Annotated in this window: 57 protein-coding genes (2 of these 57 running past the window's edge); 19 read left to right on the forward strand and 38 right to left on the reverse strand. The window is 72.0% G+C overall.

The genetic code is table 11. The features are described from left to right. On the forward strand, positions 1-537 hold the 3' portion of the coding sequence (locus IF20_RS16725; RefSeq protein WP_052866005.1) for a threonine aldolase family protein. It extends 618 nt beyond the left edge of the window; the window shows 537 of its 1,155 coding nt (coding positions 619-1,155); its start codon lies off the left edge, out of view; its stop codon occupies positions 535-537. On the opposite strand, the gene IF20_RS39970 is transcribed toward IF20_RS16725, so the two are convergent. Then, positions 448-762, reverse strand: coding sequence for a hypothetical protein (locus IF20_RS39970; RefSeq protein ID WP_234426688.1), 315 nt, complete (start codon positions 760-762; stop codon positions 448-450). The two genes, IF20_RS16725 and IF20_RS39970, sit on opposite strands and share 90 nt — an antisense overlap. Before the next feature lie 145 nt (positions 763-907). Here IF20_RS39970 and IF20_RS16730 point away from each other — a divergent pair, with 145 nt between their 5' ends. Continuing rightward, on the forward strand, positions 908-2,020 hold the full coding sequence (locus IF20_RS16730) for a DUF5937 family protein (protein WP_052866406.1): 1,113 nt from the start codon (positions 908-910) through the stop codon (positions 2,018-2,020). Positions 2,021-2,056: 36 nt separating this feature from the next. Here the strand turns inward: IF20_RS16730 and IF20_RS16735 are convergent, their stop codons facing one another. The 3 genes from IF20_RS16735 to IF20_RS16745 form a co-directional block, all read right to left on the reverse strand. Further along, positions 2,057-2,482, reverse strand: coding sequence for a DnaJ family domain-containing protein (locus IF20_RS16735; protein ID WP_052866006.1), 426 nt, complete (start codon positions 2,480-2,482; stop codon positions 2,057-2,059). A gap of 36 nt (positions 2,483-2,518) precedes the next feature. Then, positions 2,519-3,202: a response regulator gene (locus tag IF20_RS16740; RefSeq protein ID WP_052866007.1), complete on the reverse strand. Its 684-nt coding sequence runs from the start codon at positions 3,200-3,202 to the stop codon at positions 2,519-2,521. A 76-nt stretch (positions 3,203-3,278) separates the two neighbouring features. Then, complete coding sequence (locus tag IF20_RS16745) at positions 3,279-4,484, reverse strand: sensor histidine kinase (protein WP_052866008.1); 1,206 nt, start codon at positions 4,482-4,484, stop codon at positions 3,279-3,281. Positions 4,485-4,605: 121 nt separating this feature from the next. On the opposite strand from IF20_RS16745, the gene IF20_RS16750 reads away from it, so the two are divergent. Further along, complete coding sequence (locus tag IF20_RS16750) at positions 4,606-5,778, forward strand: SAM-dependent methyltransferase (protein ID WP_052866407.1); 1,173 nt, start codon at positions 4,606-4,608, stop codon at positions 5,776-5,778. After that, on the forward strand, positions 5,775-6,917 hold the full coding sequence (locus IF20_RS16755; protein WP_052866009.1) for an NADH-quinone oxidoreductase subunit D: 1,143 nt from the start codon (positions 5,775-5,777) through the stop codon (positions 6,915-6,917). The genes IF20_RS16750 and IF20_RS16755 overlap by 4 nt, the downstream gene beginning before the upstream one ends. Before the next feature lie 234 nt (positions 6,918-7,151). On the opposite strand, the gene IF20_RS16760 is transcribed toward IF20_RS16755, so the two are convergent. The 4 genes from IF20_RS16760 to IF20_RS16775 form a co-directional block, all read right to left on the reverse strand. Then, the gene (locus IF20_RS16760) at positions 7,152-8,534 is read right to left on the reverse strand and encodes a cell division protein ZapB (RefSeq protein ID WP_110944245.1); all 1,383 of its coding nucleotides are present in this window, start codon (positions 8,532-8,534) and stop codon (positions 7,152-7,154) included. Positions 8,535-8,598: 64 nt separating this feature from the next. Beyond that, positions 8,599-9,561, reverse strand: a complete 963-nt coding sequence (locus tag IF20_RS16765) for an ABC transporter substrate-binding protein (protein WP_052866408.1) — start codon at positions 9,559-9,561, stop codon at positions 8,599-8,601. 137 nt (positions 9,562-9,698) lie between these two features. After that, a complete protein-coding gene (locus IF20_RS16770; protein WP_052866011.1) occupies positions 9,699-10,424 on the reverse strand; it encodes an ABC transporter permease in 726 nt (241 codons plus the stop codon). Between the two features lie 3 nt (positions 10,425-10,427). Further along, positions 10,428-11,249 (reverse strand): ABC transporter permease, encoded by an 822-nt coding sequence (locus IF20_RS16775; protein WP_052866012.1) that lies wholly within the window; start codon positions 11,247-11,249, stop codon positions 10,428-10,430. Between the two features lie 183 nt (positions 11,250-11,432). Between IF20_RS16775 and IF20_RS16780 the strand changes: the two genes are divergently transcribed. Beyond that, complete coding sequence (locus tag IF20_RS16780; RefSeq protein WP_052866013.1) at positions 11,433-12,596, forward strand: betaine/proline/choline family ABC transporter ATP-binding protein; 1,164 nt, start codon at positions 11,433-11,435, stop codon at positions 12,594-12,596. 294 nt (positions 12,597-12,890) lie between these two features. Here the strand turns inward: IF20_RS16780 and IF20_RS16785 are convergent, their stop codons facing one another. The 6 genes from IF20_RS16785 to IF20_RS16810 form a co-directional block, all read right to left on the reverse strand. Continuing rightward, on the reverse strand, positions 12,891-13,373 hold the full coding sequence (locus IF20_RS16785) for a DUF3180 domain-containing protein (RefSeq protein WP_052866014.1): 483 nt from the start codon (positions 13,371-13,373) through the stop codon (positions 12,891-12,893). Between the two features lie 115 nt (positions 13,374-13,488). Next, the gene (folK, locus tag IF20_RS16790; RefSeq protein WP_052866015.1) at positions 13,489-14,082 is read right to left on the reverse strand and encodes a 2-amino-4-hydroxy-6-hydroxymethyldihydropteridine diphosphokinase; all 594 of its coding nucleotides are present in this window, start codon (positions 14,080-14,082) and stop codon (positions 13,489-13,491) included. Beyond that, positions 14,079-14,438 carry a dihydroneopterin aldolase gene (gene folB, locus IF20_RS16795; RefSeq protein WP_030260356.1) on the reverse strand — a complete coding sequence of 120 codons (360 nt, stop codon included), beginning with the start codon at positions 14,436-14,438 and terminating at the stop codon, positions 14,079-14,081. The genes folK and folB overlap by 4 nt, the downstream gene beginning before the upstream one ends. A 285-nt stretch (positions 14,439-14,723) precedes the next feature. Continuing rightward, complete coding sequence (locus IF20_RS16800; protein WP_052866016.1) at positions 14,724-15,212, reverse strand: nuclear transport factor 2 family protein; 489 nt, start codon at positions 15,210-15,212, stop codon at positions 14,724-14,726. Between the two features lie 137 nt (positions 15,213-15,349). Beyond that, complete coding sequence (folP, locus tag IF20_RS16805) at positions 15,350-16,231, reverse strand: dihydropteroate synthase (RefSeq protein ID WP_052866017.1); 882 nt, start codon at positions 16,229-16,231, stop codon at positions 15,350-15,352. 154 nt (positions 16,232-16,385) lie between these two features. Then, the gene (locus IF20_RS16810) at positions 16,386-18,233 is read right to left on the reverse strand and encodes a phosphatidylglycerol lysyltransferase domain-containing protein (RefSeq protein ID WP_052866018.1); all 1,848 of its coding nucleotides are present in this window, start codon (positions 18,231-18,233) and stop codon (positions 16,386-16,388) included. A 156-nt stretch (positions 18,234-18,389) separates the two neighbouring features. Here IF20_RS16810 and IF20_RS16815 point away from each other — a divergent pair, with 156 nt between their 5' ends. Further along, positions 18,390-19,487, forward strand: coding sequence for an alpha/beta hydrolase (locus tag IF20_RS16815; RefSeq protein ID WP_052866019.1), 1,098 nt, complete (start codon positions 18,390-18,392; stop codon positions 19,485-19,487). A 151-nt stretch (positions 19,488-19,638) separates the two neighbouring features. Here the strand turns inward: IF20_RS16815 and IF20_RS39975 are convergent, their stop codons facing one another. From IF20_RS39975 to dacB, 7 genes are all read right to left on the reverse strand, one after another. Continuing rightward, positions 19,639-19,872 (reverse strand): hypothetical protein, encoded by a 234-nt coding sequence (locus IF20_RS39975; protein WP_052866020.1) that lies wholly within the window; start codon positions 19,870-19,872, stop codon positions 19,639-19,641. A gap of 464 nt (positions 19,873-20,336) precedes the next feature. Next, positions 20,337-20,942 (reverse strand): GTP cyclohydrolase I FolE, encoded by a 606-nt coding sequence (gene folE / locus IF20_RS16825; protein ID WP_052866021.1) that lies wholly within the window; start codon positions 20,940-20,942, stop codon positions 20,337-20,339. 122 nt (positions 20,943-21,064) lie between these two features. Further along, entirely contained in the window at positions 21,065-23,086 is a 2,022-nt protein-coding gene (gene ftsH / locus IF20_RS16830; protein WP_052866022.1) for an ATP-dependent zinc metalloprotease FtsH, read from the reverse strand. 270 nt (positions 23,087-23,356) lie between these two features. Beyond that, positions 23,357-23,896, reverse strand: a complete 540-nt coding sequence (hpt, locus tag IF20_RS16835; protein WP_052866409.1) for a hypoxanthine phosphoribosyltransferase — start codon at positions 23,894-23,896, stop codon at positions 23,357-23,359. A 77-nt stretch (positions 23,897-23,973) separates the two neighbouring features. Continuing rightward, entirely contained in the window at positions 23,974-24,987 is a 1,014-nt protein-coding gene (gene tilS / locus IF20_RS16840; RefSeq protein WP_052866023.1) for a tRNA lysidine(34) synthetase TilS, read from the reverse strand. Between the two features lie 260 nt (positions 24,988-25,247). After that, complete coding sequence (locus IF20_RS16845) at positions 25,248-26,390, reverse strand: zinc-dependent metalloprotease (RefSeq protein ID WP_052866024.1); 1,143 nt, start codon at positions 26,388-26,390, stop codon at positions 25,248-25,250. Between the two features lie 87 nt (positions 26,391-26,477). Next, complete coding sequence (gene dacB, locus IF20_RS16850) at positions 26,478-28,076, reverse strand: D-alanyl-D-alanine carboxypeptidase/D-alanyl-D-alanine endopeptidase (RefSeq protein ID WP_052866025.1); 1,599 nt, start codon at positions 28,074-28,076, stop codon at positions 26,478-26,480. An 86-nt stretch (positions 28,077-28,162) separates the two neighbouring features. Here dacB and IF20_RS16855 point away from each other — a divergent pair, with 86 nt between their 5' ends. Next, positions 28,163-28,657 (forward strand): inorganic diphosphatase, encoded by a 495-nt coding sequence (locus tag IF20_RS16855; RefSeq protein WP_030260327.1) that lies wholly within the window; start codon positions 28,163-28,165, stop codon positions 28,655-28,657. 154 nt (positions 28,658-28,811) lie between these two features. On the opposite strand, the gene IF20_RS16860 is transcribed toward IF20_RS16855, so the two are convergent. From IF20_RS16860 to IF20_RS16870, 3 genes are all read right to left on the reverse strand, one after another. After that, a complete protein-coding gene (locus IF20_RS16860) occupies positions 28,812-30,506 on the reverse strand; it encodes a threonine/serine exporter family protein (protein WP_052866026.1) in 1,695 nt (564 codons plus the stop codon). Positions 30,507-30,726: 220 nt separating this feature from the next. Then, complete coding sequence (locus tag IF20_RS39980) at positions 30,727-32,061, reverse strand: DedA family protein (protein ID WP_052866027.1); 1,335 nt, start codon at positions 32,059-32,061, stop codon at positions 30,727-30,729. 189 nt (positions 32,062-32,250) lie between these two features. Next, positions 32,251-33,009, reverse strand: a complete 759-nt coding sequence (locus IF20_RS16870; RefSeq protein WP_052866028.1) for a MerR family transcriptional regulator — start codon at positions 33,007-33,009, stop codon at positions 32,251-32,253. 113 nt (positions 33,010-33,122) lie between these two features. On the opposite strand from IF20_RS16870, the gene leuE reads away from it, so the two are divergent. Beyond that, positions 33,123-33,782, forward strand: a complete 660-nt coding sequence (leuE, locus tag IF20_RS16875) for a leucine efflux protein LeuE (RefSeq protein WP_052866029.1) — start codon at positions 33,123-33,125, stop codon at positions 33,780-33,782. Positions 33,783-33,798: 16 nt separating this feature from the next. Here the strand turns inward: leuE and IF20_RS16880 are convergent, their stop codons facing one another. The 4 genes from IF20_RS16880 to IF20_RS16895 all read right to left on the reverse strand — a co-directional run bounded on the left by IF20_RS16880 (position 33,799) and on the right by IF20_RS16895 (position 37,660). Continuing rightward, positions 33,799-34,449: a PadR family transcriptional regulator gene (locus tag IF20_RS16880; protein WP_052866030.1), complete on the reverse strand. Its 651-nt coding sequence runs from the start codon at positions 34,447-34,449 to the stop codon at positions 33,799-33,801. 81 nt (positions 34,450-34,530) lie between these two features. Further along, positions 34,531-35,124 carry a DinB family protein gene (locus IF20_RS16885; protein ID WP_052866031.1) on the reverse strand — a complete coding sequence of 198 codons (594 nt, stop codon included), beginning with the start codon at positions 35,122-35,124 and terminating at the stop codon, positions 34,531-34,533. 151 nt (positions 35,125-35,275) lie between these two features. Continuing rightward, positions 35,276-36,733: an aldehyde dehydrogenase family protein gene (locus IF20_RS16890; RefSeq protein WP_052866032.1), complete on the reverse strand. Its 1,458-nt coding sequence runs from the start codon at positions 36,731-36,733 to the stop codon at positions 35,276-35,278. A 63-nt stretch (positions 36,734-36,796) separates the two neighbouring features. Beyond that, positions 36,797-37,660 (reverse strand): helix-turn-helix domain-containing protein, encoded by an 864-nt coding sequence (locus tag IF20_RS16895; protein ID WP_110944247.1) that lies wholly within the window; start codon positions 37,658-37,660, stop codon positions 36,797-36,799. Positions 37,661-37,984: 324 nt separating this feature from the next. Here IF20_RS16895 and IF20_RS16900 point away from each other — a divergent pair, with 324 nt between their 5' ends. After that, positions 37,985-38,536, forward strand: a complete 552-nt coding sequence (locus tag IF20_RS16900) for an ATP-binding protein (protein WP_199896634.1) — start codon at positions 37,985-37,987, stop codon at positions 38,534-38,536. Positions 38,537-38,684: 148 nt separating this feature from the next. On the opposite strand, the gene IF20_RS16905 is transcribed toward IF20_RS16900, so the two are convergent. From IF20_RS16905 to rpmG, 5 genes are all read right to left on the reverse strand, one after another. Then, positions 38,685-38,924 carry a DUF397 domain-containing protein gene (locus IF20_RS16905; RefSeq protein ID WP_052866033.1) on the reverse strand — a complete coding sequence of 80 codons (240 nt, stop codon included), beginning with the start codon at positions 38,922-38,924 and terminating at the stop codon, positions 38,685-38,687. Positions 38,925-39,106: 182 nt separating this feature from the next. Further along, positions 39,107-39,343, reverse strand: coding sequence for a 30S ribosomal protein S18 (gene rpsR, locus IF20_RS16910; RefSeq protein ID WP_052866034.1), 237 nt, complete (start codon positions 39,341-39,343; stop codon positions 39,107-39,109). 94 nt (positions 39,344-39,437) lie between these two features. Next, on the reverse strand, positions 39,438-40,592 hold the full coding sequence (locus IF20_RS16915) for a CobW family GTP-binding protein (protein ID WP_052866035.1): 1,155 nt from the start codon (positions 40,590-40,592) through the stop codon (positions 39,438-39,440). Then, positions 40,592-40,882 carry a type B 50S ribosomal protein L31 gene (locus tag IF20_RS16920; protein ID WP_052866036.1) on the reverse strand — a complete coding sequence of 97 codons (291 nt, stop codon included), beginning with the start codon at positions 40,880-40,882 and terminating at the stop codon, positions 40,592-40,594. The genes IF20_RS16915 and IF20_RS16920 overlap by 1 nt, the downstream gene beginning before the upstream one ends. Before the next feature lie 8 nt (positions 40,883-40,890). Continuing rightward, complete coding sequence (rpmG, locus tag IF20_RS16925) at positions 40,891-41,055, reverse strand: 50S ribosomal protein L33 (protein ID WP_052866037.1); 165 nt, start codon at positions 41,053-41,055, stop codon at positions 40,891-40,893. Positions 41,056-41,117: 62 nt separating this feature from the next. On the opposite strand from rpmG, the gene rpmB reads away from it, so the two are divergent. From rpmB to tatA, 3 genes are all read left to right on the forward strand, one after another. Further along, positions 41,118-41,354 (forward strand): 50S ribosomal protein L28, encoded by a 237-nt coding sequence (gene rpmB, locus IF20_RS16930; protein WP_052866038.1) that lies wholly within the window; start codon positions 41,118-41,120, stop codon positions 41,352-41,354. A 1-nt stretch (position 41,355) separates the two neighbouring features. Continuing rightward, positions 41,356-41,661, forward strand: a complete 306-nt coding sequence (gene rpsN / locus IF20_RS16935; protein WP_052866039.1) for a 30S ribosomal protein S14 — start codon at positions 41,356-41,358, stop codon at positions 41,659-41,661. Between the two features lie 169 nt (positions 41,662-41,830). After that, on the forward strand, positions 41,831-42,052 hold the full coding sequence (gene tatA, locus IF20_RS16940) for a Sec-independent protein translocase subunit TatA (protein ID WP_052866040.1): 222 nt from the start codon (positions 41,831-41,833) through the stop codon (positions 42,050-42,052). A 35-nt stretch (positions 42,053-42,087) separates the two neighbouring features. Here tatA and IF20_RS16945 read toward each other — a convergent pair whose 3' ends face one another. Beyond that, a complete protein-coding gene (locus IF20_RS16945; protein WP_052866041.1) occupies positions 42,088-42,861 on the reverse strand; it encodes an alpha/beta fold hydrolase in 774 nt (257 codons plus the stop codon). Positions 42,862-43,031: 170 nt separating this feature from the next. Between IF20_RS16945 and IF20_RS16950 the strand changes: the two genes are divergently transcribed. The 4 genes from IF20_RS16950 (at position 43,032) to IF20_RS16965 (ending at position 46,466) form a co-directional block, all read left to right on the forward strand. Beyond that, positions 43,032-43,211, forward strand: a complete 180-nt coding sequence (locus tag IF20_RS16950) for a hypothetical protein (RefSeq protein WP_052866042.1) — start codon at positions 43,032-43,034, stop codon at positions 43,209-43,211. Between the two features lie 67 nt (positions 43,212-43,278). Then, positions 43,279-44,955, forward strand: a complete 1,677-nt coding sequence (locus tag IF20_RS16955; protein ID WP_052866043.1) for a bifunctional 3'-5' exonuclease/DNA polymerase — start codon at positions 43,279-43,281, stop codon at positions 44,953-44,955. 182 nt (positions 44,956-45,137) lie between these two features. Further along, on the forward strand, positions 45,138-45,998 hold the full coding sequence (locus IF20_RS16960) for a DeoR/GlpR family DNA-binding transcription regulator (RefSeq protein ID WP_407702516.1): 861 nt from the start codon (positions 45,138-45,140) through the stop codon (positions 45,996-45,998). A gap of 66 nt (positions 45,999-46,064) precedes the next feature. Then, the gene (locus IF20_RS16965; RefSeq protein ID WP_052866044.1) at positions 46,065-46,466 is read left to right on the forward strand and encodes a RidA family protein; all 402 of its coding nucleotides are present in this window, start codon (positions 46,065-46,067) and stop codon (positions 46,464-46,466) included. 43 nt (positions 46,467-46,509) lie between these two features. Here IF20_RS16965 and IF20_RS16970 read toward each other — a convergent pair whose 3' ends face one another. The 4 genes from IF20_RS16970 to IF20_RS16985 all read right to left on the reverse strand — a co-directional run bounded on the left by IF20_RS16970 (position 46,510) and on the right by IF20_RS16985 (position 53,029). Continuing rightward, positions 46,510-47,346 carry an arylamine N-acetyltransferase family protein gene (locus IF20_RS16970; RefSeq protein ID WP_052866045.1) on the reverse strand — a complete coding sequence of 279 codons (837 nt, stop codon included), beginning with the start codon at positions 47,344-47,346 and terminating at the stop codon, positions 46,510-46,512. Positions 47,347-47,432: 86 nt separating this feature from the next. Then, on the reverse strand, positions 47,433-48,614 hold the full coding sequence (locus IF20_RS16975; RefSeq protein ID WP_052866046.1) for an acyltransferase family protein: 1,182 nt from the start codon (positions 48,612-48,614) through the stop codon (positions 47,433-47,435). A 181-nt stretch (positions 48,615-48,795) separates the two neighbouring features. Continuing rightward, positions 48,796-49,686 (reverse strand): glycerophosphodiester phosphodiesterase, encoded by an 891-nt coding sequence (locus IF20_RS16980; RefSeq protein ID WP_052866047.1) that lies wholly within the window; start codon positions 49,684-49,686, stop codon positions 48,796-48,798. Positions 49,687-49,924: 238 nt separating this feature from the next. Continuing rightward, positions 49,925-53,029 carry an AfsR/SARP family transcriptional regulator gene (locus tag IF20_RS16985; protein WP_234426690.1) on the reverse strand — a complete coding sequence of 1,035 codons (3,105 nt, stop codon included), beginning with the start codon at positions 53,027-53,029 and terminating at the stop codon, positions 49,925-49,927. Between the two features lie 260 nt (positions 53,030-53,289). On the opposite strand from IF20_RS16985, the gene IF20_RS16990 reads away from it, so the two are divergent. From IF20_RS16990 to IF20_RS17005, 3 genes are all read left to right on the forward strand, one after another. Further along, on the forward strand, positions 53,290-53,595 hold the full coding sequence (locus IF20_RS16990) for a hypothetical protein (RefSeq protein WP_234426691.1): 306 nt from the start codon (positions 53,290-53,292) through the stop codon (positions 53,593-53,595). Positions 53,596-54,671: 1,076 nt separating this feature from the next. After that, positions 54,672-55,379, forward strand: a complete 708-nt coding sequence (locus tag IF20_RS17000; RefSeq protein WP_199896635.1) for a hypothetical protein — start codon at positions 54,672-54,674, stop codon at positions 55,377-55,379. A gap of 104 nt (positions 55,380-55,483) precedes the next feature. Beyond that, positions 55,484-55,609 carry the 5' portion of a hypothetical protein gene (locus tag IF20_RS17005; RefSeq protein WP_199896636.1) on the forward strand. Its footprint extends 120 nt past the window's final position, so the window shows 126 of its 246 coding nt (coding positions 1-126); the start codon lies at positions 55,484-55,486; its stop codon lies off the right edge, out of view.

Genomic DNA, 55,609 nt, shown 5'->3' on the forward strand with positions numbered 1-55,609 from the left:
GCCGACCTGGCCGACAGCGTGTACGTGTCGTTCTACAAGTCACTGGGCGGCATATCCGGGGCCGCGCTGGCCTGCAGCGAGGACCTGGCCGCCGAGGCGCGGGCCTGGCGGCACCGATACGGCGGGCTGCCGCTCCAGCAGTGGCCGGTCGCGCTGGCCGCGCTGACGGGGCTGGACCGGGAGCTGCCGCGGCTCCCGGAGTACGTCGCGCACGCGAAGGTCATCGCCGGGGCGTTGCGCGAAGGCCTGGCCGAGCACGGCGTGCCGTGGTTCCGGGTGCACCCCGACCCGCCGCACACCCACGACTTCCGGGTGTGGCTGCCGTACGCCCCCGAGGTGGTGGAGGAGGCGAGCCTGCGGCTGGCCGAGGACACCCGCACCGCCCTCTTCCGCCGCTGGTGGGGCGGGGGCGTACCGGGCACGGCGACGACCGAGGTCCAGGTCGCGTCAGCCGCACTGGGCTGGACTGCCGCCGATGTGCGGGGCGTTCTCGCGGAGTTCCTCGCCCGGGTGCGGACGGTGGCCGACGGGGGCTGAGACGGCCGTACGGGGGCTCGGGACGGTGCTCAGGAGAGACCGCACGGCGCGCCGGAGCCGGGCCGGCAGGCGGTCGGCGGGCGCGGTGACGACGGCCTGGAAGCGCCGCAGGTCCCGTACGGCGCGCAGGGCCCGTAGGTCGCCGGTACCCGGCAACGGCGGTGCGGCCTCTCCCCGTTGCGCGGCGCGGTAGGCATCGAGCATGTGCTGCTGCATCGCGTTCATGTCCTCCACGGTGGGCGGCGGACGCCGGCGGGAGCACGTGGATTGACGGGAGCCGTCAAACGTCGTCGGCGATGCTCCGCAGGTCACGCATGATGGGCGTAACGGGCCGGGGACGGCGCGCAGGCACAGGGGAGGACGCATGGGCATCCAGATCGACATCACCGGCCTTCCGGAGGAGCGCATCGTCTTCGCCCCTTCGCCGCTCGCGGAGCTGGGCACCACCCTGCACGCGCTGACCGAGCCGGGCCACCACCCGGGGCTGCACGGCTGGACGACGGCGACCTGCGCGGCGCTCAAGCCGGACCTGGCGGACCGGCTGCACGAGGCGGACTTCCTGTGGGGGCCGACGTTCTCCGACATCTCCCTGCCGTTCGCGGCACTCGCCGAGACCCGAGGGATGCCCGGCGCGACGCTGGCCGAGGATCTGGACCTGCTCGACCGGCTGGACGACGAGCTGTACGTCGCCGCGGCGCTGGAGATCTCCTGCGCCAGTCTCTACAGCCGCGGCGGCCCGTCCCCCCTGGTCGACGCCGAGGCGCGGGACCAGGCGCTGGACCGCGCGGTGGCGCGCGGCCCGCGCCAGGCGGAGTTCGCCCGGCGGCTGCTGGCCGACCCGCCTGCCGTACGGGCCTGGCTGCGCCGCTTCTTCGAGGACTGCGACGCGGCGTTCTTCGGGGACGTGTGGCAGCGGGTCCGCGTGGAACTGGCGGCCGACGCGCGGCACAAGGCGGAGGTGTTGCGTCACAAGGGGCTGACCGACGCGCTGTCCGAGGTGTCCGCGGCCCTCTCCCTGGACGAGGCGCGGCGCCGCATCATGGTGGACAAGCTCAGCAACGGGCGCGCCAGCGCGGTGGATCCGACGGTCGGCGCCGGCCTGACGTTCGTCCCGACGTCCTTCGGATGGCCGCATCTGATGGTGCTGCACGCGCCGGGCTGGCGGCCCGTGATCCACTACCCGGTGGCCACGCCCGAGCTGTCCCGCCCGGCCTCCGTGGACCTGCTCCAGCAGCGCCTGGAGGCACTGGCCCACCCGATGCGCGTCCGGATCTGCCGCAACCTCGCCAGGACCGCGTTCACCACCGGGGAACTGGCCGCCGAGCACGGGATCACCGCGCCCGAGGTCTCCCGGCACCTGGCCGTCCTGAAGAAGGCGGGCCTGATCCGGACCCGGCGCCGCGGCCGGTACGTGCTGCACCAGCTGGACCTCCAGGTCGTCGCCCGGCTCGGCAGCGACTTCCTGGAGGGCGTACTGCGGTGACCGCCCGCGGCCTCGGGGCACGCCGCGCGCACCGCCTCAAGAGGCGTCGCGCCTGCGCATCCGCTCCCGGAGAGCGGCGCGCCACTCCCCGACGACCTCTTCGGGGTCGAGCGGGCCGATGCCCAGCGGCGGCCCCGGGGGCGGGTTCTTCAGCGCCTCCCGGATCCTGGCGTTGATGTCCGCGACGATCCGTCGCACCTCGCGCTCGGACCTGGCGGCACGCGCCGCGGTCCGCGCGTCCTCCGCCTCCTTGCGCAGCGCGAGCGTGGGCGGGAGGTAGGACACGCCCTCCCGCGCCATCTTGTCCCGCACCCACCACAGTTCGTCGTACGGCTTGTTCAGGCCCGTGAGGGGCTTCCCGGCGCCGGGGAGATCGTCGAACTCGCCCCGTTCGGCGGCTTCCCTGATCTGCCGGTCGACCCAGGTCTCGAAGCTGACGCCCGGCGGCTTGCGGTCGGTCACGGTGCTCTCCCTGGAAAGTAGGAGACAGCGGTCCTTCTATGATGCGCCGCCGCCCGCCCGCACCAGGCCCGTTTCGTAGGCCAGCACGACGGCCTGCACGCGGTCGCGCAGTTCGAGCTTGGTGAGGATGCGGCCCACGTGCGTCTTGACCGTGGCCTCGGAGAGGACGAGGCGGGCGGCGATCTCCCCGTTCGACAGGCCCTGCGCCACGAGGAGCAGCACCTCGCGCTCCCGTTCGGTGAGCCGGCCCAGCTCCGGGCGGCCCTCCTGCGGCGCGGCCGACGGGAGCATCGGCGTGAACCGGTCCAGCAGCCGGCGGGTGGTGGACGGCGCGACCACCGCGTCGCCGCTGTGCACGGCGCGGATCGCCGCCAGCAGCTCGTCCGGCGGCACGTCCTTGAGCATGAAACCACTGGCCCCGGCCTTGAGCGCGGAGAAGGCGTACTCGTCCAGGTCGAAGGTGGTCAGGATGAGCACCTTGGGCGCGTCCTCCACCGTGCCCTCCCCGCAGATCCGCCGGGTGGCCTCCACGCCGTCCAGATGCGGCATCCGCACGTCCATCAGGATCACGTCGACCCGGGTCGCCCGCAGCGCCTCAAGGGCGGCCACCCCGTCGCCCGCCTCCGCGACGACCTCCATGTCCGGCTGGGCGGCCAGCACCATCCGGAAGCCGGTGCGCAGCAGCACCTGGTCGTCGACGAGCATCACGCGGATGGTCATGGCAGGGGTCCGTCCCTTCGGGGGCATCGGTCAGCAGGAGGACGCGCCGGCCGGCGCGTCCGAGGTGGCGCGCCCGTCAGCGCACCGGAGTGAGCGGCAGCACGGCGCTGATACGGAAGCCGCCGCCCGGCCGCGGCCCCGCGTCCAGGCTGCCGCCGACCATACCGACGCGCTCCCGCATGCCGATCAGGCCGTGGCCCAGCCCGTCGGCGCCGCCGTCTTCGTACAGCTCGTGCTGCGCGCCGCGTCCGTCGTCCTCGACGAGCAGTTCGAGATTCTCCTCCCCGTAACCGATGCTGACCGTCGCGCCGACGCCCGGCCCGCCGTGCTTACGGGTGTTGGTCAGCGCCTCCTGGACGATGCGGTACGCGGTCAGCTCCACGCCGCTGGGCAGCGGCCGCTCCTGCCCGTGGACCGTGAACTCCACGGGCAGGCCCGCGCCGCGCACCTGCTCCACGAGGTCGGCGAGCTGCTCGACGCCGGGCTGCGGCACGTACTCGCCGCCCTCGGCGCCCTCACCGGTCCGCAGCACGCCCAGCAGGCGGCGCATCTCGGCGAGCGCCTGCCGGCCGGTGCCGGAGATGGTCTCCAGCGCCTGCCGGGCCTGGTCGGGCGCCGATTTGAGCACATAGGCGGCACCGTCGGCCTGCACCACCATCACCGACACGTTGTGCGCGACGACGTCGTGCAGCTCCCGCGCGATGCGGGCGCGCTCCGCCGCCACCGCGATCCGCGACTGCGTCTCGCGCTCCTTCTCCAGGCGGGCGGCGCGCTCCTCCAGCTGCGCCCAGTAGGCGCGGCGGGTGCGCAGCGAGTCGCCCATCACCCAGGCCAGCACGAAGGGCACGGCCAGGAAGACGGTGACGATCACGTCCTGCCAGAGCGTGCGGTACGGGCTGGGCTCGCTCCAGCGGATCCGGGACAGGGCCGGCGCGAGGGCGCCGCCGATCAGGGCGTACCGGGACGCCCAGCGGACGTTGCCGCACGCGACGGTGTAGATGATCACCAGCATCGCGAAGTCGGCCGGGTTGGGCTCCACATCGAAGGCCAGCTGTACGAGGCCGGCTCCGGTCGCCAGCAACAGCATCTTCACCGGGGCCCGGCGACGGAGCGCCACCACCGTGCACAGCGACAGGACGACGGCCACTCCGACCAGGTACTGGAGGGAGCCACGGAGGAAGTCCGACATCAGCCACAGCCCCGCGAAGCCGAGGAGCAGCAGCGCCCAGAAGGTGTCCACACCTGTCGGGTGCCTGCGGAAGAAGTCGTAGAGACGCTGCACGTAACCCAGCGTAGGCAGCGGGGAAAGGTGTACGAGTCAACCGGAGGAGCGATCCTGTGCGCGCCTCCTACTCCCCAAGGTGGATGCCGGGGAGCACCCGGCGCGCCCGTACCGTGAAGCGGTGACGAACGAGTGGTACGGCTGGCGGGACGCGACGGAACGGGCGCTGTACGGGCCCGGCGGCTTCTACACGCGCACGGACGGTCCGGGGCCCGCCGGGCACTTCCGCACCTCGGTGCACGCCTCGCGGCAGTACGCGGGCGCCGTGGCGCGGCTGCTGGAGCGCGTGGACGAGGCGCTGGGGCGTCCGGAGCGGCTGGACTTCCTGGACATCGGCGCGGGCCGTGGCGAGCTGCTGAGCGGCGTGCTGGAGGCGCTGGACGCGGCTGCCGGAGCGGCGGCCGGTGGCCTGCCGGCGCGACTGCAGGCGCACGCCGTCGAGAAGGCACCCCGCCCCGAAGGGCTGGACCCGCGCATCACGTGGCGTGACGAGCTGCCCGCCCCGGGGACGCTCACCGGCCTGGTCTTCGCGAACGAGTGGCTGGACAACGTTCCGGTCGACGTCGCCGAGACGGACTCCGCGGGCGTGCCGCGCCACGTGCTCGTCCGGCCGGCGGACGGTGCCGAGCGACTCGGCCCACCGGTGACGGACGAGGACGCCGCCTGGCTGTCGAAGTGGTGGCCCTTGGGCGGCGCGGCGGGCGCCCTCTCGGAGACGGCGGATGCCGGCCCCGGAGCGGGCGCGGCGGACACTCTTTCGGAGCCCGGTGTCGCTGCCCCCGAAGCAGGCGCGGCGGGCGCCCCTTCGGATCGCGAGGTCGCCGGCCTTCAGGGGGCGGGGGCGCGTGCCGAGATCGGGCGGCCGCGGGATGTCGCGTGGGCGCGTGCGGTGGGGACGCTGGCTCGCGGCTTCGCCGTGGCCGCGGACTACGCACACGTACGGGAGGCCCGCCCGCCCTACGGCACGCTCACCGGCTTCCGGGACGGCCATGAGGTGGCCCCCGTACCGGACGGCGGCTGCGACATCACCGCACACGTCGCCCTGGACGCCTGCGCGGCGGCCGGCGGCACCGGGGCGCTGCTGCTCACCCAACGGGCCGCGCTGCGCGCCCTCGGCGTCGACGGCAGCCGGCCGCCGCTGGCCCTCGCGACCACCGATCCGGCCGCCTACCTGCGGGCCCTCAACGGGGCCGGCGAGGCCGCCGAGCTGACCGACCCGGGCGGCCTGGGCGCCTTCCACTGGCTGGTCCAGCCGGTCGGCGCGGAAGCGGAAGCTGTCAGACTGTCCCCATGACGGAGACGATGGTCGGCATTGGCGGTGCGGCGGAGAGCACGGACATGGTGCTCAACATCGGGCCCCAGCACCCCTCCACGCACGGAGTGCTGCGGCTGCGCCTGGTACTGGACGGCGAGCGCATCAGCCATGCCGAACCGGTGATCGGTTACATGCACCGGGGCGCGGAGAAGCTCTTCGAGGCGCGCGACTACCGCCAGATCATCGTGCTCGCCAACCGCCACGACTGGCTGTCGGCGTTCTCCAACGAGCTCGGCGTCGTGATGGCCGTCGAACGGATGCTCGGCATGGAGGTTCCCGAGCGGGCCGTCTGGACGCGCACGCTGCTCGCCGAGCTGAACCGCGTGCTCAACCACCTGATGTTCCTCGGCTCCTACCCCCTGGAGCTGGGCGGGATCACCCCGGTCTTCCACGCCTTCCGCGAGCGCGAAGAGCTGCAGAACGTCATGGAGGAGATCTCCGGCGGCCGGATGCACTACATGTTCAACCGCGTCGGCGGCCTCAAGGAGGACCTGCCCGCCGGCTGGCTCGGCCGCGCCCGGGACGCGGTGGCCGCGGTCCGCTCCCGTATGGACGTCTTCGACCGCCTCGTCCTGGGCAACGAGATCTTCCGCGGCCGGACCCGCGGCGTCGGCGTGCTGACCCCGGAGGCGGTGCACTCGTACGGCGTCTCCGGGCCCATCGGCCGCGCCTCGGGCGTCGACTTCGACCTGCGCCGCGACGAGCCCTACCTGGCCTACGGGGACCTGCAGGACACGCTCAAGGTCGTCACCCGCTCCGAGGGCGACTGCCTGGCCCGCTTCGAGGTGCTGCTGGAGCAGACGCACAACGCGCTGGACCTGGCCGACGCGTGCCTGGACCGGGTGGCCGAGCTGCCCCCGGGGCCGATCAACCAGCGGCTCCCGAAGGTGCTCAAGGCCCCCGAGGGCGCGACCTACGCCTGGACGGAGAACCCGCTCGGCATCAACGGCTACTACCTCGTCTCCAAGGGCGAGAAGACGCCGTACCGCCTCAAGCTGCGCTCGGCCTCGTTCAACAACATCCAGGCGCTGACGGAGCTGCTGCCCGGCACCCTGGTCGCCGACATGGTCGCGATCCTGGGGTCGCTGTTCTTCGTGGTCGGCGACATCGACAAGTGAGGCGCGGCCTCGGCCACAGGTCACGCCCGGGCCTCTTGTGACGCCCGGGGCACGGCCCGCTGTACGCGGAGTGTCGCCCGGACCAACACCAACAGGAACATCCACAGGGTGTGGATAACTTTTCGCCCACCCACCTGCCAGTGGCCCGACGCGGTCTCGGAACGCACAAGAACGCCCGCGCCGGTCGGTGACCGGCGCGGGCGCTTCGTTCGTACGGCCTGTGGCTGCTGCCGCTTACTGAGCAGCAGCGCTGCGCAGCTCCGCGACGTCGAACTGCTCCGTCTCGTCGTGCGCGGTCAGATCGATGACCTCACCGGCGGCACGCTCGCCGGCCCCGGAGCCGACGTCGGCATCGGCATCGGCATCGGTCTTGGATTCGGCCGTGGGTTCGGTCTTGGGTTCGGCCGTGGGTTCCGTCTTGGGGTCGGCCTTCGCCCCCGCTTCGGTCGCGGGTCCGGCGTCGGTCCCGGCGGCCTCCTGAGCGGCCGTCGCGGCACCCTCGTGCGGCTGAGCGGCCCGCGGAGCGGCCGCGGCGCGGGCCGACTGCTCGGCCACCGCCTCGTCGCCCACCACGTCCGCCAGGTCCTCCTCCAGCGGCGCCGCCGGGGCCTCCTTCGGCACGGCGACCGCGCCCGAGGCGGAGACCGTGTCCGTACCGCCGGTCGCCCGGGAGGCGGTGCCCGTACCGAAGAAGTCGAAGCCGCCGGTCGCCCGCGACGCGGGCCGGTGCTGCGGGGTGAACGGCGCGACCGCCGCGGCCGGCACCGGACGCAGCGTGGGCGCGCCCGCGGCGACCGCACGGACCTGCTCGGCGGCCCTGGCCTGCTCGGCAGCGCGCTGCCGCTCCGCACGCTCCCGCTCCGCACGGCGGGCGGCGTCCAGACGGGCGGCCTCCTGCCGTACGGCGCTCTCCCGCAGCCGCAGCAGCGCCTCGTCCGCCCGGCGGAAGTCGGTGGCGGTGGGAGCCGGGGCGGGAGCCGCATGGGCGGGGCCACGGCCCGCAGCGGCCGTGCGGGTGGTGCGGGCCGCGGCCCGCGGCGCACCGGGGGCGATGCCGGCCGCGACCGTACCGTCGGCGACGGGGGCGACCGCCGCGGGCGCGACGGCCGTCAGGCCCGGCACCGGCACGGCGCCGCCCGCGGTCAGCTCACGGGCCGGCACCGCGGCATCGATCGCGAGCCGGCGGCGGCCCTCCAGGGCGCTGGCCCGCTCGGTCTCGGCCGTGGCGTACCGGCGCAGCAGTGCGGCGTGCTCGTTGCGCAGCCGGGCCAGCTCCGCGCGCTTGGCGCGCAGCTTCGTCTCCAGAGCGGTCCGGATCTCCCGGCCCTCCTCGACGTCCGTCTCCAGTTCGGCTATGCGCTCCTCGGTCCTCCACTCGTCGCGCACCCGGGCGCGCGTGAGGTCGGCGACCCGCTTGCCCGCCGTACGGTCCCAACGGCGGGCCAGCACGGCGCCGCCGACCGCGGCCAGAGCCGAGGCGGCGACCAGGATCCGGAGCACGAGCGCATCGCCGACCAGCCAGGCACCGGCGGCGCAGGCAATTGACGCACCGGCGACCGTCGCAGGGGGAAGAAGCCTGTGCAGGGGTGGGGAATGGCGGTGGCGTCCTCGTGGCATGGCCTGAAATTTACCGTGCGTGCGAGGCCGATGGGGCCCCACCCGCCAATCCGTTTCCCGCTGGTTACTTCTTGAGCAGGTCCTTCTCCTTCAGATAGGCCTCGGCGACATCCGCCGGCTTGCGCCGGTCGGCATCGACCTGACGGTTCAGCTCGATCAAGTCCTTGGTGGTGAGCACCTTCGTGAGCTTGCCGAGCGCACTCGCGATCGCGCTGTCGCCGGCGCTCTCGGCATTCACCACCGGCAGCACATTCTCGGCGTTCTGCAGGTGCTTGTCGTCCTTGAGCAGCACCAATCCGAAGTCGCCGAGCGTGGCGTCCGTGGTGGTCGTCAGCACGAGCTGGTCCGTGCCGTCCTTGACGGCCTGCTTGGCCGGCACCGAGCCCACGCCCTTGGGGTCGATGCCCGTGACGTCTATGCCGTACGTCTTCTTCAGGCCCGGCAGGCAGTACGGCCGGGTCTCGCACTCCTCGCCCGCCGCGAGCTTCACCTTCTCCCCCGACCTGCCGAGGTCGGAGAGGGTCTTCAGCTTGTGCTGCGCGGCGAATTTTTTGCTGACCGCGAAGGCGTTCTGGTCCGTCGCGGAGCCGTGCGGGAGAACCTTCAGTCCGCGCGGCTCGGCGAGCTTCTTCAGCGCCGTGACCGTCTCGTCCGGGTCGTTGGACGCGACGGACTTCGCCTTGGCGCCGTTCGCCTTGGCGTTGAGGAAATCGGCGAGCGTGGAGGCGTATTCCGGAACGACATCGATCTGGCCCTTCTCCAGGGCCGGTTCGTACAGCTCGCGATTCTTCAGCGTCTGTACGGACGCCTTGTAACCCGCATTGGAAATGATCTTGGAATAGAGCTCGGCGAGCACCTGCGACTCGGTGAATCCGGCGGAACCGACGACGATCGTGCCCTTCCCGCCCTCGTCCTTGCCGCCCTTTTCCTCCAGGCTCTGGCCGCCGCACGCGGAGAGCCCCGCGGCCAGCGCCAGCACCGTCCCCGCGACGAGGGCCGTCCGCGCGGTACGCGACGTGCTGTTCATCGGTTTCACCATCCAGTCGTTGAGGCGGTCCGCCGGCCGTCCGCCGGTCCGTTCGTTGGGATCGAGCAGTGGAGTACACCAGAGGGACGGCCGGAACGGCAGTGCCCGGCACCCACGCGGCCGTGCCCGGCGCCCGCTCAGGCGGCCGCCGTCTCCTTGCGAGGCGCCCGTATGCCGCGGCGGCCCGTCCGCGCCGGCCGCTTGCCGCGCATCGGGTCGCACAGCCGCTCCACCGCCACCAGCACCGCCTCGACGAGCAGCGCCAGCCCGGCGACCAGCACCGCGCCGGCCACCACCTGCGGCGTGTCGTAATTGCCGAAGCCCGCCGTGATGATCCGGCCAAGGCCTCCGCCACCTGCCAGCGCGGCCAGCGTCACCGTCGCCACGACCTGCACCGACGCCGACCGCAGCCCCGTCATGATCAACGGGTACGCGAGCGGCAGCTCCACCCGGATCAGCAACTGCCGGCCGGACATGCCCATACCGCGGGCCGCCTCCACCACATCGCGGTCCGCCTCGCGCATGCCCACGTAGGCATTGGTCAGCAGCGGGGGTACCGCGAAGAGCACCAGCGCCACGATCGTCGGCCAGTCCCCCGCCTTGCCCAGCGGACTGAGCGTCAGCAGCACCAGCACCGCGTACGTCGGCACCGCGCGGCCGACATTGGCGAGGTTGAGGGCCAGCGCCCCGCCCTTGCCGAGATGGCCCAAGTACAGCGCCACCGGCAGTGCGAGCAAGCAGGAGATGGCCAGGCACACCACGCTCAGCTGCACGTGCTGTCCGAGGCGGTGCCAGACGCCGCTCTCACCGGCCCAGTTGGCCGCGGAGCCGAGCCAGTCCCACGCACCCGTGATCGCATCCATGGCTCAGGCCACCGCCTTCCGCTCGCGCCCGAGTCCCCGCGTCCGTCCGGCCCCCGGACGTCCGCCGCCCGTGCCGCCCTTACCGTCCCTGCCGCCCGTGCCTTCCTCGTCTTTGCCCCCGGCTCCCGCGCCGCCGGTCCCCGCCCGGCCGGCCCGGGTCCAGGGCGTCAACGCCCGCTGGACCCCCACCAGCAGCAGGTCGGCGATCAGCGCGAGCAACACGCACAGCACCGAGGCGGTCAGCACCTCCGCCTTGAAGAAGCCCTGCATCCCGCTGTCGATGAGATTGCCCAGGCCGCCGAAGCCGACGACCGCGCCGATCGTCGTCATCGCCACCGTCGAGACCGTGGCGATCCGCAGTCCGGCCATCAGGGCGGGCAGCGCCAACGGCAGTTCGACCTGGAAGAGCAGCCGCAGCGGGCCGTACCCCATCCCGCGGGCCGCCTCGCGCACCTCCTCCGGAACCGCCTGCAGCCCCGCGAGGATGTTGCGCACCAGGATCGTCAGCGAATAGAGCACCAGGCCCGTCACGACCACCGCGGCCGAGACCCCGAACAGCGGAGTCAGCAGCGCGAACATGGCCAGCGACGGGACCGTGTACAGAATCGTCGTCAGGCCGAGCACCGGGCCGGCCGCCCCGCGCCGCTGCCGGGCGAGCAGGGCCAGCGGGAAGGCGATCAGCAGTCCGATGGCCACCGAGGCGACGGTGATCCAGACGTGCTGGACGGTGGCGTCCAGCAACTCCTGGCCACGGCTGCGCACATACTCGCCGCAGATCCAGTCGTTGGCCTGCAGGCAGTTCCGCGGGCCCGCTGCCTGGATCATGGCCGTATTCGGGTACGTACTCAAGAGCGTGCTCACGCCACGTCACCTCCCCCGTCCGCTCACTCACAAATCCGGTGACTGTCTGCGACCCTATCCCCCGCCACTGACAATCGGCCCGGACCGCCATCCACTCGCAACATCCCGTTCATCCCGCCCCGGGCGGGCCGACGACAATGGGGAAGCATGATCCGTTTCGAGCACGTCACCAAGCGCTATGCGGACGGCACCACCGCCGTCGACGACCTCTCCTTCGAGGTCGCGGAGGGCGAGCTCGTCACGCTCGTCGGCCCGTCCGGCTGCGGCAAGACCACGACCATGAAGATGGTCAACCGGCTCATCGAGCCCACCGAAGGCCGCATCTTCCTGAACGGCGACGACATCGCCACCGTCGACCCGGTCGAGCTGCGCCGCCGCATCGGTTACGTGATCCAGCAGATCGGTCTGTTCCCGCACAAGACCGTGCTCGACAACACCGCCACGGTGCCGCACCTGCTCGGCCGGCCCCGCAAGGAGGCCCGCGCCCGAGCCGCGGAACTGCTGGACCTGGTGGGCCTGGACCCGTCGGTGTACGGCTCGCGCTACCCCGAACAGCTCTCCGGTGGCCAGCGCCAGCGCGTCGGCGTGGCCCGCGCGCTCGCCGCCGACCCGCCCGTCCTCCTCATGGACGAGCCCTTCGGCGCCGTGGACCCGGTCGTCCGCGAGCACCTGCAGACGGAGTTCCTGCGCCTGCAGTCCTCGCTCCACAAGACGGTCCTCTTCGTGACGCACGACATCGAGGAGGCCGTGCGGCTCGGGGACCGCATCGCCGTCTACGGCTCCGGACGCATCGAACAGTTCGACACTCCGGCGACGGTGCTGGGCGCGCCGGCGACGCCGTACGTAGCGGAGTTCGTGGGCGCCGACCGCGGCTTGAAGCGGCTGTCGGTCACGCCGATCGAGACCGGGGACCTGGAACAGCCGCCGGTGCTCCACCTCGACGACCCCGTAGGGCGCGCGCTGGCCGGGATGGCGGCGGACGGCGCGCGCTGGGCGGTCGTCCTGGACAGCGAGGACCGGCTGCACGGCTGGGTCGCCGCCGACGCCCTCGGACAGGCGGCGGAGGACGGGACGGTCCGCGAGCACGCCCGGCGCATGGAGGCCTGGCTGCCGGTCGGCGCGCCGCTGAAGCAGGCGTTCAGCACGATGCTGCAGCACGACGCGGGCTGGATCGCGGTCCTGGACGGCGACCGCTTCCTCGGCGTCCTCACCCCGGGCCGGCTGCACGAGGCGCTGCGCCGCTCGACCACGGCGGACGCGGCGAACATCTCCCGCGCCGACGTGGAGCTCCAGACGGTCCTGGACGCCTGACGCACCACGGACGGGGCGGACGGGGCGCGAGGGGCGAACGGGGCACACGGAGCAGGCGGGGCGCTCGCGGCACGCGGGGCACGCGGGGGGCTGCGCTTACAGGTGCAGCTCCAGGCTCCCCCACCTCGGGGGTTACCCAGGGGTGACCACCGGCGAACTCGCGCCGAGCCGACTGCGCTCGAAAGGGTGGCGCGGCCGGCACCGCCCGCGCCGGCCGAGACCGCCCGCAGGGCCTACGCCGCCGCCCCGCAGGGCCCTACGCCGCCGCACGCAGGGCCTACGCCACCGTGAGGTCTACGCCGCCGCCGCGCCCGCCTCGTCGTCATCGTCCGGGAGCTTGCAGACGCGCTCCAGGAAGACCGCGGCCGCGACCACCGCGATGCCCGCCAGTACCGACAGGCCGGCGTACACCGTCTCGTCGGTCCGGCCCAGGCCCGCCGAGCCCGAGGTCAGCAGGAAGACCGCGACGCCGCCGTACAGCCCGCTCACGAGCGCGGCGACCAGCGCGCTCGCCTGGCCGAACAGCACGGCTCTGGCCGCCATCATCGGCTCGACGCCCTTGGCGCCCGGCACCCGGTCCCGCTGAGCCTTCAGGCGGCTGCGCAGCGACAGGGCCGTCGCGGCCAGCACCGCGGCGATCAGCGCCAGCACGATCGGCGCCGCCAGCGGCACGCTGGGCAGGCTGCCGAGCGCGTCCCACAAACGGGCGCCGGCCCACGCCAGCACGCCCGCCACCACGAACAGCCCGACCAGCACCTTGATCCGTAGCTGCTTCACCGAGCTTTTCGCCCCTCACACCGTCCTGGCCGCACGCGCCGCTCCGGGCGCGGCGGCCATCCTGTCCACCGGACCATCATCCCTCACGGGCCCTCGCGGGCCGTCAGGACAACGATCACTCGGGCAGCCGCAGTTCCAGGTCGGCGCGGGCCGCGACGCCGTCCCGGCCGAGCGCGTCCAGCAGCTCGGCCACCGGGCCGTGCCCGGGCACCTTGGCCTCGGGGTCGATGTCGTGCCACGGCACGAGGACGAAGGCACGCTCGTGGGCGCGCGGGTGCGGGAGGGTGAGCACCGGGTCCTGGGAGACGACGTCCTGGTACGCGACGATGTCCACGTCGATGGTGCGCGGGCCCCAGCGCTCGTCCCGCACCCGCTCGAAGGCCTCCTCGATCGCGTGGCCGCGCTCCAGGAGCGAGTCCGGGGGCAGCGTCGTCTTCACGATCACCACGGCGTTGAAGTACGTCGGCTGGGTGCCCGGGTCGACGCCCCACGGCTCGGTCTCGTACACCGGCGAAACGGCTTTCACCCGCACGCCCGGGGTGTCCTCCAGGGCGTCGACGGCGCCCTGCAGCGTCTCCAGGCGGTTGCCGAGGTTGCTCCCGAGGGAGATCACGGCGCGCTTGGGGTTGGTGAGCGTCACGTCCGCCGCGTCGACCTGCTCCACCACGGAAGCGGGCACCGGCTGTACGGTCGGGTCACTGCTGGTCATACTCGGCTCCGGGTGATGGTGATGGTCACGTCGTCAAAGGGGACCGTGATCGGGGCGTCGGGCTTGTGGACGACGACCTCGACCTCCTCCACCCCCTGGTGCTTCAGGCACTGTGCGGCGATCCGCTCCGCGAGCGTCTCGATGAGGTCGACGGGCTCGCCCTCGACGATCGCCACGACCTCCTCCGCCACGATTCCGTAGTGCACGGTCTTCGCGAGGTCGTCGGTCGCCGCCGCGGGACGGGTGTCCAGGCCGAGCACCAGGTCCACGACGAACGCCTGGCCCGCCTCGCGTTCCTGGGCGAACACCCCGTGGTGCCCCCGGGCCTTCAGCCCACGCAGCGCGACACGGTCCACGCGAATCACTCCCACTGGTACCACTGATCGTCGGATGAACGGGCACGCGCCGGACATCGTCCGGCACTCCACCCGGTCATCGAATTTACCTGCGAGCACTGACAGCGCTCGCTCACGGGTGCCCTGGACAGGCGCCCCGCACAGCTGCTGCACAGCCGAGTCCCCGCCCGCGCGGCCACTTACCCCACGGCCCCGCGCTCCACCCCTACCCGGGTACGACTTGGCTCGAACGAGTGCGCCACCGATCACCCCGCTGACCCCGGCCGCTGACTCCCGGCCCGGGCCTCACAGCCCGCCCGGCAGTCCGCCCACGCCGTCGTCCTCGTCGTCGGGACCCTCCTCGTCGTCCTCGTCGTCCCGGTCGGCGAGCACCGGCGACCCGTGGTGCGACCACACCCGCCAGCCGTCCTCCGTGCGCCGGAAGACGTTGGTGGCCACGACCAGCTGGCCGATCAGCGGCCCCACCGAGCCGTCCTCCTCGGCGGGGCCGCCGCTGAGGATGTTCTCCGTGCAGGTCACGAGCGCGGTGTCGGCCACCACGTCGATCTCCACGTCGGTGAGGAAGAACTGGATGTACTCGGTGTTCGCCATGATCAGCGCATAGGAGCGCAGCACTTCACTGCGGCCGCGCAGCACCGGCCAGCCAGGATGCACGACACTGACCTGGCCGTCCAGCCACAGCTCGGACATCGCCTCATGATCACCGCGCTCGATGGCCTCGTAGAAAGCGGTGTTGGCCTGCTCCACCAGCTCGATGTCCGTACGTGGGCTCAATCCGCTCACACCGCTCCCGTCGTGGTCCTCGTGCGTACTACTGGACGTGCGCAGGCACGCGCACGGATACGTGCCTGCGGCGGGCACCGGAGGCCCCGTGCGCCGCCTGGCTGCCCTGTGCCCTGCCCGGCCCCGTTCTACGCCGCGCCGGGAGCCCCGGAACGCGCGGCCTCCACGGCGCGGGCCACCCGTACCGCGTCGGCGCTCGCCCGTACTTCGTGCACGCGCACCGCCCAGGCGCCCTCGCGCGCCGACAGCGCGGTGATCGCCGCCGTCGCCGCGTCCCGCTCCCGGGCCGGCGGCACCGTGGCGGAGGCGCCGGCGCCGGCCAGCACCCGCCCCAGGAACCGCTTCCGCGAGGCGGCCACCAGCAACGGCCGGCCCAGCTCGTGCAGCCGCTCCAGGCCCGCGACCAGCGCGAGATCGTGCTCGGCCTGCTTGGCGAAGCCCAGCCCCGGGTCGATCACGATGCGCTCGGGATCGATCCCCCCGGCCACCGCCCGGTCCATGGCGACCCGCAGCTCGGCCACGACCTCGCCGACCACGTCGTCGTAGACCGCCCGGTCGTTCATGTCGACGGACTGGCCGCGCCAGTGCATGACCACGAACGGCGCGTTGGCGGCCGCCACCACCGGGATCATCGCCGGGTCGGCGGCGCCCGCGCTGACGTCGTTGACCAGGCGCGCACCCGCCTGCAGGGCCTGCTCGGCGACGGTGGCCCGCATGGTGTCCACGGAGATCGCGACGCCGGCGGCGGCCAGCTCCCGTACGACCGGGATCACCCGGCGCAGCTCCTCGGCCTCGTCCACCCGCGCGGCACCGGGCCGGGTCGACTCGCCGCCCACGTCCACCAGGTCGGCCCCCTGAGCCACCAGGTCCAGGCCGTGCTTGACGGCCAGGTCGGTGTCGAACCAGTCGCCGCCGTCGGAGAACGAGTCAGGGGTCACATTGACCACACCCATGACCGCGCACCGGTCCCACTCGGGCAGACCGGCCACCCGGCCACGCAAGGTACTCATACTTCCAGCCTAGGCGTTGTGGCCGGTCCCCTCGCCCCGCGCACCCCACGTACCTGGGCGAACGCGGACGTAAGGGCACACGCGTACGTCTGTCTGTGCACCCGGCCGCCCCCATGGCGACCGTTCCCGGACGGCACCGCGCCCGCCCGCCGGCTCAGGCGGCCCGCTCGACCGACGCGCCGCGCAGCCCCGTGTGCTGGTGCGCACAGGGACGGGCCACCGGCTGCGCGCTCCGCCGGCGCAGCAGCCGGGGCAGCCCCAGCTGCACGAAGCCCTCGGCCTGCATCGCGGCGAAGCCGATCCGCGGCAGGTCGCGGGTGGCCCGGAAGACCACGAAGCGCGGCTCCCAGCGGGGCTGGAACTTGGCGTTGAACTTGTACAGCGACTCGATCTGGAACCAGCGCGAGAGGAACACCAGGAGCCCGCGCCAGGTCCGCAGCACCGGCCCCGCACCCAGCTTCTCGCCGCGGGCCAGCGCCGAGCGGAACATCGCGAAGTTCAGCGACACCCGGGCCACGTCCAGCTTCGGCGCGGCCTGCAGGGCGGCAACGATCAGCAGCTCGTTCATGCCGGGGTCGGCGCTCCGGTCGCGCCGCATCAGATCCAGCGACATGCCGTCCGTGCCCCACGGCACGAAGTGCAGCACGGCCTTCAGGTCCCCGTACGGGCCCTCGGCCTCGCCCTCCTCGGGCGCCCGGTGCGCGGTGGCGATCACCGCGTCCCCGTCCCGCTCGTCGCCGATCCGGCCCAGCGCCATCGAGAAGCCGCGCTCGGTGTCGGTGCCCCGCCAGTCCTCGGCCGCCCGCTGGACCGCCTGGATCTCCTTCTCGGACAGCTCGGCCACCCGGCGCACCCGGGTCTCGTACCCGTTCCGCTCGATGCGCTTGACCATCTGCCGTACGTTGCGCATCGCGCGCCCGGAGAGCGTGAAGTCCGCCACGTCGACGATGGCCTCGTCGCCCAGCTCCAGCGCGTCCAGGCCGGTCTCCCGGGTCCAGACCTCGCCGCCGGTCTCGGAACAGCCCATCACCGCCGGCGTCCAGGAGTGCGCCCTGGCCTCCTCCATGAAGCGCTCGATCGCGCCGGGCCACGCCTCGACGTCCCCGATGGGGTCGCCGCTGGCCAGCATCACGCCGGAGACGACGCGGTAGCAGACGGCCGCCTTGCCACTCGGCGAGAAGACCGCGCCCTTGTCCCGGCGCAGCGCGAAGTGACCGAGGGAGTCCCGGCGGCCGTGCTTGGCCAGCAGCCCCCGCAGCCGCTCCTCGTCCTCCTCGGTGAGCCGCGCCACGGGCTGCTCGGGCCGGAAGGCCAGGTACGCGGTGGTGCCCAGCGTCAGCAGGCCGAGCGCGCCCAGGGAGTAGCCGACGGTGTAGTCGACGTGGTGGGTGTACGCCACCGGGCCTTCGAAGCCGAACAGGCCGACCAGGACGTGCTGCAGCTCCGCCCAGACCGACGGGTCACCGACGGTGCGGTCCGGATGGGAATTGACGATCACCATGCCCAGCGCGATGCTCACGCCGCCGAGCACGACGAAGTTCAGCAGCGCCTTCCAGCGGCTGCGCGGGTCCGGCAGCGCGGCGAACTCCCGCCGGTGCCGTACGAGGTAGGCCAGCAGCGCCAGCGAGAGCACCGCTCCGAAAACGGAGTGGCGGTACACGAACTGCGCCACGGCGCCCAGCGGGAGCAGCGCCACGGCCGCGACCCACGCCCGCCGCTTGCGCCGCTTCAGCCCGTGCGCCAGCAACAGGAGCAGCAGGCCCACCACGATCGAAGCGGCCGCGGCCAGCGGGCTCACCGCGCCCGGCAGCACCTCCGCCAGCGCATGCATACGGCTGTGCCGGAAGCGTGGGAACACCCCCGCCGCCACGTTGAGCAGACCGATCAGCGTGCAGGCCGTGCCCACGGCCGTGGGCACCGCTTCCGGGCGCGGCCCCCGCACCCAGCGTGCGCGACGCCACGCAACCTGTCCGGACTTTTCGCCATCTAGCCTGTCAGACATCACTTTCCCGTCGCCCGCTCCTCAGGTCGCCTGGTCTTCAGCACGCGGAGCATCAGTCGCCATCAGCTGGACAATTTGCGCCCTGTAGGACGGCGCTTCCGGGCCCCGGGTTCCATCAGGTGGCCGGACCGTCCGGCCACCCGGCAGGAAGTGGACATGGACCTCACCAGTAAGACCGTTCTGCTGCTCACCGTGCTGCTCGCGGTGGCACTCTTCGCCGCCACCGTGCTGCTCTGGCCGCGGCTCGCGCGCCGCACCTGGCGCGCCGTGACGGGCCGGATCGGCCTGCTGCTGGCGACCCAGCTGGCCCTCTTCGCCTCCGTCGGACTCCTGGTCAACAACGCCTTCGGCTTCTACGCGTCCTGGGCCGACCTGCTCGGCCAGGAGACCGAGACCGGCGTGGTGGTCGACCACTCCACGAACCGCCAGGGCATCGAACGGACCGGCCTCCCGCACGACAACCGGCGCGCGGAGGTCGCCGGCCGGCTGGACAAGGTTCTCGTACGGGGCGACGGGACCGGCATCACGAGCCCGGCGTACGTGTACCTGCCGCCGGAGTACTTCCAGCACCGGTACGCGCAGAAGCGTTTCCCCACGGCCGTCGTCCTCACCGGCTACCCGGGCACGGCCGAGGCGCTCTACTCCAAGCTGCACTACCCCCAGACGGAACGCCGCCTCGTCGCCAAGGGAAAGATGCAGCCCACGATCCTGGTCATGATGCGCCCCACGGTCGCCCCGCCCCGCGACACGGAATGCATGGACATACCGAACGGCCCGCAGACCGAAACGTTCTTCACCAAGGAACTCCGCGCGGACATAGCAGCCCACTACCGAACCGGCACACAGGCCCGCAACTGGGGCGTCATCGGCGACTCCACCGGCGGCTACTGCGCCCTCAAAATGACCATGCGCCACCCGGAGGCCTTCTCGTCGGCCGTCGCCCTCTCCGGCTACTACAAGGCCCCGATCGACCCCACCACCGGCGACCTCTTCGCCGGCAACGCCCAGCTCCAGCGCGAGAACGACCTGCTCTGGCGCCAGCGCCACCTGCCGCCCCCGCCGGTGAACCTGCTGGTCACCACCAGCAAGCAGGGCGAGACCAACTACGCCGACACCACACGCTTCATAAAGCAGACCAAGGCCCCCACCCGGGTCTCCTCGATAATCCTCGAAAGCGGCGGCCACAACTTCAACACCTGGCGCCGAGAAATCCCCCCGGCCCTCACCTGGCTGTCCAGCCACCTGAGCCCCTGAACCACGAGCTCGGCCCCCACCGACCCGTCTTTTCACCCACCACCGACGGGAGGGGGCGGGCACCGTGACGTCAAAGCCCCGCGCAGCGGCAACGCCCGCCGCAGGCGAAACGGCGCGGCACCCGGGGACGGCGGACGACTTTCGGGCCTCCTCACGACGGGGAGGACACCAGATGACCGTTGACCAGAAAGGTGGGATACGGATCCAGGCGGTAGGCATACACCGTGTACGGCTTTGCGCCGTGCGCCACGACCCGCGCGTCCCACCGCCCGAGCCGGTGGCCGTCGCCGTCGCAGTAGCCGTCGAGGAATCCCTCGAAGGTCGCCATATCGCGCAGCACGACGCGCGGAAAACGCTGCCGCATGCGGTGCGCGTCGCCGCCCACGTACTGCCGCCGCCAGGTACGAGGAGACGACCCGCACCCGGAAGCCGGGCAGATCACGCCCCAGATAGCCGGACGGCCGGGAGATCCGCTCGATCCGCGGATCCAGACCCGTGGCCGCGCAGAGGCAGGTGGCGTAGTTCGTGGCGAAGAGTTCCTCGTTCACGACAAGCGACACGTAGTTTCTGCCGACCGTACCGTCCGCACACGTGGCGCCGATCACATAGCCGAGATCGTACCCAGGGACGATTTTTTGGCCATCGAGACGCCGGTCACCGTGGTCCGGACCGTTCTTCGCCCGTCGAGCGTCCAGAGTTCCTCGCCCGCGCGGATGCTCCCCGCCCGGCGACGACCCCCGACCGCATTGACCATCTGCTTGCTCGGCAGCCCACCCCGCACTGTGCTCCCCCTTGCTCAGTGGCCTTCCCACTGAGCAAGGACGCTACGGTCTGCCACTGACAGTCCGGCTATCGAGCCAGTATCAGGCTCATCGCCTCGGACCGGGTCGTGGCATCGCGCAGCTGGCCCCGTACGGCCGAGGTGGTCGTCTTGGCGCCCGGCTTGCGGATTCCCCGTACCGACATGCACATGTGCTCGGCCTCGATGACGACGATCGCACCGCGTGCTTCGAGGATGCGCATCAAGGAGTCCGCGATCTGCGTGGTGAGTCGCTCCTGCACCTGCGGGCGGCGGGCGTAGACCTCGACCAGGCGGGCGAGCTTCGACAGCCCCGTGATCTTCCCGCTGTCGGCCGGGATGTACCCGACGTGCGCCACGCCATGGAATGGCAGAAGATGATGTTCGCAGAGCGAGACGATCTCGATGTCCTTGACGAGGACCATCTCGTCGTGCCCGAGATCGAAGGTCGTGGTGAGGACATCCTCCGGCTCCTGTCGGAGACCGGCCAGGATCTCCTTGTACGCCCGCGCCACCCGCGCCGGCGTTTCCAGAAGGCCTTCGCGGTCCGGGTCCTCTCCGACCGCGATCAGGAGTTCGCGCACGGCGTTCTCGGCGCGCTTCTCGTCGAACTCGCCGATCTTGCCGTCGCCGTCCAGGCTCACCGGGTCGGTCATCTCGTGCCTCGTTCCTTCTCCATTCCGCTACGAACGCGGAATGCCGCGCCCCCCAGGCTAGAACCTGGGGGGCGCGGCATTCATTCCGGGGCCGGTGTGGCGGCCGGCGAGCCGGTCGGCCGTCAGGCCTCGCTGCTGCCGCTGCCGGAGTCCTCCGGGAGCTCGGTCTTCTCCGTCGAGACGGTCGGCGTCACGGACGTCGCGCCGTTGGCCGCCGCCAGCTCCTTCGGTGCGAGCACCGGCGGGCGGGTGGACGGCGTACGCCGTGAGGAGCCGGTCCACGCGGGGCGGGACGGGCGCTTCACGATGTGCTTGAAGATCTCGGCGATCTCCTCCTTGCCCAAGGTCTCCTTCTCCAGGAGGGCCAGGACGAGGTTGTCGAGGACGTCGCGGTTCTCGACCAGGATCTCCCACGCCTCGTTGTGCGCGGTCTCGATGAGCTTCTTGACCTCTTCGTCGACCAGCGCGGCGACCTCTTCGGAGTAGTCGCGCTGGTGGGACATCTCGCGGCCGAGGAAAGGCTCACCGTTGTCCGAGCCGAACTTGATCGCGCCGAGCCGCTCGGTCATGCCGTACTGCGTGACCATCGCGCGGGCCGTGGCGGTCGCCTTCTCGATGTCGTTCGCCGCGCCCGTCGTCGGGTCGTGGAAGACCAGCTCCTCCGCCGCGCGGCCGCCCAGCATGTACGCCAGCTGGTCGAGCATTTCATTGCGCGTGGTGGAGTACTTGTCCTCGTCCGGGAGCACCATCGTGTAGCCGAGGGCACGGCCGCGGGACAGGATCGTGATCTTGTGGACCGGATCGGAGTTCGGGGAGGCCGCCGCGACCAGGGCGTGTCCGCCCTCGTGGTACGCGGTGATCTTCTTTTCCTTGTCCGACATGATCCGAGTCCGCTTCTGCGGCCCCGCCACGACCCGGTCGATCGCCTCGTCCAGGAAGTGGTTGTCGATCAGCTTCTTGTCGCTGCGGGCGGTGAGCAGCGCGGCCTCGTTGAGGACGTTGCTCAGGTCCGCGCCCGTGAAGCCCGGCGTACGACGGGCGACCGCGCCGAGGTCGACGTCGGGCGCGACCGGCTTGCCCTTCTGGTGGACCTTGAGGATCTCCAGACGGCCCTGCATGTCGGGGCGGTCGACGGCGATCTGCCGGTCGAAGCGGCCCGGGCGCAGCAGCGCCGGGTCGAGGATGTCGGGCCGGTTCGTGGCGGCGATCAGGATGACGCCGCCCTTCACGTCGAAGCCGTCCATCTCGACGAGCAGCTGGTTCAGCGTCTGCTCGCGCTCGTCGTGGCCACCGCCCAGGCCCGCACCGCGGTGCCGGCCGACGGCGTCGATCTCGTCGACGAAGACGATCGCCGGGGCGTTCGCCTTGGCCTGCTCGAAGAGGTCACGGACGCGCGAGGCGCCGACACCCACGAACATCTCGACGAAGTCGGAGCCGGAGATCGAGTAGAAGGGCACGCCCGCCTCGCCCGCGACGGCGCGCGCGAGGAGCGTCTTGCCCGTACCGGGCGGGCCGTACAGCAGCACGCCCTTGGGGATCTTGGCACCTACGGCCTGGAACTTCGCCGGCTCCTGCAGGAACTCCTTGATCTCGTGGAGCTCCTCGACGGCCTCGTCCGACCCGGCGACGTCCGAGAACGTCGTCTTCGGGGTGTCCTTGGTGATGAGCTTCGCCTTGGACTTGCCGAAGTTCATGACCCGGGAGCCGCCGCCCTGCATCTGATTCATCAGGAACAGGAAGACGACGACGATCAGCACGAACGGCAGCAGCGAGAGCAGCATGCCCACGAAGGGGCTCTGCTTCTGCGGCGAGACGGTGTACCCGTCCTTGATGTCGCCCGTCTGGTACTTGGCCTGCAGGGTCTTGGCGAGCTCGACGCCCTGGTCGCCGATGTAGCTCGACTGGATCTTGTCGGAGCCCTCGACCTTGTTGCTGCCGGAGAGCTCGACCTTGATCTTCATTTCGTCGCCGGTGGTCAGCTCGGCGGACTTGACCTTGTTGTCCGTGATCGCCTTGACGACCTGACCGGTGTCCACCGTCTTGTAGCCGCCGGACGAACTGACGACCTGCATCAACACGACCACGGCGAGGACGGCCAGCACGATCCACATGACCGGCCCACGGAAGTATCGCTTCACGTCCATCCATACGGAGCCCTAAAGGCCCCGTCCCTCCTGCCACAGTGAGGCACTCCAGCCCTCGGGGAGGTCTGGTCGTGCGTACGGTGTATTACTGGCCCGAAAAAGACTGACCTTCGGACGGTACCCCAGCATTGTCACCCGACGCCGCTGCCCGTGGTGAACAATGCGTCCGGGATTCCGTCCTCCCTGCTCCAACGGCGGGAGGCCGCAAAGGGTTCCCGCCGTCCGGCGCGAGCGGCTTTCCGGGCCCTGTCCGCCGCTGCCGACGGGGCGTCAGCCGCCGTAGACGTGCGGCGCGAGCGTACCGACGAACGGCAGGTTGCGGTACTTCTCGGCGAAGTCCAGGCCGTAACCCACGACGAATTCGTTGGGGATGTCGAAGCCGATCCACTTCACGTCGATGTCGACCTTCGCGGCGTCCGGCTTGCGCAGCAGCGTGCAGACCTCCAGCGAGGCCGGCTCGCGCGAGCCGAGGTTCGACAGCAGCCAGGACAGCGTCAGGCCGGAGTCGATGATGTCCTCGACGATCAGGACGTGCTTGCCCTTGATGTCGGTGTCCAGGTCCTTGAGGATCCGGACCACGCCCGAGGACTGGGTGCCCGCGCCGTACGACGACACGGCCATCCAGTCCATCGTGACGGGGGTGGACAGCGCACGCGCCAGGTCCGCCATCACCATCACGGCGCCCTTCAGGACGCCGACGATGAGCAGCTCCTTGCCCGCGTACTCCGCGTCGATCTTCGCGGCCAGCTCGGCCAGCTTCGCGTCGATCTCTTCTTTGGTGATGAGCACCGACTGAAGGTCGGAACCCATGTCCTTGTCGTCCACCCGTGCCACTCTCGCTCGGTTCGGTGTCATGTGACTCGTCCGGCCGGGCGGTCCCGCGCGGCTCAGCCCTGCCGGATGACCAGTTTGCCACCCTGCCGTCGCACACCCACCAGCCCGGGGAGGTCGATCGCTCCCTGGCCGCGCCAGGCGGTGATCAGCCGGTCGACTTCCTCGACGTGCCGGGCGAAGAGCGAACCTGCAGGTGAACCGGCGCGCAGCAGGGCTCGGCGGAGCACTCGGCGGCGGACCGCGGCGGGCAGTGCGTAGAGCGCGGCGACGTCCAGCGCGCCGGTGGCATCGGCCACGCCGCGCTCGGCCTCCGTGGCCCAGGAGTCCAGCGCGTCGGCATCGTCGCGGGAGAGCTGGGCCGTCCGGGCGAGGGCTTCGACGACGCCCTTGCCGAGGGCCTTCTCCAGGGCGGGCAGGCCCTCGTGGCGGAGTCGGGAGCGGGTGTACGAGGGGTCCGTGTTGTGCGGGTCGACCCATACGGGCAGCGACTGGATCAGACAGGCCTTGCGGGCGGTCTGCCGGTCGATGCCGAGGAACGGGCGGCGGTACCGGCCGTCGGCGCCGGAGACGGCGGCCATGCCGGACAGCGAGCGGGTCCCGGAGCCGCGGGCGAGGCCGAGGAGCACGGTCTCGGCCTGGTCGTCGCGGGTGTGGCCGAGGAGGACGGCGTCCGCGCCGTACCGCCGGGCGGCGTCGTCCAGGGCGGCGTACCGGGCGTCGCGGGCGGCCGCTTCGGGGCCGCCGTCCCTGCCCACCTCGACGGTGACGGCCTCGACAGGGTCCAGCCGGAGCGCCTGCATCCGGAGGACGACCTCGGCGGCCCGGGTGTCGGAGCCGTCCTGGAGGCCGTGGTCGACCGTGACGCCGCCCGCGCGGACACCGAGGCGCGGGGCTTCGAAGGCGAGCGCGGAGGCGAGCGCCATGGAGTCTGCGCCGCCGGAACAGGCGGCGAGCACCAGAGGTGGCGGGGCGTCAGGGCCGGACCGCCGGTTGTGGGACGTCAGGACGTCGTGGAGTACGCGGCGGACCGCCAGGCGTATTGCGGCGACCGCTGGATGGGGACCCATGTCCGTTTCCAATCGTTCAGCTGGGGGAGCCACGGGCCGGGCGGCGCGTGCCGTCCGGCCCACCGGGAGCATCTCGGGAGCGAGCGCCGAGGGGGAGCGTGCCGGGCGGCCCCCGGGGCGGTCACTCAGAGTGTCTCGATGGTGACAGAGATGAGCAGTTACCCGAGCATTGCACGCCTCTCCCCGAGCCACGGTCCCTCAGAAGGGTGATTGAGGGTGCGTTCGTCTGTCCTACGGCGCGTCCATATGACTCCGCGTTTCTACGGCGCACCGTCCGCCTTGCGATGCACCCGCGCGACCCAGTCCGCCGGTTTGGCGATCTCCTGCTTGGTCGGGAGCGTGTTCGGCGAGGTCCACACACGGTTGAAGCCGTCCATGCCGACCTCGTCGACGACGGCCCGCACGAAGCGCTCGCCGTCGCGGTACTGGCGCAGCTTGGCGTCCAGGCCCAGCAGCTTGCGCAGCGCCTGGTCCAGACGGCCCGCGCCGCTCGCCCGGCGCTGCTGGAACTTCTCCCGGATCTCCGTCACCGACGGCACGACCTGCGGACCCACGCCGTCCATGACGTAGTCGGCGTGCCCCTCCAGCAGGGACATCACGGCGGTCAGCCGGCCGAGGATCTCGCGCTGCGCCCTGGTCTGCACGAGGTCGACGATGCTGCGGCCGCCGTCCTCGCCCGTCTCGCCCTCGGGCCGGGCGCCGGCGAGCGACTGGGCGGCCTCGCGCAGCCTCTCCAGGAGCGTGCCCGGGTCGATCTCGGTCTCGGCGAGGAACGCCTGCACCTCGCCCTCGATGTGGTCGCGCAGCCACGGCACCGCGGTGAACTGCGTACGGTGCGTCTCTTCGTGCAGGCAGACCCACAGCCGGAAGTCGTGCGGCGCCACTTCCAGCTCGCGTTCGACGTGGACGATGTTCGGCGCGACGAGCAGCAGCCGGCCGCCCCGGGCGCCCGCCGGGAGGTCCCGGGTGGGCGGCGCGAACGTTTCGTACTGGCCGAGTACGCGGGACGCCAGGAACGACAGCAGCATGCCCAGCTCCACGCCGGTGACCTTGCCGCCGACCGCGCCTATCACCGCGCCGCCGGGGAGCGAGGAGCGGCGCTCCTGCATCTTCTCCAGCAGTGGCTTCAGTACGGCGCGGAAGCCGGCCACGTTGGCGCGGATCCAGCCGGGCCGGTCCACGACCAGTACGGGCGTGTCGTGGATCGCGTCCGCGCCGCCGGGCGGCGTCATGCGGGTGAACGCCCGTACGTGCTCCTCGGCGGCCTTGGCGTGCCGGCGCAGCTCGGCGACGACCGCGCGGGCCTCGTCGCGGCTCACCTCAGGGCCTGGCCGTACGAAGCGGGAAGCGGTCGTCACCGCGAGATTCCAGTCGACCATCTCGGCACCACCGATGCTCGTCATGACTTCACGGTACGGGTGCGCCCGGCCGGGGGGTAGCCGATTCGCGGCGAGCGGCGGTACCCGGTCGTCCCGTCTGCGGTACCGGGGTCACCGGCAGCCGCAGTTGGCCACCGCCGAGGCGAGCCGGTCGAGGGACTGCTGCGCCGCGATGCCGTCGCTCGCGCCGTTGGTCATGAAGGCGAAGGTCAGCAGGCGGCCGTCGGCGTCGACGACCGTGCCGGCGAGGGTGTTCACGCCGGTGAGCGTGCCGGTCTTGGCGCGTACGGCACCGGCGCCGGCGGCCTCGTCGGCGTACCGGCTCTCCAGGGTGCCGGTGAAGCCGGCCACGGGGAGGCCGGTGAGGACCGGGCGCAGCTCCGGGTGGTCCGGCGCCGCGGCGAACAGCAGTACGTGGGAGAGCAGGCGCGCCGAGACCCGGTCGTCGCGGTCCAGGCCGCTGCCGTCCTCGAAGGCGGTCCTCGCCACGGGGATGCGGAGCTGGCCGAGAGTGCGCTGCACGGCGCGTCCGCCGCCCTTGAAGGTCGTGGGCTGTCCGGTGGCCACGGCGGTCTGCCGGGCCAGCTGCTCGGCGATGTCGTTGTCGCTGTGGGTGAGCATGCGCTCGACGATCGAGGAGAGCGGCAGGGAGCGGGCCGCGGCCAGCCGGGTGGCGGTGCGGCGCGCGTCGGCGTCCTCGGTCCCGCCGGTGACGTGGATGCCGTGGGCGCGCAGGTCGTCGGCGAAGGCCCGGGCGGCCTCGGCGGACGGGTCGGTGGCGCGGGGCGCGGGGCCGTGGCCGCTGTCGTCCAGGCGGCCCTCGTCGGCGGTGAGGGCGGTGATGGGGGCGAGGTTCTCGTTGGGGCCGATCGGGTGCAGGACCGGTCCCTCGTACAGCGAGTCGTCGTAACGGAGGGTGACCTTCTCCGTGCCGCGCTTCTTGAGGGCGCGGGCGGTGTCGGCGGCGAGGTCACCGAGGGCGGCGGGGCGCTGGGCGGCCGGCGTCCCCTTCGTGGGGGTGCGGGCGGTGAGGGTGGGGTCGCCGCCGCCGACCAGGACGACCTTCGGGGTGCCGTCCTTCGTGCGGCCGTCCTGGACGGCCTTCGTGGTGAAGCGGTGGTCGGGCCCGAGAGCGGTGAGGGCGGCCACGGCGGTACCGAGCTTGATCGTCGAGGCCGGGGTCGCGGTCCGGTCCGGGCGGCTGGCGAAGACCTCGCGGCCGGTGGCGACGTCCATGACCGAGGCGGTACGGACCGGGCCCAGCGACGGAGCCTTCAGCAGGGGCGCCAGGGCGTCCGCGAGGCCGCTGCCGGTGGGCGGGGGCGCGCCGTCCCCGCTGCCCTTCACAGGGGCACCCAGGGCCGCCAGGACGGGTGCCGCGCCCGGGGCGGCCGGTCCGTCACCGTGATGCTCGCCACCTCCGTCGTCCCAACGGGCGGCGCGGGCCCGCTCGGCCGTACGCTGGCCGGAGTCCCACGGACCGGCCACCGCGACCGCACCGGCCGCGACCGCGAGACCGGCGACGGCGGAACCCGCCGTCAGCTGCCACGTCCGTTTGCGCTGGACAGGGGTCTTTCGCCACCACTGACGGGCGAAGTACCACTCGTCGGCCACGAACTGTCCGGCGCCGCGGCCCGCGCCGGCTGCCGCCCGTATGCAGGACCGGCACCTGCCGACCCACCTGACCTGCCACGACCTGGTCTCCGGCACTTTGGACCAGCCCCTTTCGCCACCACACACCTGCGTGGGGGACACTTAATCACCAGACGTATGTGTTGATCATGGAGGAGCCACCCGTGGAGTTCGACGTCACCATCGAGATCCCGAAGGGTTCGCGGAACAAGTACGAGGTGGACCACGAGACCGGTCGGATCCGCCTGGACCGTCGACTCTTCACCTCGACCAGCTACCCGGCGGACTACGGCTTCGTCGAGAACACCCTCGGCGAGGACGGCGACCCGCTGGACGCGCTGGTCATCCTGGACGAGCCGACCTTCCCGGGTTGCCTCATCAAGTGCCGCGCCATCGGCATGTTCCGCATGACCGACGAGGCCGGCGGCGACGACAAGCTGCTGTGCGTCCCCGCCTCGGACCCGCGCGTGGAGCACCTGCGCGACATCCACCACGTGTCGGAGTTCGACCGCCTGGAGATCCAGCACTTCTTCGAGGTCTACAAGGACCTGGAGCCGGGCAAGTCGGTCGAGGGCGCCAACTGGGTGGGCCGCAGCGAGGCCGAGGCCGAGATCGAGGCCTCCTTCAAGCGCCTGGAGGCGCAGGGCGGCAAGCACTGAGCCTGTTCGGCTCGGTTTTTCCGACCACGTGCCGGCGCCGGTAGCCGGTGGTACCGATGGGCGGGCACCTGCGGGTGTCCGCCCATCGGCGTACCGGATGTCCTGAAACTCCCCCGGCTACCGCTGGGAGGTGCCCCCGGGACGGGCCGAACCGTCAGAAGCCGCGCGTGCGCTTCGCGGCGCGGCGGTTGGTGGCGTCCTCGCCTGCCGGGGCCCGGATGAAGAGGCGGGCCACCTCGCCTCCGAGGTTCACGCCGACCGCGATGGCCAGCGCCAGGGAGACCGCCTTGATCAGCGAGGAGATGCCCTCGTTCAGGTTGCCCTGGGCGAAGTTGAGCAGCGCGAAGTACGTCGCACTACCGGGCAGCAGCGGGCCGATGGCCGCCGTGACGTACGGCAGCGCCGAGGCGTAGCGGTACCGCGACAGCAGCTGCCCGAAGAGGCCGACCAGGCCGGCCGCGATCGTCGTGCCGACCACCGGGTTGACGTGGGCCTGCACGAGGACGCCGTACGCCACCCAGGCGACGCCGCCGTTGAACGTCGCGAACAGCACGGTGTGACGTTCCTGCTGAAGCAGCACACAGAAGGCCAGCGCCAGCAGCAGCGAGGCGACGATCTGCACCACCGGCTCGTCGTACGTGCCCAGCGCCTCTTCCGGGTTCAGCGTGTGAGCGCTCAGCTGGACGCCTATGTAGAGCACCCCGAGCACGCCGATCACGATGCCGACGATGAGGTAGCCGACCTCCAGCAGACGGGCGGCCGCGGTGATGTAGTAACCCGTCAGGCCGTCCTGCACGCCGGCCACCAGCGCCCGTCCCGGGATCAGCGCGAAGAGGCCACCGGTGATGACCGCCGACGCCTGCACTCCCGTGTGCGCCATGCTCAGCGCCACGCCCATCGCGGCGGGCGGCATCGCCGCCGCCACGAACTGGTAGAACTCCGGCAGCCCGCGCCCGGAGGCGAGCCAGGCCAGCCGGTCGCCGAGCATGGACCCTATGGCGGCCGCGACGAAGACCGTCAGGCCGCCGCCGACCAGCATGCTCGCCGCGCCGGACAGCAGCCCGGACGCCACGGTGAGCGCCCAGCTGGGGAACGGGTGGCGGTTACGGCGGATCTCGGCGAGGCCGCGGTACGCCTCCTCCAGGGTGATGCCGTCCGAGGTGATGTCGTCGACCAGCCGGAAGACCGCGGAGAGCCGGGTGTAGTCCACGCCGCGCCGGCGGACCGTGCGGCTGGCCGTCACCGGGTCGTCCACCAGCGACGGCTGGTACGAGATCGACAGCAGCGTGAAGGTCACCGTGGGCTCGACGCGCTCCAGGCCGTACGCGTGGGCCACGCCGAACATCGCCGCCTCGACGTCCTCGGCGCCCTCACCGCCCGCGAGCAGGATCTCGCCGATACGGAGGGTGAGGTCGAGGACGCGCGGCACGGCGGGCCCGGACTCGTCGGCGCGCTCGATCCGCTCCGGAGCCGGGCGCTCGGTGACCGGCATCCGCAGCATCGTGCGCATCCGGTCCTGCCACGGGACGTCCTTGGTCAGGCTGATGGCCGGTATGCCGTGCGGCGGGGTGAAGGCGGGCCAGCCGGCGGGCGTGGTGGGCAGCTGGTGGGTGCCCGTGGCCGAACCGTTTCCGCTGCCGTTCGTGCTGGAGCCCGGCGGCGCGAAGGCCGACCCCTCCGGCTCGACGGGCGCCTCGGTCCGCATGCCCTCGGGCACGGTGAACTCGGAGGTGGGGTGCTCGTCCTCGGGCAGTGGGGGGTAGGGCATGCCGAGCGGCGGGGTGAACGCGCTCCGCGCCTCGTCCGATTGGGGTTTGCGGTCCTCGGGGGACTCCGCGTCCGACGCCACTGCTCCTCGCTCCTCGTGCGCCTCTGCCGTCCGTCGTCAAGTGCCACCATGCCTGATCGCCGCCCTTGGCGCGCGGGGCGGGGGGGTCGCAGGGTGGGAATTGGGGGGTGAGTACCCGCCCTGGACGCCGTGAAGGCGCCCCTGGGCCGTTCCGCGGCGGTGCGGAACGGAAGGGACGCCGGAGGGCGGTGCGGTACGGGGTGAAGGGCTGCGCAGCCGGTCAGCGCTTGGCGTGGCGGCCACGGCGGCCGTCGCCCGGAGGCTGCTGAGGGTCCTGCGGGTGCGGCTGCTGCGGCCCCTGCTGAGGCTGCTGCGAAGGTGAATAGTACTGGTCCGACCGGCCTTGCTGCTGCGCGGGTTCCCCGTACGGAGCGTCCCCGGACTGCCCGCCGTACGGGGGCTGCTGGGGCTGCTGCGCCTGCTGTCCGTAGGGCGCCTGCGGGGGCTCCTGACGGCCGTACCGGGGCTGCTGCGGCCGCTGTCCGTAGGCGGCCTGTTCCGGCCGCCCGTACGGCTGCTGTTCCTGGGCCGGTCCCTGCCCGCCCTGCCCGTACTGCTGCTGTCCCTGAGCCTGCTGCTGGCCGCTCTGCCCGTACGGGGCCTGCGCCTGGCCGTACGGGGCCTGTCCCTGGCCGTACGGGGCCTGTCCCTGGCCGTAGGAGGTCTGTCCCTGGCCGTAGGGCGGCTCCTGACGGCCGTACGGCTGCTGCTGGTGGCCGTACGGGGGCCGCTCCTGTCCGCCGCCGTACGGGGCCTCGTGGCCGCCCCGACCGTCCTGTCCGCCGCCGTACGGGGCGCGCTGCTGCCCGCCCGTCGTGCCGTACGGCGCGCGGTCCTCGTCCTGCGGGATGCGCGGCATCGGCTGGGTGGCGTCCGTGGGGCCGCCCGTGGCCGGACCGGCCGCCGGCGCGTCCTCGCCCGCCGCGGCCGCCTTCTTGGCCTTGCTGCGGCCGCGGAGGTACTCGATGACGATCGGGACGACGGAGATCAGCACGATGAGGACGAGGATCGCCTCGATGTTCTTGTGCACGAACTCGACGCCGCCCAGCGCCGCGCCCAGCAGCGTCACGCCCGCACCCCACAGGGCGCCGCCGATGACGTTGAAGATGAGGAACGAGCGGTAGTTCATCCGGCTGACGCCCGCGATGATCGGCGTGAAGGTGCGCACGATCGGCACGAACCTGGCCAGGATCAGCGACTTCGGGCCGTGCTTCTCGAAGAACTCGTGCGCCTTCTCGACGTTCTCCTGCTTGAACAGCTTGGAGTCGGGCCGCTTGAACAGCGACGGCCCGACCTTCCGGCCGAAGAGATAGCCCGCCTGGTCACCGAGGACCGCCGCCAGCACGATCAGCGCGCACACCAGCCACAGCGGCCGGTCCAGCTTGCCCGCCGTGACCAGCAGGCCGGTGGTGAACAGCAGGGAGTCGCCGGGCAGGAAGAACCCGATCAGCAGACCGGACTCCGCGAAGACGATGACCAGCACGCCGATCAGGCCGAAGGTGCCGATCAGGTAGTCCGGGTCCAGCCACTGGGGGCCGAGCGCGAGAGTGTTCACGGTGGGCAGGGCTCCTGGGTCGAGGGCGCCGGATCGGGCAGTACGCGGAATGCGGGGTACAGGCGCATTGTGCGGCCCAAAGCTATCAACGCCTCATGACGCCCCTTGGTTCCAGCTGTCGGTACGCCCGCCCGGGCACCGGAACCGGACGGTCCGCCGCCCGGTCCCGGTGCCCGCCCCCGCTCGCCCTCAGGAATGGCGGACCGCGTTCGCCAGCAACGCGTCCCGCATGTAGACCGCGAGCCCCGGCCTGATCGCCTCGTACGTGGCGGTGAACCGCTCGTCCGAGACGTACATCTCGCCGAGACGGGAGTGCAGCTCGTGCGTGCACTCGTAGTGATGCCGGCCGATGAACCGGCGGTGGTCCTCGGCCACGTCCATCGCCGCCTCGGAGTCGGCGGGCACGCCCTCTGCGAGCAGCTCACCCATCCGGCGGTGGATCGCGTCGAAGTCCGCCGTCAGCCGCTTCCAGTCCTCCTTGGTGTACGAGGCGGCGCGGCGCTGCGTCTCCTGGTACGCGTCGGTGTGGCCCCAGCGGCGCTCGACCTCCTCCGCGTACCGGTCGGGGTCGTGGTCGCCGAAGACCTCGAACTTCTCCTCGGGACTGAGATCGATACCCATCCTGCGTGCCTCCATCGCTGTCTTCACGGCCGCGGCCATCTCCTGGAGCCGGGTGATCCGGGCGGTCAGCAGGTCGTGCTGGCGCCTCAGGTGGTCCTGAGGGTCCGCGTCCGGGTCGTCCAGGAGGACGGCGACCTCGTCGAGCGGGAAGCCGAGCTCGCGGTAGAACAGGACCCGCTGCAGCCGGTCGAGGTCGGCGTCGTCGTAGCGCCGGTGGCCCGCGTGGTTGCGCGCGCTCGGCGAGAGCAGCCCGATCTCGTCGTAGTGGTGCAGGGCGCGCACGGTGACGCCGGCGAACCCGGCGACCTGTCCCACGGAGTACGTCATCTCCGCTCCCTTCTCGGTACGCGCTTCACGATGGGTCCTCACGTCGCGTGAGGTGCAAGTCCGGATGCCGGAAGAAGGTGAAGGGCGGATACAACCAGTGGCATCCTTCGGCCATGCTGGGGATAACGGATCTTCCTACGTATCTCGCCGGGCTGGCGCTGATCATCCTGCTGCCTGGCCCGAACTCGCTGTACGTCGTCTCCGTGGCGGCGCGGCGCGGCCCGAAGGTGGCCTACCGCGCGGCCGCCGGTGTGCTGTGCGGAGACACGGTGCTGATGACGCTCTCCGCGGGTGGTGTGGCGTCGCTGCTGCAGGCCAGCCCGCTGGCCTTCGGGATCGTGAAGTTCGCGGGTGCGGGCTACCTGACATGGCTGGCCATCGGGATGCTGCGCGGCGCGGTGGCGCTCTGGCGCGGCCGGGAGGCCCGTGAGGCCACGAAGGAGGGCGCTGCCGCGCGCCCCAAGGAGGACAACGAACGGCCGTACCGCCGCGCCCTCGTGGTGAGCCTGCTCAACCCGAAGGCGATCCTGTTCTTCATCTCCTTCTTCGTGCAGTTCGTCGACCCGCACTACGCGCACCAGACGCTGTCCTTCCTGGCGCTCGGCGCGTGGGCCCAGCTGTTCAGCTTCACGTACCTGTCGATCCTGATCTTCAGCGGCACCTACCTGGCGGCGACCTTCCGCAAGCGCCGGCGCCTCACCGCGGGGCTGACCGCGGGCGCCGGCGCCGCGTTCCTGGGGTTCGCGGCGAAGCTGTCGACGGCCGGCAGCTGACCCGTACGGCCGGCGGTCAGGCGGAGGGCCGCCCGCCCCCGGAGAAGGGCGGCTTGTCCGCGAACGGGTTCTCGGCGCCCTCCGGGAGGACGCCGACGAACGGCTCGCCCTCGCCCGCGAAGACGTACGCGCCGCCTTCGATGCGGGCGATCAGGGAGCGGGCCCAGGCCACCCCGGTGTCCGCAGCGTGCACCCACATGTTCATGATCTCGCCGATGTGGCCGAGCTGCTCCGGGCCGCCCTCGGGGACGTAGTGCCCGGTGACCTCGGCACGCCAGGCCTCCAGGTCCCGGACCCGCTCCGTCAGCAGGGCCGCGACCTCCTCGCGGGGCAGATCGACCATGAAGCCGATGCCGGCGCTCAGCACGTCCAGCTTCTGGTCGTGCCGGGAGAGCGCGGCCCGCAGCAGCGTGAAGTACTCCGCCTCGCCGGCGTCCGTCAGCTCGTACTCCGTGCGGGGCGGGCCGCCGGCCGTGCTCGGCGCCGTCTCGTGCGCGTACAGCAGTCCCTGCTTGGCCAGCTGCTTCAGCGCGTGGTAGATCGAGCCGGGCTTGGCGTGGGACCACTCGTGGGCGCCCCAGTACTCCAGGTCGTTCCGTACCTGGTAGCCGTGGGTCCGGCCGTGCTGCCGCACGGCTCCCAGTACCAGCAGCCGGATCGCCGACATCGCTCCGCGCTCTCCTCGTCCCCGGAAGTGGCCTTTCCGGTGAGCACGCTACTGCCCGGCGGCGGCCGCCCCCTGCTGACCCTACTTCTCGGCCTTCTCGGCCTGCTCGTCCTTCTCGGCGTTCTCGGCGTTCTCGCGCAGCGCCCGCTCCTCGTCCACCAGGCCGAAGGCGGTCCTGCCGTCCAGGGACTCGCGGATGATGTCGGCGTGGCCGGCGTGCCGGGCGGTCTCCTCGATGAGGTGCAGCATCAGCCAGCGCATGGACTGCCGGGCCTGCGGCGGGAACCAGGGCGCTTCGGGCAGCGGGAAGGTGTCGTCCAGGCTGGGCACCGCCCGGATGAACTCCTCGGTCTCCTGGGCCACGCGGTCGTAGAAGGCGAGCATGCCGGCGACCGACTCGTCCTCCGTCAACCGGAAGCTGAGATGCCAGTTGCTCTGGTCCCGCTCGATGGTGGAGGGGCGCTGCTTGGCCATGTCCAGCCAGTTCAGCTCGGTCTCCGCGACGTGCTTGAGCAGCCCGGAGAGGGACAGCTCGCTGGCGCTCGGGCGGCTCCCGGCCGCCTCGTCGGTCAGCCCGAGGAGCGCACGGCGGAGCCCCCCGCGCTGCGCATCGAGGAACTGCAGGAGCGCGCCGCGCTCGTCACCCTGGGCCTCGGCAGGTACGTGAGTGGGCATGGCAGCCGCCTTTCGTCGCTTCGGGCGTCGGGGTTTCTCCCTCCGACACCGCTGAAGCTACGGGCCCTTGCGGACAGGTGCTGTCCGCAAGGGCCGGGCTCTTCAAGACAACGCTGCGCGGCCGCTCGGACAAGCCGCTCGGACAGGCCGCTCAGAACGGGAAGAGCGTCCGTTCGTGCTGGATCGACACCCACTTCTGCGTGGTGAAGGCGTCCACCGTCGAGTCCCCGTTGAGCCGGCCGACGCCGGACGCCTTCTCGCCGCCGAAGGCGACCAGCGGCTCGTCGTGGACCGTGCTGTCGTTGATGTGGATCATGCCGGTCTCGATCCGCTGCGCCACTCGTGCGCCGCGCTCCACGTTGCCCGTGTGCACCGCGCCGCTCAGCCCGTACGGGGAGTCGTTGGCCAGCCGGACCGCCTCGTCCTCGCCGTCGAAGGAGCGGAGCAGCACCACCGGGCCGAAGATCTCCTGCGCGTACAGTGCGGAGTCGGCCGGCAGCCCGGCCAGCACCGTCGGCTCGACCAGGTTGCCCTGCGTACGGCCGCGCACGAGGGGCGTGGCGCCCTCGGCGATCGCCCGCTCCACCAGCGCGGTCAGCGCATCGGCCTGGAAGCTGTTGATGAGCGGTCCGATGTGGGTGTCCGGGTCGCGCGGGTCGCCGGTGCGCAACTTCTTGACCTTGGCCACGAACTTCTCGGTGAACTCCGCCTCGACCCGGCGGTCCACAAGGACGCGGTTGGCCGCCATGCAGACCTGGCCCTGGTACACGAAGCGGCTGAAGACCGCGGCGTCCACGGCGTAGTCGATGTCCGCGTCGTCCAGCACGATCAGCGCGCTGTTGCCGCTCAGCTCCAGGACGGCCCGCTTGAAGTGGCCCGCGGTGACGGCGGCGACATGGCGGCCGACCTTGTCGGAGCCGGTGAAGGAGATGACGCGCGGCACCGGGTGCTCGATGAGCGCGTCACCGATCTCGGCGATGTCGGTGATCAGGACGTTCAGCAGGCCGGCCGGCAGCCCGGCGTCCTCGAAGATCTTGGCGATCAGGCCGCCGCCGACCACCGGGGTGTTCTGGTTGGGCTTGACGACGACGGCGTTGCCCAGCGCCAGCGCGGGCGCCACCGACTTCAAGGTGACCAGGAACGGGAAGTTGTACGGGCTGATCACGCCGATGACGCCGACGGGGAGCCGGTAGACGCGGTTCTCCTTGCCGTCCACGGGGGACGGCACGATGCGGCCCTCAGGGCGGAGCGCCAGCTGCACCGCTTCGCGCAGGAACTCCTGTGCCGTGCGCACTTCGTAGGAGGCCTTGAGGCGCGTACCGCCGAGCTCGACGACGATCGCCTCGATGATGTCGTCCTCGCGCTCCTGGACGATGCGCAGCGCGTTCTCGAATATCAGCCGGCGGCTGTACGGGTTGGTCCGCGCCCATTCTCGTTGCGCGCGTTCGGCCGCCCGATAGGCCTCGTCGACCTGGTCCACGCCCGCGACGGTGACCGACGCCAGCTTTTCCTGGTCGTACGGGTTGAAATCGATGATGTCCCACGAGCCGCTACCGACCCGCCACTCACCGTCGATGTACTGGTAGGCCAGGTCGGAGAAGAAGGACATGGTCGTTCCTACTCTGTGCGGGCGCCTGTGGGGTGGCTGATCCGACGTCATTCTACTGACGAGTCACGTCAATTGGAGCAGACCGCGAAGAAGATCCCGAGTGCGGGACGGATCGAGGCTCTCTTCCTGGAGGCTGGACATCACCCGCTCGTACTGGCCGACCTCCTCCGCCTTGTCCAGATACAGCGCACTGGTGAGCTGTTCCAGATAGACGATGTCCGAGAGATCGGACTCGGGAAAGCGCAGCATCGTGAAGGCGCCGCTCTCGCCCGCGTGCCCGCCGAAATTGAACGGCACGACCTGCAGCCGCACGTTCGGGCGCTCGGATATGTCGATGAGGTGCTGGAGTTGACCGCGCATGACGGTGCGGTCTCCGTAGGGGCGGCGCAGCGCCGCCTCGTCCAGCACGCAGTCGAACTGCGGCGCCCGTTCGGCGATGAGGAGCTTCTGCCGTTCCTGGCGCAGCGCGACGCGGCGGTCGATCTCGGAGGCGGCGGCGTCGGGCATGCCGCGGCTGACGACGGCGTGCGCGTACCCCTCCGTCTGCAGAAGACCGTGCACGAACTGCACTTCATAGGTGCGGATGTGCGAGGCAGCCCCTTCCAGTCCCACATATGTCTGGAACCAGCCGGGGAGCACGTCGCCGAAACTGTGCCACCAGCCCGCCACATTGGCCTCCCGGGCCAGCCCGAGGAGGGAGTCACGCTCGGCCTCGTCACCGACGCCGTAGAGGGTGAGCAGGTCCGCCACGTCCCGCGCCTTGAAGCTCACCCGGCCCAGCTCCATCCGACTGATCTTCGATTCCGAAGCGCGGATCGAGTAGCCGGCAGCCTCACGTGTTATCCCGCGGGACTCTCGCAGCCTCCGCAGCTGCGACCCCAGCAGGATGCGCCGCACCACAGATCCGCTCGACTCACTTGCGGTCACAACTCAGACCCTCCCGTGGCCCACCCCGTCCAACAGTGAGCGGCAGTCTGCCACGTCCGGGCTCCGTTGCGTGCTCAACCGGTTACGGATATGAGCCCCTTCAGGCACTGCTGGTAAAGAGCTGGACAACTGGTCGTAGGAAGAATTACGTCGGAATACCCACGGCCATACACAAAGTGGACGTCTGCACGTGCATCTGCCCTTGCATCTGCCGTACGCATTCGGAACCATGGACCTCGCACACATGCACGCTCGTGAAAGACCCGCGAGATCTGGGCACACCCGTCTGGATCGTGACGTCCGCGAACGCCAGGAGTGCCTCGCATGGGGACCAAGGTTTCGACCATGCTCGCGCCGTTATGGCAGGGGCTTCCGCCAGTCGACCCCGCAGCCATATCAGGCGCCGTCACCTGGACCCTGCGACCGCAGTACGAATCGGTACGCGGTGCCCGCCAGTTCACCCGGGAAACGCTGCAGCGCTGGAACATGGACGAGCTCTTCGACAGCGTCGCGCTGGTCGTGTCCGAGCTGGTCACCAACGCGCTGCGGCACGCGGCTCCCGAACGGGACGACTCGGCGGAAGGTGCCGCGTACGAAGAGGCCTACGGGGCCGCCGCCGCGACTCCCCCGAAGCTGCACCTGATCCGCTGGGCGGGCTGGCTGGTCTGCGCCGTGCGGGACTGCAGCGACGCCTCCCCCATCGAGGGCGAGGCGGACTTCTCCGCCGAATCCGGGCGCGGGCTCTACCTGGTGGACTCCTTCAGCGACAGCTGGGGCTGGCACCGGCTGGAGGACGCCGCGCACGGCAAGGTCGTCTGGGCGCTCTTCGACCTGCCTCAGGTGCCGGCCCAGGCAGCGGCCCCCAAGGCGAGCTGAACACCTCCCGCCGCCATTCGCACAGATATATGCACGTGCAGATGTCTTTTGCAGGCGCAGCGGTCACTTCAGTAGCGACAACCGCTTTCGTGCGACTCCGCGAGCGGCCCCTTACGGGCCGGTAATCCGCCTGTCGGGCAGCCGGCCGTCAGTCCCGCACAAGGTGATCGAATTCACCATCTTTGATGCCGAGCAGCATCGCCTCGATCTCGGCCGGCGTGTAGACGAGCGCGGGACCTTCCGGAAAACGGGAATTGCGCACGGCGACGTCGCCGCCCGCCAACTTGGCGAACTCCACGCAGGAACCCTGCGAGTTGCTGTGTTGGCTCTTCTGCCACACCACTCCGACGAGATCCGATGCGGCCATGCCGTTGTACGCGTGGGGCACAGGACTCTCCCGGTGAGAAATGGTGTCAACTGCCCGGGATCATAACTCTGTTCATATGCCGATGCTCGCGCAGATGCACGTGCACGACAGCGGGTGGCCAGCCCGTCACAGCTCGTCGAGCCCGTTCGTGTCCGCCGGACGCCTTCCCCGCCACCCGCTCCCCCATGCCCGGCGGAGTACGGTCAGCGCGAGGCGTAGGGCAGCAGCGCCATCTCCCGGGCGTTCTTGATCGCCGCGGCGATCTGCCGCTGCTGCTGTGCAGAAACCCTGGTGATGCGGCGGCTGCGGATCTTGCCGCGATCGGAAAGGAACTTCCGCAGCAGGTCGGTGTCCTTGTAGTCGACGTACGTGATCCCGGCCGCGTCGAGCGGGTTGGGACGCGGCGCGCTCTTCTTGCGCGCATCGGGGCGACGGGGCATGACAGACATATCCTTACGAACTCATACGGTCAAAAGACGACCGAGAATTGATGTAGTTGCATGACGCACTCGTATGGCGGTTGGCGGACGCGCCCTACGGCACCGGGTCGAGAAGCGCGTCGAACGCGGTGGACAGCCGCCGCCAGTGGTCCCGGCCCCTCGCGTACTCCTCATCGGTGAGCAGGCAGGACTCCAGCAGCGCCGTCAGCCCTTCCCGGTCCAGGCCGGGCGAGGTGAAGACCAGGTGCTGCGCCCGGTCGCCGTGTTCGGGGTCCCAGTCCAGCGCCGCCGCGGCCCGGCGCATCGGCGGCACCATCTCCCAGGCGGCGTCCGGGAGGGAGGCGAGCCAGGGCCCGGTGTTCTCCACGCAGAGCGCGCCGCCCGCGGCGTCCCAGGACAGCAGCGTGTCCGGCCGGTCGGCCAGCCAGAAGCGGCCCCGGCTGCGCGCGGCGGCACAGCACAGGTCCTCCAGCGCGGCGTGCAGCCGTCCCGGGTGGAACGGCCGCGTACGGTGCCACACCAGGGTCGAGACGTCCTCCTCCTCGGCCTCCTGGGGCAGCAGAGCACAGGCCGGGTGCTGGCGCGCGGCGGCTGCCGCCACGTCGAAGCCCGCCGTCGCCGCGGCCACCAGCTCCGGCGACTCCACCGGGATGCGCCGCGCCGTGGGGTGCAGCTGGGTCAGCAGCGCGTGGTCCGCCGCGTCGCCCGGCTCCTCGTCGGGCGCGAGGACCAGCGCCGAGGGGTACTCCAGCTGGCGCGCCCAGGTGTCCGCGACGGTGCGCTGATCCGAGGCGGCGGCCGCGAGGCCCGCCTCGGCGAGGTCGTCGCCGCACCCGAGGTAGGGCAGCAGCAGCGCCGGGTCGACGGCCGTCATGACCCCGGTCAGCACCAGCGACTCGCCGCCGCAGGCGTCGATCACCTCGGCCATCGCCTTGGGCTCGACGGAGTCCCACAGCTCCACGACGGCCAGCCGGCAGGTGCGGCCGTCCGCCAGCCGCTCCAGTTCGGGCACCAGGTCCTCGCGCAGCGCGCAGCACGCGCAGTCGTTGACCAGCGGCGCCTCGCCGCTGTCCAGCGGCCCGGTGACGTCCCGCACGGTGCGGCGCACGCGGCCGTCGGCGGCGGTGGCGAGGTCGTGGTGGAGCGCGACGCTGCCGGGGACCCGGCGCAGCAGCTGCTCGACGGCGGCCCGGCGGGCTTCCGCGTGCAGCCCGCCGACGATCACCACGGAGAGCCGGTCGCGGTCCATCAGCGGTCCCCGCGCTCGCTGTCGGCCGCGCGCCGGGCGCCGGGCGTCCGCGCGCCGTAGCGGCGCTCGAAGCGCTCGACGCGGCCCGCGGTGTCCAGTACGCGCGCCGTCCCCGTGTAGAAGGGGTGGCTCGCCGACGAGATCTCCACGTCGACCACCGGGTAGGTGTTGCCGTCCTCCCACTCGACCGTCTTGTCGCTGGTGGCGGTCGACCGGGTGAGGAAGGCGAAGTCGGCGGCCCGGTCGCGGAAGACGACGGGCCCGTAGGCGGGGTGGATTCCAGGCTTCATGACGCTGCTCAGCGCTCCTCTCGGAAGTCGACGTGCCGGCCGACGACCGGGTCGTACTTCTTCAGCACCAGTCGGTCGGGGTGGTTACGGCGGTTCTTGCGGGTGACGTACGTGTAGCCCGTGCCGGCGGTGGACCGGAGCTTGATCACGGGACGTAGTTCGTTGCGGGCCATACGGGCTACTATACAGAAACGGTTTCCATTTTCATTAAGAGCTCAGCAGGAGGTAGCTCACTGTGTCCGCCCACTGCCAGCTGACCGGCCGCGCGCCGGCTTTCGGCAACTCGATCTCCCACTCGCACCGGCGCACGTCCCGCCGCTTCGACCCCAACATCCAGCGCAAGCGCTACTGGCTGCCGAGCGAGAACCGCCACGTCCGCCTGCGGCTGAGCGCCAGGGCGATCAAGACCGTCGACACCATCGGCATCGAAGCCGCCGTCGCCCGCATCCGTGCCCGAGGGGAGCGCGTCTGACATGGCCAAGAAGAGCAAGATCGCGAAGAACGAGAAGCGCCGCGTCGTCGTCGCCCGGTACGCGGCCCGCCGCGCCGCCCTGAAGGCGATCATCCGCGACCCGAAGACGGCGGACGAGGAGCGGTACGCCGCGCAGCGCGAGCTGGCCCGCCAGCCGCGCGACGCCAGCGCCACCCGGGTCCGCAACCGCGACAGCATCGACGGCCGGCCGCGCGGCTACTTCCGCGCCTTCGGGCTGTCCCGGGTCAATCTGCGCGGCCAGGCACACGCCGGCCACCTGCCGGGCGTCACGAAGTCCAGCTGGTAGGCCACCCGGCGGCACCGGGGCCGAGGCGCGTTCACCCGCCCCTCGGCCCCGGTTTCCCTTTCGTACCCCTGTACGGGGCATACTGAGCGGAACGCCCGATTCCGTACCGCGCGTACGGGCGCGCGGCTGCGCACCCCACGGGAACGCACCCCTACGAGAGCGAGCCCTCATGTTCCGCAATGCCCTCGAGCCCTGGCACCTGGTGCTGATCCTCGCGGTCCTCGTCCTGCTCTTCGGCTCGAAGAAGCTGCCCGACATGGCCCGCGGCGTCGGCAAGTCGATGCGCATCCTGAAGTCCGAGACGAAGGCCATGAAGGCCGAGGCGACCGGGACGGCCGGTACGGAGAGCCCCGAGCGGCCCCGGGCGACCGTCGACGCCGGCCGGGAGTGACGGCTCCCCCGGCACGGGCGTAGCCGGGACCTGCGTCAGAAGGTCCAGAGGAACTCCTCCATGACCGACGCCAGGGTCACCGGCGTCTCGTGCATCGGGTAGTGGCCGGCGCCCGGAATGGTGACGACCTCGGCGTTCGGGTACCAGGCCTGCCACGTGGCCCGCATGACGTCGGCGGTCAGGGCGAGGTCGTGCTCGCCGACCACGAGGCGCACGGGGACGGTGTTGCCGCGCACCGCATCCGAGAGGTCCAGCGTGTGCCAGCTGGCGAGGTAGCGGGCGTGCGCCTCCTGGCGGGAGGCCGCCATCGAGTGGCTGATCATCCGCTGCTGCCACACCCGGCCCGTACGGTGGCCGGTCACGAGGTCGAGGATCGCGCGGCGCTTCTCGGGGTCCTCGGACGCACCGTAGAAGAGTGCGCGCGTCGGCTCGTCCATCGGGTACGGCCCTGCGGGCACGGGGGCGAGGCCGAGCAGGCGGGTGACCCGGCCGGGCGCGCGGACCAGCACCTGCTGGCTCGCCTTGGCCCCCATGGAGTGTCCGACCAGCGCGAAGCGGTCCCAGCCGAGCTGGTCGGCGAGGGCGAGCACGTCGTCGGCGATCTCCGCGAGGTCGTAGCGGCCGGGCACGTCCCTGCGCTCGCCGTACCCGCGGTAGTCGAGCAGCGCATATGTGAAGGCGTCGCCGTCGAGGTACTCCAGGGCCGCGCCCCAGGCCGCACACGTGTCGAACCAGTCGTGCAGCACGATGACGTGGCGCGGGCCGGCGCCCACGAGACGGTGCGTGACGGACTGCTCGGTTCTGGTCATGCGGCGGCTCCCTCATAGGTGTCCGGTCCCGTGGTGCTCGCCTCGTATGGTCCCGCCGCCCGCCCACCCGGCACAGATGCCGGCCACCGCGAACACCTATGCCCCCGGGGTGACTTGCGCATCAGGGCGGCTGTCGGTGGCGTACGGCCGGGTGGATCTCCCCCGTCGTCGTGCACGGCGGGCGGGTCGCGGGCGTCCGGGCCTTCTCCGACACCGCCGTGGACGTCGCCCTCTTCAAGGACCACGTGGCGGAGCACGGGCCGGTGCCGGACGCGGGTCTGGCGGCCGAGGCGGCGCACCTGGCCCGCTGTACGGGCGTCGACCGCCCGGTATCCGTCCGGGTGATCTGAGGACCGGGCGGGCGGCGGGGGCCGTCACCACCGGGGATTGTCGTACCCCGGTGCGAAACTCGGGCGTATGCGGTGGGTGGTGGGTGCGTCGGAGGGCGGGGGTGTGCGGCTGTGCGCGGTGGACGGTGCAGGACGGCCCGCCGGACCGGTGAGCGAGGAGCCGGACCTGGTCACGGCGGTGCGGGCGCGGCCCGAGGTGGAGCGCTGGGTGTGGCGGTCCACGGCGGAGTCGTACCGCGCACTGCTGGCGGCGGGGGTGCGCGTCGAGCGCTGCTACGACGTCGAGGCCGCCGAGGCGCTGCTCATCGGGTACGAGGAGGGTCAGTCGGGCCAGCCGAGGTCGCTCGCGGCGGCCTGGGCGCGGCTGCGCGGCCTGCCGGTGCCCGAGGACCCGCCCGTGCGGAGCGCGGACACCCAGCCCTCGCTGTTCGACGCGGCCCCGGTGCCGCTGCCGCCGGGCACGGACGAGTTCTCCGTGCTGCTGGAGGTGTACGCCGGGCAGCTGGCGCGTACGGAGAAGACCGCACGGCCGGAGCGGATGCGGCTGCTGCTGGCGTCGGAGTCGGCCGGGATGCTGGTGGCCGCCGAGATGTGGCGCGCCGGGGTGCCCTGGCGCGCGGACGTGCACCGCGCGCTGCTGGACGAGCTGCTCGGCGAGCGCTATCCGGGCGGCCTGGAGCCGCAGCGGCTCGCCGAGCTGGCGGACGAGGTGTCGCGGGCCTTCGGGGAGGGCGTACGGGTCCGCCCCGACCTGCCCGCCGACATCATCCGGGCGTTCGGGCAGGCCGGCATCAAGCTGGCCTCCACCCGCAAGTGGGAGCTGCTCCGCCTCGACCACCCGGCCGTCGCGCCGCTCCTGGAGTACAAGCGGCTCTACCGGGTGCACACGGCGCACGGCTGGTCCTGGCTCCAGCAGTGGGTGCACGAAGGCCGGTTCCGCCCGGAGTACCTCCCCGGCGGCACGGTCTCCGGGCGCTGGGCCACGAACGGCGGGGGCGCGCTGCAGATCCCCAAGGTGATCCGCCGGGCCGTGGTCGCCGACCCCGGGTGGCGGCTGGTGGTCGCGGACGCGGACCAGATGGAGCCGCGGGTGCTGGCCGCCGTCTCCCGGGACCGCGGGCTGATGGAGGTGGCGGGCAGCGGCCGCGACCTGTACGCCGACCTGGCGGCCCGCGCCTTCGGGGGCGACCGGGCGCAGGCCAAGCTGGCGCTGCTCGGCGCGATCTACGGCCAGACCTCGGGCGACGCGCTCAAGCACATGGCGGACCTGCGGCGCCGGTATCCCGCGGCGGTGGCGTACGTGGACGACGCGGCGCGGGCGGGCGAGGAGGGCCGCCTGGTGCGCACCTGGCTCGGCCGTACGAGCACACCCGCCTCGGTGGCCCTGCCGGACGAGGCGGGCCTGCCGCAGGAGACGGCCCCGCCCTCGTACGGCAGCACGGCGGGCGACCGGGCGCGCGGCCGCTTCACGCGCAACTTCGTCGTCCAGGGCAGCGCGGCGGACTGGGCGCTGCTGGTGCTGGCCGGGCTCCGCCGGTCGCTGCAAGAGGCGGGCATGCGGGCCGAGCTGGTCTTCTTCCAGCACGACGAGGTGATCGTGCACTGCCCCGAGGAGGAGGCGCCCGCGGTCGCCGAGGCCATCGCGGCAGCCGCCGACCTGGCCGGCCGGATCGCCTTCGGCCCCACCCCGGTCCGCTTCCCGTTCACCACGGCGGTGGTGGAGTGCTACGCGGACGCGAAGTGAGGCGCGGTGCGGCCGGGCGGGGCGTCGCCCGGCGCCGCGCGCGGCGGGCCGGCGGCGGGGGCACGAGGCCGCGTCCGGGCCGGGGGACGGCGCCCGTACAGGCTCTAAACTCCGGGGAGGCCCCGGTGCGGCCGGCCGGGGCGTGTGGACGTGGATGACCGCCATCCGGGAGAGGACCAGCGTTGACCGGTACCGAAGGGACAGCCGACGGCACTGCCGAGGGGACTCCTGACGCCGGGCCCCCGGCCGACGACGCCACGTCCGCGGTCAAGCTCGGCCCCAAGGACCGCCGCAAGCGGATCGCGGACCGGGTGCTGGCCGAGGGCCAGGTCAGCATCGAGGACCTGGTCAGGGAGCTCGGCGTCAGCCAGATGACCGTCCACCGCGACCTGGACAGCCTGGAGCACCAGGGCTGGCTGCGGAAGGTGCGCGGCGGTGCCACCGCGGCGCCCAACGCCCTGTTCGAGTCCAACGCGCGCTGGCGCGGCAGCGAGCACGTCGCCGCGAAGGAGGCGATCTGCGCGGCCGCGCTGGCGATCGCGGAGCCCGGCCAGGCGGTGATCATCGACGACTCCAGTACGGCGCTGCCGCTGGCCCGTTCGCTCTCCGGGCGCGGCGCGTACACCGTGATCACCAACTCCCTGCAGGTGATCAACGAACTGGCCGACGAGCCGGACATCCGGGTGATCGCACTGGGCGGCGAGTACCACGCCGCGTTCAACGCCTTCCTCGGCATGTCCACCGCCGACATCGCGCGCAGCTTCCGCGCCGATGTCGCCTTCCTGTCCACCTCCGCCGTCGACAACGGCCACTGCTACCACCAGGCGCAGGAGAACGTCCTGGTCAAGCGGGCCCTGATGGCGGCAGCGCGGCGCAAGGTGCTGCTGGTGGACCACTCCAAGTTCAGCCGTCAGGCGCTGTACGAGCTGGCCCCGCTGGCCGACTTCGATCTCGTCATCTCCGACCAGGATCTTCCGCAGGAGGAGCAGGAGGCGCTTCAATCGCTGGGTGTGCGCTACGAATTGGTGGCGACCGACGACTGAGGCGGAGGCGGCGGACGTGCGGGGACTGCTGAGCGGACGTGCGCGGACCGCGGGACGGAGCGGCGGATGAGCGAGCTGGAGCGGATCAACCCGCCGCAGCTGTCCCCGCCGACCGGCTTCAGCCACGCCGTACGCGCCGCTCCCGGCACGCTGGTCCTGCTCGCCGGGCAGACGGCGCTGGACGGCGCGGGCCGGATCGTCGGCACGGACGTCGTCGAGCAGTTCGAAGTGGCCCTGACGAACCTGCTGGCCGCCGCGGAAGCGGCCGGGGCCGCCCCCGCCGACCTGGGCAAGTTGACGGTGTACGCGGTGGACGTGGCCGACTACCGGCGCAACGCCGCCGCCATCGGCCGGGTCTGGAAGCGGCTGGTCGGCACCGACTACCCCGCGATGGCCGTGATCGGCACCACTCGCCTGTGGGACGAGGCCGCGCTCGTCGAGATCGAGGGCGTCGCGGTCGTCTCCTGACCACGGCGGCCGCGGGCCGCGACGGCGTACCGGTACGCGGCTCTCAGCGGCCGTACCAGCCCGCCAGCGTCTTCTCGTCCGCGTCCGTGAGCGCGACCCGGAAGACCTCCGCGAGCACCCGCGGCAGCTCGGCGGCGGCCACCTCGCGCACGTCGCGGGAGTAGTCGGTGCCGGTCAGCGTCAGCTCCGTACCGATCAGGGTGCGCCGCAGGCCGTGGTCCGGGCGCTGCACCACCAGCCGCTGGACGAACGGGGACCGCGGGTGGCCGGCCATGTAGTGGTTGAGGACGGCGAAGTCGACGGCGTGCCGCGGCTCCGCCCCGAAGGAGTACAGGTCGAACCAGCCCTCGGGGTGCAGCGACCGCACGACCCACGTGGGCTCCCCGTCCGCCGTGTCGTCCCGCTCGATGCCGAAGGTCCAGCCGCCCTGCCGCTCCTGGTACCCGGCGCGCAGCGGCAGCGGCGCGAGCAGCGCCTCCCCGCCGAATCCGACGTCGGTGATCCAGTCCGCGCCGTCCAGCCGCACCTTCAGCAGCGCGTGCGTGGTGGGGCGGACCTTGTCGTCGCCCATCCGGATGCGGGCACCGAGCCCGGAGACGACGAAGCCGAGCCGCTCCAGGGCTGCGGCGAAGAGCAGATTGTGCTCGTAGCAGTAACCGCCCCGGCCCCCGCTGACGAGCTTGTCCTGGAGGCTCGGCACGTCCAGCGCCACCGGCCGGCCGAGGAGCACGTCGATGTTCTCGAAGCCGATGGCCGTGACGTGTGCGGCCTGCACCGCGCGCAGCGTCTCCAGGGTGGGCGCGCGGTCCCCGGCGTACCCGATGCGTGCCAGGTAGGCGTCCAGGTCCAGCTGTTCACCGGACCAGGCCGACTCGGACATGGTGTCTCCTCCGGACGTACGACGGGGCCCGGTCCGCGCGCGAACCGGGCCCCGGATGGCACAGGCGATTCTGCCTGGCCTTCGTGTCACTTCCGGTGGCGGGCCACCTCGGCGGCGTCCTTCTTGAACGCCCAGGTCATCTTGGGTTCCATCGCCCACCGGAACGCGCGTTGCACCGGTGGGGTGCACAGCACCGTGATGATGGTGCCGGCGATCAGCGTCAGCGCGATCGCGCCGAGCGGGGTGTGCATCCAGTGGTACTCGTCGTACCAGCCCCAGAACCGCGACCCCTTGGCCAGGAAGCCGTGCAGGAGGTAGCCGTACAGGGTGCCGGCGCCGAGTGCGGTGAACCACATCTTGCGGCCCGGGACCCAGGCGAAGAAGCACGCGACCAGGACGAGCGAGCAGCCGAACATCGCCAGCGTCATGACGGCGCCGGACCACCACGGCGCGGCCAGTTCCTGCGCGCTGTCGCGGTGGTAGAACCACGCGGCGTTCATCCGGGGCGCGGCCCAGTACGCGAAGACCAGGGCGGCCGCGAAGACCGGCACGGCCAGCATGCGGGCGCGCTTGTTGCGCACCAGCAGGAAGTGCTCGGGCTTGAGGCACAGGCCGATCACGAAGAACGGCAGGAACTGCAGCACCCGCTGGAGGTCCAGGTCGTCACCGATGTCCGGCGAGACGGACGCCAGAACGGCGATGGCCAGCGCCAGCGGGACGGGCCAGCGGACGACCTTCCAGATCGGCGTGGTGAGCCGCCAGACGAACAGCGCGACGAGGAACCAGGTCAAGTACCACGGGTCCAGCAGGCTGATGGGGTACGACGGGTCGTCGTCCGCCACCCGCTTGAACATCGTGTACGCCGTCTCGAAGAGGATGTACGGCACGGCGACGCCGGTGATCAGCCGCTGCAGCCGGTCCTTGCGCATGTCGAAACTGCGCGAGAAGTAGCCGGAGATGATGATGAAGGCCGGCATGTGGAACGCGTACACCGTGATGTACAGCGCGGCCGCGCTCCGGCTGCCGTCCCGCAGCGGTTCCCACGAGTGGCCCATCGCCACGAGGACGATGGCCAGGTACTTGGCGTTGTCGAAGAAGGCGTCGCGCTGCTTGCCGTTCTTCGCCGACGTGTCCGGCTTCCGGGCGGCCTGCCGTCCGCCACCGGTGACCGCCGCGTCCTTGACCGCGGCGTCCGCGGGCTCCGGAGCGGTCCGGGTGGGGGGAAGAGGGGTGCGCCGCTCACTGTGCGACTGCGCGAGATTGTTCACGTCCCCTCCCCCAGGCAACCCAGGGAGAGAATTCTCCGTCTTACCGGAATTGCGGGGAGCGAGGCAGCTGAGAACATCAGAGGCACCCTAGCCCGGCACGCCGAATCCCGTAAATCGTCTCCTCACATGCTTCACATGCCAGGTACGTCACACGCGGCGAGGGAAAAGCGGATCGTGCAGGTCAGAGGATGACACCGTCGATTCCGTACGCAGTGAAGGCCCGTTTGGCCTGGCCTGCCGACACGCCCCACGTGTGCACTTCCAGCCGTTCGGCGTGCGGTCCCCACAGGCTGTGCACAGCGGACACATAGGACGAACTCAGGCCTTTGAGCGGCGGGTTGATCCAGTCGGCGAACCGGGCGTACTCGGGAAGCTCGGCGCGGCTCGGCGTACCGAGCACCGCGGTACGGACGTCCGGCCGCAGCTTGTGCACCTCGCGGACGGCGTCGACGCCGAAACTCTGGACGACGAGCCCGTCCATGACGTGCGTCGCGTCCAGCCAACCGGACGCCCGGAGCCGGCCGATCACCTGCTTCTCGATACCGGGGTACTTCTCCGGATTCTTGATCTCCAGCAGGAGGCTCTGGTCGTTGTCGTCCAGCCGGTCGAGGTAGGACGCGAGGGTGGGCACCCGCTGGCCCGCGAACTTCTTGCCGAACCAGCTGCCGGCGTCCAGCTTGGCGATCTCCGCGGCGGTGAAGTCCCCCACCCGCCACGGCGACCGCTTCGGGTAGACCTTCTCCGCATCGGTGGTCCGCTTGAGCGTGGCGTCGTGAATGACGACCAGCTTGCCGTCCTTGGTGCGCTGCACGTCGTTCTCGACCCATTCGACGTCGCGCCGGTCGGCCTCGTCGACGGCGGCGAGGGTGTTCTCGGGCGCGTACTCGGCGGCGCCCCGATGCGCGATCACCGTGGGGCCGCCGAGCGGCAGCCCCTTCTGGGCGGAGACCAGGCGGACCGGGGCCGGCGGAGCGGCGACACCACCGCTCCCGGTGCCCGCGTCGGCGGCGAGCACCGCCGCGAAGAGAAGGACGAAACCGGCTGCGGCGCTGCGGACGGCGCTTCGGAGCATGGGGCCTCCTGGACGCTGGCGACGGGCCTCGCGTGCCGGACAGAGCGGACCGCCCCTGTCGGGCACGTGGAGCCCAGGACAACTGCCACCACAATTGCACCAGTTTATCCGTTTTCCCATTCCGGTGCGCCAGGTGGGCTATCCGCCCTCCGACAGAGCGCCCGGAGAGGGGTGGCGACATGACGTAAGCACGTTGAGTAATTGACTGACCAACGCTCATCCGCCGCGCCCCACCACGTCACACGAGGGACCGCAACTCCGGCAGCACGTCGGCGTCCGTACCGTCCAGCGCGGCCAGCGACAGCCGCCACTGCTCCCCGGACTCGGCGCCCCGCCCCAGCGCGCGCAGCACGTGGCCGTACTCGTACCGCGCCTTGCCCGAGGTGTACGCGTCACCGCGCGCCTCGGCCAGTTCCAGCAGCGTCTCGCACTCGCGCGCCGCGCGCTCCGACCGCGTCAGCCGCCGCAGCGCGCGGATCAGCCCGAGCCGGCTCTCCGAGACCGTGTGCCAGTCCGTGGCCTCCTCGGGCGAGTGCAGCGCCGCCTCGAAGTGGCCGACCGCCGCCTCCGGTTCGCCGAGCGTGAGATGGGCGCAGCCGATGTTGCAGCGCGCCGTCTGCTGCAACCGCGCGCTGTCCAGCCGTACGCCCGCCTTCAGGCTCCGCCGGTGGTACTCGATGGCCTTGCGCGCGTCGGTCAGCTCGTAGAGATTTCCCAGGTTGCTGAGGCAGATCGCCACCGCGTGGTCGTCGCCGAGCCGGTGCGCGTACGCCAGCGCCTCCTCCTGGGCCGCAGCCGACTCCTCGGCCCGCCCCAGGACGTACAGAAGCAGCCCCCGATTGCCGAGCGCCCGCTGCAGCCACTCGTCGTCGCCCAGCAGCCGTGACCGCGTGATCACCTCGTCGACCAGCGCCAGCGCCTTCTCGTAGCGCCCGGACATGTAATACGCGCCGGCCAGGTCGCTCGTCGCGACCAGTTCGGCGCCCGCGTCCCCCGACTCCCGCGCCGCGGTGCGGGCCAGCTCGCAGAGCTCGGCCAACTCCTGGGTCCGCCCGCGCGCCTGAAGGTAGGGGACGAGCATGCGCACCAGCGTCACCGCCGCGTCCCGGGCATGCTCCGTACGGCTGTGCCGGGTCACCAGAGCGTGCATCACCGCCAGTTCACGATCGGCCCAGGCGCATGCCGCCTCGTTGTCCGCGAAGGGCGCCGCCCGCTCCGCCGGCTCACCCACCAGCCGCAGCTCCCGGATGCGCGTGGCCGGCCGGAGCACCCGGACGGACTGCGCGGCACGGGCCGCGAACCACTCCACGCCGCGCCGCACCACCGCGGCCCGCTCCGCCGCTTCCTCGTGCCGCGCGGCCAGTTCGCGCGCGAAGTCCCGTACGAGGTCGTGCGGCGCGTACCGGCCGAACGCCACCTCCTCCAGCAGCGCCACGTCCACCAGCCGGTCCAGCGCGGCACCGGCCCGCCGGACGCCCGCCCCCATCAACCGGGCCGCCAGCTCCGTCTCGTACTCCGGCAGGTCCAGCGCCCCCATCCGGCACAGCACCAGCGCCGCGTCCCGATCGGCCGACCGCTCCGAGGCGACCAGCGCGTCGTACGCGACGGCCAGCGGGCGCCGCACGCTCAGGTCGTCGTACTCCAGGTGGTCCAGCCGCCCGTCCTGCCCGTCCAGCAGCTCGACCAGCGCCTCGACGGTCAGCGCGCGGCGGGCGGCCAACCGCGCCGCGACCACCCGCAGCGCCAGCGGCAGCTGCCCGCACAGCTCCGCCAGCCGCCGGGCCGCCGGACTGCCGGCCGGCACCCGGCCCTGCCCCGAGACCCGGCCGATCAGGTCCACGCTGGCCCGCTCCGAGAGCCGGGCCAACGGGAGATGCACCGCACCGTCCAACGCCGCCAACGGCGACCGGCTGGTGACCAGCACCGCGCAGCCGGGATCCGCCGGCAGCAGCGGGCGCACCTGGGCCGCGCCGGCGGCGTCGTCGAGGACGAGCAGCATTCGGGTCCCGGCGAGCGTCGAGCGGAACAGCGCCGAAGCGGCGTGCACGTCGTCCGGCACCCGGCCCCTCGGTACGCCGAGATCGCGCAGCAGCGCCTCCAGCGCCTGGAGCGCGGCCATGGGCGCGCCGCCGGGGTCGGCGCCGCGCAGGTTCAGGAAGAGCTGCCCGTCCGGGTAGCGGTCGCGCAACCCGTGGGCGACGTGCACGGCCAGCGCGCTCTTGCCGACCCCGGCCATGCCGCTCAGTACGGCGGTGGCGGGCCGGCCGCCGTGCGGCGTCAACGCCTCGTGCAACGCCGCCACCTGATCGTCCCGGCCGAGGAAGGGGTCGGGCGGCGGCGGGAGTTGAGCGGGCCGCGGCGCGGGCCTCGCGCTGGGGGCCGTTGCGCCGGGGCCCGCTGTGCCGACTTCCGCCGCTTCCGGTGCCGCGCGTGCGTGGTCTCCCTCGGGGGCGGCTTGCGCGGCGCCTCTTTGCGCTGCGCCCTCTTGCGCTGCGCCTTCTTGCGCTGTCCCCTGGTCTCGCGCCGCACCCTGACCCCGCGCATCCTGACCTCGCGCTGCCCTCCGGCCAGAAATGTGCGCTTCGGGCTCCGGGTCGTCCCGCAGCACCTCCTGGTAGGCCTCCTGCACCGCGGCGCCCGGTTCGACGCCCAGCTCCTCCACCAGCCGCCGGCGCAGCGCGTGGAAGACCGCGAGCGCCTCCGCCTGCCGCCCCGTGCGCCGCAGGACCAGCATCAGCTGCCGGTGGCAGGACTCGCGCAGCGGATGCTCGGCGACCAGCCGGGACAGCTCGGGCGCGAGGCCGCCGTGCCGTCCCAGCCGCAGCTCGGCGTCGTACCGCCACTCCAGCAACTGGAGCCGTTCTTCCTCCAGCTGGCGCACGAAGGGCTGCGCGTCGAGCGCCTCGTGCACCTCCTCGGGCAGGCCGTCCAGCGGCCGACCGCGCCACAGGGCGGACGCCCCCGCGGCCTCCTGAAGCACCGCGGTCCAGTCCCCCAGCGTGTACGCCTCCCGGGCCCGCCGTACGGCCGCGGTGAACTCGGTGCTGTCCAACTCGCCGTCGTCCACGCGCAGGAGGTACCCGGGCGCCACCGAGCGGAGCCGGGTGTCGTCGTCCGCTCCGAGCGTTCGGCGCAGCCGCGTGACGTGGTTGTAGAGCGAGGCGTTGGCCGAGGCGGGGGCCCGCGCGCCCCACAGCGCGTCCTTGAGCACCTCGACCGGTACGACGCGATTGGCCCGCAGCAGCAGGGCGGCCAACAGCGCCCGGCCCTTCGCGCTGTTCAGCGGCCGGGTCCCGCCCGCGCCGTCGTGCACCGTCAACGGGCCCAGCAGGCCGAACCGCATGTTGCTCCTCCGTACAGGCCGACCCGTTGGCCACATGGTTGGCCACATGTTAGTCAGCCGTTGGACCCGTCCGATGAGATCGTCACATCGGATCCGGCTCGTCGGTGCGCCGGCGCGCACACCGACCGTCGGGGGAGCGCAACCGCCGAGCCGGATCCGCGGCCGTACCGCTGTCGATCACACGCAGTCCGGGAGGTTTTGACGGCGCCCGAAGAGTGACAGTCTCTGGGGGACCGGCCAGCCTCGACAGGGAGCCTCGCGTGGAAAGCGACCACAGCGGCAGCGGCGACGACGACTGCAGTACCGCCACGGACGAGGCCGTACGGCAGCGGGCCGTCGCGCTCGTCCAGCGGATCCTGGACCGCGCGTACGAGGACGAGACCGAGCTCTACGCTCACCTGGACTGGCTGGAGCAGGCCCTGCGCTGCCGTTACGTCAGCGACTTGATCTTCTGGCCCGACGTGCCGCCCAGCGCCGAGGACGTCGTCCGCCAGGCGCTGTCCTTCGGACCGGCCATTCCCCGGCCGCGCGGCTGCCCGACGGATCACACGAACACCCGGCGCTGAGGGCCGACTCCCGGCCCGCCGACTCCCCCACGCCGAGGACCTGCGTCGCCCCGTCCGCGTCGCCGGGCAGTGGCTCGGCCAGTGGCTCAGAGCGGGTGCGAGGTGGGCACCGGACGCGGCGCGACGGGCACCCGGCCCCTCCGCGCCATCGGCGCCCGCGCCGCCGCGCGAGCCGGCACCCCGGCGCGTACGGGCATGCCTGCGCGTGCCGGAGCCCCGTTGCGCCCCGGGGCCACCGCGGGAACCGGCGCCGCGCCCCGGGCCGGCGGCGTGACCACGGCAGGCAGCCGAGAGCCGGGCGGACCGCCGGGCCGGCCGGGGCCGCCGAGCCCCTGACCGGTGCCCCGCACGGTGTCCTCGTGCGGCCATCCGGCGGCAGCCCCCCGGGCGGTGCCCGCCCGCCATTCGGCGAGCAGCCGGTCGTAGATCGGGGTCGGCTCCGTCCCGGGGCGCGGCACGGCTCCCGGGCGCTGGCTGTCGAGAAAGAGCTCCACGCCCGTGCCAACTCGGAGCCATGGCCGGAGGTTGCGGCCGACGCCCGGACGGGTCAGGGAATACGCCTGCATCGGGGACACCATGAAGATACGTTCCCGCACCTCCGAACAGGCCTGCTCCGTAAGGGAGGCGGGGCGATGCCGGAGGGTGAGGACGGCACCGCCCCGCGAAGGCCCACGCATCACGGCCGGTGACACGTTCCGCCACACCCAGCGCAACGCCGTTGCGGGGCGGGAGGTAATGATTCCGGACCCGCTGCCACCCGCCCGAGCACTCAGGGCGGCCCGCCCGGCGGTACGCGCCACTCGTACCGGCCCCCCTCACCGGCCGTCCGCCGCGCGCCTCGAATGGCCGCAGCCCCGCCGCGCACACCACCGCACGCGAAACGGCAGGTCAGACGATGTGACCGGGAGCAACTGCCGCACACCGTGGGGAGTCGATGAATTGCGCGTGGCGACCGCGCTTTGCACCGTGACGGTATCTCGGCGTCCCCGACGCACCGCTCGGCAGTGCCGCTCGCAGGTACCGCCGTACCCACCAGCGACCGCCCCGACCGGTCACCCGAAAGGACCCCCATGCGCATGCCCCGGAAGCCCGGACTCGTCGTCACCTCCGCCGTCTGCGGCGCCCTCGTCCTCGGCGTGGCCGGCCCGGCCGCCGCAGCCGCCACCGAACGGGCGGCCGCGCCCCCCGACACCGCCGGCCAGGCCCCAGGCGCCGACACCCCGCAGAACAAGGACTCCGGCGGCCTGCTGGGCGCCCTCTCCGACGTGCTCCACGTGGTCGGTGACGCGTTGAAGTCCGATGACGACAAGTCCGACACGCAGACCAAGGCCGAGGCCCAGGCCGTCGCCGACGAGCTGTCCCGGCTGCAGGGCCGCGACGTGATGTCCGCCCCGGACAACCAGGCGGGTCCGACCGCCGGCGACGCTCCGCCCGACGTCTACGCCCAGGCCGACCCGTACGCCCGGACCGATCACGCCGACGCGGACTACCGGGCCACGGCGCGCCCCGAAAACCGGGGGCCGGCCCTGCAGCGGGCACAGGAGCAGAACATCGGCGTCCTGCACTCCAAGCTCCTCGGCCTCATGTCGGCCCTCGGCTCCGACGACCGGGAAGACCTGGGGACGGCCGCCGAGGAGACCGTCTTCGCCACCACCAACCTGGCCAAGACCATCCTCGGCAGCGTCCAGCGACCCTGGGGCCAGGCGCCCGGAACATCCGACATGCCCCAGCAGTCGCCGCTCTCCCGACCGCCGGCCGGCGAGACCCCGGACGTGAACTACTGAGCGCCGCACCCGTCGCCCGGCTCCTCCGGCACCCGGCCTAACCCCTTCGGACCACACCCGCCATAACCCGCGGCCGGGACCGCCGGTTGTACGTGGACGTGGACATGAAGGACGACGACGAGTACGCGGACCCGCAGCCCCCGCGCGTGCCCCGGCCCGGCCGCTGGGTGCGGGAGGAGCCGACGCCGATCTACGACCGGCTGCTGGCGGAGTGGCACGCGCGAGGCCCG

Source organism: Streptomyces niger (assembly GCF_000718305.1).
Lineage (GTDB): Bacteria > Actinomycetota > Actinomycetes > Streptomycetales > Streptomycetaceae > Streptomyces > Streptomyces niger.

Coding starts and splice junctions, on each gene's coding strand:
- IF20_RS16955 (WP_052866043.1), top strand. CDS start 43,279: ATGCGGTGGGTGGTGGGTGCGTCGGAGGGCGGGGGTGTGCGGCTGTGC.
- IF20_RS17000 (WP_199896635.1), top strand. CDS start 54,672: ATGCCCCGGAAGCCCGGACTCGTCGTCACCTCCGCCGTCTGCGGCGCC.
- rpmG (WP_052866037.1), bottom strand. CDS start 41,055: ATGGCCCGCAACGAACTACGTCCCGTGATCAAGCTCCGGTCCACCGCC.
- IF20_RS16810 (WP_052866018.1), bottom strand. CDS start 18,233: ATGTCTGACAGGCTAGATGGCGAAAAGTCCGGACAGGTTGCGTGGCGT.
- IF20_RS16900 (WP_199896634.1), top strand. CDS start 37,985: ATGGGGACCAAGGTTTCGACCATGCTCGCGCCGTTATGGCAGGGGCTT.
- IF20_RS16775 (WP_052866012.1), bottom strand. CDS start 11,249: ATGATCCAGGCAGCGGGCCCGCGGAACTGCCTGCAGGCCAACGACTGG.
- IF20_RS16770 (WP_052866011.1), bottom strand. CDS start 10,424: ATGGATGCGATCACGGGTGCGTGGGACTGGCTCGGCTCCGCGGCCAAC.
- IF20_RS16965 (WP_052866044.1), top strand. CDS start 46,065: ATGAGCGAGCTGGAGCGGATCAACCCGCCGCAGCTGTCCCCGCCGACC.
- IF20_RS16815 (WP_052866019.1), top strand. CDS start 18,390: ATGGACCTCACCAGTAAGACCGTTCTGCTGCTCACCGTGCTGCTCGCG.
- IF20_RS16915 (WP_052866035.1), bottom strand. CDS start 40,592: ATGGACCGCGACCGGCTCTCCGTGGTGATCGTCGGCGGGCTGCACGCG.
- IF20_RS16870 (WP_052866028.1), bottom strand. CDS start 33,009: ATGACGTACTCCGTGGGACAGGTCGCCGGGTTCGCCGGCGTCACCGTG.
- rpsR (WP_052866034.1), bottom strand. CDS start 39,343: ATGCCCCGTCGCCCCGATGCGCGCAAGAAGAGCGCGCCGCGTCCCAAC.
- IF20_RS16845 (WP_052866024.1), bottom strand. CDS start 26,390: ATGACGAGCATCGGTGGTGCCGAGATGGTCGACTGGAATCTCGCGGTG.
- IF20_RS16740 (WP_052866007.1), bottom strand. CDS start 3,202: ATGACCATCCGCGTGATGCTCGTCGACGACCAGGTGCTGCTGCGCACC.
- IF20_RS16970 (WP_052866045.1), bottom strand. CDS start 47,346: ATGTCCGAGTCGGCCTGGTCCGGTGAACAGCTGGACCTGGACGCCTAC.
- leuE (WP_052866029.1), top strand. CDS start 33,123: ATGCTGGGGATAACGGATCTTCCTACGTATCTCGCCGGGCTGGCGCTG.
- IF20_RS16880 (WP_052866030.1), bottom strand. CDS start 34,449: ATGTCGGCGATCCGGCTGCTGGTACTGGGAGCCGTGCGGCAGCACGGC.
- IF20_RS16920 (WP_052866036.1), bottom strand. CDS start 40,882: ATGAAGCCTGGAATCCACCCCGCCTACGGGCCCGTCGTCTTCCGCGAC.
- folK (WP_052866015.1), bottom strand. CDS start 14,082: ATGACCAGCAGTGACCCGACCGTACAGCCGGTGCCCGCTTCCGTGGTG.
- IF20_RS16985 (WP_234426690.1), bottom strand. CDS start 53,029: ATGCGGTTCGGCCTGCTGGGCCCGTTGACGGTGCACGACGGCGCGGGC.
- IF20_RS39970 (WP_234426688.1), bottom strand. CDS start 762: ATGAACGCGATGCAGCAGCACATGCTCGATGCCTACCGCGCCGCGCAA.
- folP (WP_052866017.1), bottom strand. CDS start 16,231: ATGAGTACCTTGCGTGGCCGGGTGGCCGGTCTGCCCGAGTGGGACCGG.
- IF20_RS16885 (WP_052866031.1), bottom strand. CDS start 35,124: ATGCCCACTCACGTACCTGCCGAGGCCCAGGGTGACGAGCGCGGCGCG.
- tatA (WP_052866040.1), top strand. CDS start 41,831: ATGTTCCGCAATGCCCTCGAGCCCTGGCACCTGGTGCTGATCCTCGCG.
- IF20_RS16980 (WP_052866047.1), bottom strand. CDS start 49,686: ATGCTCCGAAGCGCCGTCCGCAGCGCCGCAGCCGGTTTCGTCCTTCTC.
- IF20_RS16755 (WP_052866009.1), top strand. CDS start 5,775: ATGACGGAGACGATGGTCGGCATTGGCGGTGCGGCGGAGAGCACGGAC.
- folE (WP_052866021.1), bottom strand. CDS start 20,942: ATGACCGACCCGGTGAGCCTGGACGGCGACGGCAAGATCGGCGAGTTC.
- IF20_RS16890 (WP_052866032.1), bottom strand. CDS start 36,733: ATGTCCTTCTTCTCCGACCTGGCCTACCAGTACATCGACGGTGAGTGG.
- tilS (WP_052866023.1), bottom strand. CDS start 24,987: ATGGGTCCCCATCCAGCGGTCGCCGCAATACGCCTGGCGGTCCGCCGC.
- rpsN (WP_052866039.1), top strand. CDS start 41,356: ATGGCCAAGAAGAGCAAGATCGCGAAGAACGAGAAGCGCCGCGTCGTC.
- IF20_RS16945 (WP_052866041.1), bottom strand. CDS start 42,861: ATGACCAGAACCGAGCAGTCCGTCACGCACCGTCTCGTGGGCGCCGGC.
- IF20_RS16765 (WP_052866408.1), bottom strand. CDS start 9,561: ATGAACAGCACGTCGCGTACCGCGCGGACGGCCCTCGTCGCGGGGACG.
- IF20_RS16760 (WP_110944245.1), bottom strand. CDS start 8,534: ATGCCACGAGGACGCCACCGCCATTCCCCACCCCTGCACAGGCTTCTT.
- ftsH (WP_052866022.1), bottom strand. CDS start 23,086: ATGGACGTGAAGCGATACTTCCGTGGGCCGGTCATGTGGATCGTGCTG.
- hpt (WP_052866409.1), bottom strand. CDS start 23,896: ATGGGTTCCGACCTTCAGTCGGTGCTCATCACCAAAGAAGAGATCGAC.
- IF20_RS16780 (WP_052866013.1), top strand. CDS start 11,433: ATGATCCGTTTCGAGCACGTCACCAAGCGCTATGCGGACGGCACCACC.